This window comes from Bradyrhizobium oropedii, assembly GCF_020889685.1.
In the GTDB taxonomy this organism is placed as follows: domain Bacteria; phylum Pseudomonadota; class Alphaproteobacteria; order Rhizobiales; family Xanthobacteraceae; genus Bradyrhizobium; species Bradyrhizobium oropedii.
On sequence record NZ_JACMYO010000022.1, the window covers coordinates 1 to 57,671 of the forward strand.

General features: G+C 59.2%; 39 protein-coding genes and 12 pseudogenes (1 of these 51 running past the window's edge). 29 read left to right on the forward strand and 22 right to left on the reverse strand.

The window, feature by feature from the left end; translation table 11 throughout:
- The 3 pseudogenes from H8A95_RS08760 to H8A95_RS08770 form a co-directional block, all read left to right on the forward strand.
- Positions 1-1,299: pseudogene (locus H8A95_RS08760) on the forward strand (ATP-binding protein); the annotation flags it as partial.
- A 111-nt stretch (positions 1,300-1,410) separates the two neighbouring features.
- Positions 1,411-1,896 (forward strand): annotated as a pseudogene (locus H8A95_RS08765) (methylmalonyl-CoA mutase family protein); the annotation flags it as partial.
- A pseudogene (locus H8A95_RS08770) lies at positions 1,896-2,270 on the forward strand (oligopeptide/dipeptide ABC transporter ATP-binding protein); the annotation flags it as partial. The pseudogenes H8A95_RS08765 and H8A95_RS08770, both read left to right, overlap by 1 nt.
- 615 nt (positions 2,271-2,885) lie before the next feature.
- On the opposite strand, the gene H8A95_RS08775 reads toward H8A95_RS08770, so the two are convergent.
- The gene (locus tag H8A95_RS08775) at positions 2,886-3,548 is read right to left on the reverse strand and encodes a helix-turn-helix domain-containing protein (protein WP_229182843.1); all 663 of its coding nucleotides are present in this window, start codon (positions 3,546-3,548) and stop codon (positions 2,886-2,888) included.
- A 379-nt stretch (positions 3,549-3,927) separates the two neighbouring features.
- On the opposite strand from H8A95_RS08775, the gene H8A95_RS08780 reads away from it, so the two are divergent.
- From H8A95_RS08780 to glnT, 4 genes are all read left to right on the forward strand, one after another.
- Positions 3,928-4,821 (forward strand): class II glutamine amidotransferase, encoded by an 894-nt coding sequence (locus H8A95_RS08780; RefSeq protein WP_229182811.1) that lies wholly within the window; start codon positions 3,928-3,930, stop codon positions 4,819-4,821.
- Positions 4,821-5,510, forward strand: coding sequence for a GltB/FmdC/FwdC-like GXGXG domain-containing protein (locus tag H8A95_RS08785; protein ID WP_229182812.1), 690 nt, complete (start codon positions 4,821-4,823; stop codon positions 5,508-5,510). The genes H8A95_RS08780 and H8A95_RS08785 overlap by 1 nt, the downstream gene beginning before the upstream one ends.
- A 12-nt stretch (positions 5,511-5,522) precedes the next feature.
- Positions 5,523-6,851: an FMN-binding glutamate synthase family protein gene (locus tag H8A95_RS08790; protein WP_229182813.1), complete on the forward strand. Its 1,329-nt coding sequence runs from the start codon at positions 5,523-5,525 to the stop codon at positions 6,849-6,851.
- Between the two features lie 76 nt (positions 6,852-6,927).
- Positions 6,928-8,226, forward strand: coding sequence for a type III glutamate--ammonia ligase (gene glnT, locus H8A95_RS08795; protein WP_229182814.1), 1,299 nt, complete (start codon positions 6,928-6,930; stop codon positions 8,224-8,226).
- Positions 8,227-8,350: 124 nt separating this feature from the next.
- Here the strand turns inward: glnT and folD are convergent, their stop codons facing one another.
- The 6 genes from folD to H8A95_RS08825 are packed head-to-tail and all read right to left on the reverse strand — an operon-like array spanning position 8,351 to position 15,234.
- The gene (folD, locus tag H8A95_RS08800) at positions 8,351-9,226 is read right to left on the reverse strand and encodes a bifunctional methylenetetrahydrofolate dehydrogenase/methenyltetrahydrofolate cyclohydrolase FolD (RefSeq protein WP_229182815.1); all 876 of its coding nucleotides are present in this window, start codon (positions 9,224-9,226) and stop codon (positions 8,351-8,353) included.
- Between the two features lie 3 nt (positions 9,227-9,229).
- Positions 9,230-10,090 carry a formyltetrahydrofolate deformylase gene (gene purU / locus H8A95_RS08805; RefSeq protein WP_229182816.1) on the reverse strand — a complete coding sequence of 287 codons (861 nt, stop codon included), beginning with the start codon at positions 10,088-10,090 and terminating at the stop codon, positions 9,230-9,232.
- A 30-nt stretch (positions 10,091-10,120) separates the two neighbouring features.
- Positions 10,121-10,729: a sarcosine oxidase subunit gamma gene (locus H8A95_RS08810; RefSeq protein ID WP_229182817.1), complete on the reverse strand. Its 609-nt coding sequence runs from the start codon at positions 10,727-10,729 to the stop codon at positions 10,121-10,123.
- Entirely contained in the window at positions 10,722-13,694 is a 2,973-nt protein-coding gene (locus H8A95_RS08815; RefSeq protein ID WP_229182844.1) for a sarcosine oxidase subunit alpha family protein, read from the reverse strand. Before H8A95_RS08815 ends, H8A95_RS08810 begins: the two co-directional genes overlap by 8 nt.
- Before the next feature lie 17 nt (positions 13,695-13,711).
- Positions 13,712-13,975 carry a sarcosine oxidase subunit delta gene (locus H8A95_RS08820; RefSeq protein WP_229182818.1) on the reverse strand — a complete coding sequence of 88 codons (264 nt, stop codon included), beginning with the start codon at positions 13,973-13,975 and terminating at the stop codon, positions 13,712-13,714.
- A gap of 8 nt (positions 13,976-13,983) precedes the next feature.
- Positions 13,984-15,234, reverse strand: coding sequence for a sarcosine oxidase subunit beta family protein (locus tag H8A95_RS08825; RefSeq protein WP_229182819.1), 1,251 nt, complete (start codon positions 15,232-15,234; stop codon positions 13,984-13,986).
- 62 nt (positions 15,235-15,296) lie between these two features.
- Between H8A95_RS08825 and H8A95_RS08830 the strand changes: the two genes are divergently transcribed.
- Complete coding sequence (locus H8A95_RS08830; protein ID WP_229182820.1) at positions 15,297-16,316, forward strand: GlxA family transcriptional regulator; 1,020 nt, start codon at positions 15,297-15,299, stop codon at positions 16,314-16,316.
- Between the two features lie 33 nt (positions 16,317-16,349).
- Here H8A95_RS08830 and H8A95_RS08835 read toward each other — a convergent pair.
- The 3 genes and pseudogenes from H8A95_RS08835 to H8A95_RS08845 form a co-directional block, all read right to left on the reverse strand.
- Positions 16,350-16,609: pseudogene (locus H8A95_RS08835) on the reverse strand (transposase); the annotation flags it as partial.
- 430 nt (positions 16,610-17,039) lie between these two features.
- Entirely contained in the window at positions 17,040-18,302 is a 1,263-nt protein-coding gene (gene ectB, locus H8A95_RS08840) for a diaminobutyrate--2-oxoglutarate transaminase (protein WP_420839354.1), read from the reverse strand.
- A gap of 2,052 nt (positions 18,303-20,354) precedes the next feature.
- Positions 20,355-20,528 (reverse strand): hypothetical protein, encoded by a 174-nt coding sequence (locus tag H8A95_RS08845; RefSeq protein ID WP_229182822.1) that lies wholly within the window; start codon positions 20,526-20,528, stop codon positions 20,355-20,357.
- A gap of 84 nt (positions 20,529-20,612) precedes the next feature.
- On the opposite strand from H8A95_RS08845, the gene H8A95_RS08850 reads away from it, so the two are divergent.
- From H8A95_RS08850 to H8A95_RS08865, 4 genes are read left to right on the forward strand one after another with little or no spacing between them, the layout of a single operon-like run.
- Positions 20,613-21,416, forward strand: a complete 804-nt coding sequence (locus H8A95_RS08850) for a GHMP family kinase ATP-binding protein (RefSeq protein ID WP_229182823.1) — start codon at positions 20,613-20,615, stop codon at positions 21,414-21,416.
- A gap of 10 nt (positions 21,417-21,426) precedes the next feature.
- Positions 21,427-22,458 (forward strand): pyridoxal-phosphate dependent enzyme, encoded by a 1,032-nt coding sequence (locus H8A95_RS08855; protein ID WP_229182824.1) that lies wholly within the window; start codon positions 21,427-21,429, stop codon positions 22,456-22,458.
- A gap of 17 nt (positions 22,459-22,475) precedes the next feature.
- Positions 22,476-23,687: an ATP-grasp domain-containing protein gene (locus tag H8A95_RS08860; protein WP_229182825.1), complete on the forward strand. Its 1,212-nt coding sequence runs from the start codon at positions 22,476-22,478 to the stop codon at positions 23,685-23,687.
- A 10-nt stretch (positions 23,688-23,697) separates the two neighbouring features.
- Positions 23,698-25,173, forward strand: a complete 1,476-nt coding sequence (locus H8A95_RS08865) for a lyase family protein (protein WP_229182826.1) — start codon at positions 23,698-23,700, stop codon at positions 25,171-25,173.
- A 337-nt stretch (positions 25,174-25,510) separates the two neighbouring features.
- Here the strand turns inward: H8A95_RS08865 and H8A95_RS08870 are convergent.
- Positions 25,511-26,285, reverse strand: a pseudogene (locus H8A95_RS08870) (IS701 family transposase); the annotation flags it as partial.
- Positions 26,286-26,432: 147 nt separating this feature from the next.
- On the opposite strand from H8A95_RS08870, the gene H8A95_RS08875 reads away from it, so the two are divergent.
- The 4 genes from H8A95_RS08875 (at position 26,433) to H8A95_RS08890 (ending at position 31,107) form a co-directional block, all read left to right on the forward strand.
- Positions 26,433-26,756, forward strand: coding sequence for an integrase core domain-containing protein (locus H8A95_RS08875; RefSeq protein WP_420839355.1), 324 nt, complete (start codon positions 26,433-26,435; stop codon positions 26,754-26,756).
- An 818-nt stretch (positions 26,757-27,574) separates the two neighbouring features.
- Positions 27,575-28,573 (forward strand): NADPH:quinone oxidoreductase family protein, encoded by a 999-nt coding sequence (locus H8A95_RS08880; protein WP_229182827.1) that lies wholly within the window; start codon positions 27,575-27,577, stop codon positions 28,571-28,573.
- Between the two features lie 1,404 nt (positions 28,574-29,977).
- Positions 29,978-30,274, forward strand: coding sequence for a hypothetical protein (locus H8A95_RS08885; RefSeq protein ID WP_229182828.1), 297 nt, complete (start codon positions 29,978-29,980; stop codon positions 30,272-30,274).
- Positions 30,275-30,312: 38 nt separating this feature from the next.
- The gene (locus H8A95_RS08890) at positions 30,313-31,107 is read left to right on the forward strand and encodes a class I SAM-dependent methyltransferase (RefSeq protein ID WP_229182829.1); all 795 of its coding nucleotides are present in this window, start codon (positions 30,313-30,315) and stop codon (positions 31,105-31,107) included.
- 229 nt (positions 31,108-31,336) lie between these two features.
- On the opposite strand, the pseudogene H8A95_RS08895 reads toward H8A95_RS08890, so the two are convergent.
- The 4 genes and pseudogenes from H8A95_RS08895 to H8A95_RS08910 form a co-directional block, all read right to left on the reverse strand.
- Positions 31,337-32,485 (reverse strand): annotated as a pseudogene (locus H8A95_RS08895) (IS3 family transposase).
- A 604-nt stretch (positions 32,486-33,089) separates the two neighbouring features.
- A pseudogene (locus H8A95_RS08905) lies at positions 33,090-33,538 on the reverse strand (IS110 family transposase); the annotation flags it as partial.
- A gap of 580 nt (positions 33,539-34,118) precedes the next feature.
- Positions 34,119-34,465, reverse strand: a pseudogene (locus H8A95_RS44375) (integrase core domain-containing protein); the annotation flags it as partial.
- A 106-nt stretch (positions 34,466-34,571) separates the two neighbouring features.
- A complete protein-coding gene (locus H8A95_RS08910; RefSeq protein WP_229182845.1) occupies positions 34,572-35,465 on the reverse strand; it encodes an NAD(P)H-dependent flavin oxidoreductase in 894 nt (297 codons plus the stop codon).
- Positions 35,466-36,466: 1,001 nt separating this feature from the next.
- On the opposite strand from H8A95_RS08910, the gene H8A95_RS08920 reads away from it, so the two are divergent.
- From H8A95_RS08920 to H8A95_RS08930, 3 genes and pseudogenes are all read left to right on the forward strand, one after another.
- A complete protein-coding gene (locus H8A95_RS08920; protein WP_229182830.1) occupies positions 36,467-36,925 on the forward strand; it encodes a hypothetical protein in 459 nt (152 codons plus the stop codon).
- 67 nt (positions 36,926-36,992) lie between these two features.
- A pseudogene (locus tag H8A95_RS08925) lies at positions 36,993-38,118 on the forward strand (IS110 family RNA-guided transposase).
- A gap of 391 nt (positions 38,119-38,509) precedes the next feature.
- Positions 38,510-38,749, forward strand: a pseudogene (locus tag H8A95_RS08930) (IS630 family transposase); the annotation flags it as partial.
- Between the two features lie 244 nt (positions 38,750-38,993).
- Here the strand turns inward: H8A95_RS08930 and H8A95_RS08935 are convergent.
- The 3 genes from H8A95_RS08935 to H8A95_RS08945 form a co-directional block, all read right to left on the reverse strand.
- Positions 38,994-40,268, reverse strand: coding sequence for an aminotransferase class I/II-fold pyridoxal phosphate-dependent enzyme (locus H8A95_RS08935; RefSeq protein ID WP_229182831.1), 1,275 nt, complete (start codon positions 40,266-40,268; stop codon positions 38,994-38,996).
- A gap of 182 nt (positions 40,269-40,450) precedes the next feature.
- Positions 40,451-40,654: a hypothetical protein gene (locus tag H8A95_RS08940; protein ID WP_229182832.1), complete on the reverse strand. Its 204-nt coding sequence runs from the start codon at positions 40,652-40,654 to the stop codon at positions 40,451-40,453.
- A 1,639-nt stretch (positions 40,655-42,293) separates the two neighbouring features.
- Positions 42,294-42,476, reverse strand: a complete 183-nt coding sequence (locus H8A95_RS08945) for a hypothetical protein (protein WP_229182833.1) — start codon at positions 42,474-42,476, stop codon at positions 42,294-42,296.
- 28 nt (positions 42,477-42,504) lie between these two features.
- Between H8A95_RS08945 and H8A95_RS08950 the strand changes: the two genes are divergently transcribed.
- Both H8A95_RS08950 and H8A95_RS08955 read left to right on the forward strand, forming a co-directional pair.
- Complete coding sequence (locus tag H8A95_RS08950; protein ID WP_229182834.1) at positions 42,505-44,949, forward strand: CaiB/BaiF CoA transferase family protein; 2,445 nt, start codon at positions 42,505-42,507, stop codon at positions 44,947-44,949.
- A gap of 274 nt (positions 44,950-45,223) precedes the next feature.
- Positions 45,224-45,904, forward strand: coding sequence for a hypothetical protein (locus H8A95_RS08955; RefSeq protein ID WP_229182835.1), 681 nt, complete (start codon positions 45,224-45,226; stop codon positions 45,902-45,904).
- Positions 45,905-46,135: 231 nt separating this feature from the next.
- On the opposite strand, the pseudogene H8A95_RS08960 reads toward H8A95_RS08955, so the two are convergent.
- A pseudogene (locus tag H8A95_RS08960) lies at positions 46,136-47,382 on the reverse strand (transposase); the annotation flags it as partial.
- Between the two features lie 584 nt (positions 47,383-47,966).
- On the opposite strand from H8A95_RS08960, the gene H8A95_RS08965 reads away from it, so the two are divergent.
- The 3 genes from H8A95_RS08965 to H8A95_RS08975 all read left to right on the forward strand — a co-directional run bounded on the left by H8A95_RS08965 (position 47,967) and on the right by H8A95_RS08975 (position 50,269).
- Entirely contained in the window at positions 47,967-48,869 is a 903-nt protein-coding gene (locus H8A95_RS08965; protein ID WP_229182836.1) for an enoyl-CoA hydratase/isomerase family protein, read from the forward strand.
- Positions 48,870-49,110: 241 nt separating this feature from the next.
- On the forward strand, positions 49,111-49,413 hold the full coding sequence (locus H8A95_RS44380; protein WP_420839353.1) for a hypothetical protein: 303 nt from the start codon (positions 49,111-49,113) through the stop codon (positions 49,411-49,413).
- A 73-nt stretch (positions 49,414-49,486) separates the two neighbouring features.
- The gene (locus H8A95_RS08975; RefSeq protein WP_274617394.1) at positions 49,487-50,269 is read left to right on the forward strand and encodes an enoyl-CoA hydratase-related protein; all 783 of its coding nucleotides are present in this window, start codon (positions 49,487-49,489) and stop codon (positions 50,267-50,269) included.
- Positions 50,270-50,596: 327 nt separating this feature from the next.
- Here H8A95_RS08975 and H8A95_RS08980 read toward each other — a convergent pair whose 3' ends face one another.
- From H8A95_RS08980 to H8A95_RS44385, 3 genes are all read right to left on the reverse strand, one after another.
- On the reverse strand, positions 50,597-50,836 hold the full coding sequence (locus H8A95_RS08980) for a hypothetical protein (protein ID WP_229182837.1): 240 nt from the start codon (positions 50,834-50,836) through the stop codon (positions 50,597-50,599).
- Between the two features lie 235 nt (positions 50,837-51,071).
- On the reverse strand, positions 51,072-51,419 hold the full coding sequence (locus H8A95_RS08985; protein ID WP_229182838.1) for a DDE-type integrase/transposase/recombinase: 348 nt from the start codon (positions 51,417-51,419) through the stop codon (positions 51,072-51,074).
- A 17-nt stretch (positions 51,420-51,436) separates the two neighbouring features.
- Positions 51,437-51,571, reverse strand: a complete 135-nt coding sequence (locus H8A95_RS44385; RefSeq protein WP_420839356.1) for an IS3 family transposase — start codon at positions 51,569-51,571, stop codon at positions 51,437-51,439.
- 249 nt (positions 51,572-51,820) lie between these two features.
- Between H8A95_RS44385 and H8A95_RS08990 the strand changes: the two are divergent.
- The 5 genes and pseudogenes from H8A95_RS08990 to H8A95_RS09010 form a co-directional block, all read left to right on the forward strand.
- Positions 51,821-52,294 (forward strand): annotated as a pseudogene (locus H8A95_RS08990) (transposase); the annotation flags it as partial.
- A gap of 459 nt (positions 52,295-52,753) precedes the next feature.
- Positions 52,754-53,638: a beta-keto acid cleavage family enzyme gene (locus H8A95_RS08995; RefSeq protein ID WP_229182839.1), complete on the forward strand. Its 885-nt coding sequence runs from the start codon at positions 52,754-52,756 to the stop codon at positions 53,636-53,638.
- A 13-nt stretch (positions 53,639-53,651) separates the two neighbouring features.
- Positions 53,652-54,683, forward strand: coding sequence for a 3-hydroxyacyl-CoA dehydrogenase NAD-binding domain-containing protein (locus H8A95_RS09000; protein ID WP_229182840.1), 1,032 nt, complete (start codon positions 53,652-53,654; stop codon positions 54,681-54,683).
- A 358-nt stretch (positions 54,684-55,041) separates the two neighbouring features.
- On the forward strand, positions 55,042-55,827 hold the full coding sequence (locus tag H8A95_RS09005) for an SDR family NAD(P)-dependent oxidoreductase (RefSeq protein ID WP_229182847.1): 786 nt from the start codon (positions 55,042-55,044) through the stop codon (positions 55,825-55,827).
- 1,409 nt (positions 55,828-57,236) lie between these two features.
- Positions 57,237-57,671, forward strand: partial view of an MFS transporter gene (locus tag H8A95_RS09010; RefSeq protein WP_229182841.1) — the start only. 807 nt of this gene lie beyond the right edge of the window; only the first 435 of its 1,242 coding nucleotides appear in the window; it begins with the start codon at positions 57,237-57,239; its stop codon lies beyond the right edge, outside the window.

Consider the following 57,671-nt stretch of genomic DNA (forward strand, 5'->3'; position numbering starts at 1 on the left):
CGCCGTCGCCGCTGCTCGACGAGCAGACCCGCCGCAAGATGGGCGAGCAGGCGGTCGCGCTGGCCAAGGCGGTGAATTACGATTCGGCCGGCACCGTGGAATTCGTCGCCGGCCAGGACAAGAGCTTCTACTTCCTGGAGATGAACACCCGTCTGCAGGTCGAGCATCCCGTCACCGAGCTGATCACCGGCATCGACCTCGTCGAGCAGATGATCCGCGTCGCCGCCAGCGAGAAGCTTGCACTCGCGCAGAAGGACGTCACGCTGACCGGCTGGGCGGTGGAGTCCCGCGTCTATGCCGAGGATCCGTTCCGCAACTTCCTGCCCTCGATCGGCCGGCTGGTGAAATACCGTCCGCCGGCCGAGGCCAGCCATGACGGCATCACGATCCGCAACGACACCGGTGTGCAGGAGGGCGGCGAGATCTCGATCCACTACGATCCGATGATCGCCAAGCTCGTCACCCATGCCCCGTCGCGCGCCGCGGCGATCGAGGCGCAGGCGACCGCGCTCGACGCCTTTTATGTCGACGGCATCAGGCACAACATTCCGTTCCTGTCGGCGTTGATGAACCATCCGCGCTGGCGCGAGGGCCGGCTCTCGACCGGCTTCATCGCGGAAGAATTCCCCAAGGGATTCTCCGCGCGCGCCCCCGAGGGCGAGATCGCGCGGCGGCTCGCGGCTCGGTGCCGCGATCGATCACGTGCTGGGCGAGCGCAAGCGGCAGATTTCCGGCCAGATGGGCGGCCGCGTGGTGCAGCGCGAGCGCCGTCGCGCGGTGTGGCTCGATCGCGCCGAAATCGCGCTCGACGTCGCGCGCGAGGATGACGCGATTGCAGTGCGCTTCATCGGCGCCGACGGGCTGCCGGGCAATCCGCACAATCTGGTGTCGGGCTGGGTGCCGGGCGAGCCGGTGTGGCAGGGCATCATCGACGGCAACTTCGTCGCCGTGCAGGTGCGGGCGATCAACAACGGCTTCCGCCTCGCGCATCAGGGTTTTGAGGTCCCGGTCTATGTCTTCACCGAGACCGAGGCGACCTCGGCGCAGCTGATGCCGGTGGTCTCGGCCGCCGACACCGGCAAGAAGTTGCTGGGCCCGATGCCCGGTCTCGTGGTGTCGATCGCGGTGACTGAGGGCCAGGAGGTCAAGGCCGGCGAGACCCTGGCGGTCGTCGAAGCCATGAAGATGCAGAACGTGTTGCGCGCCGAGCGCGACGGCACGGTGAAGAAGATCCAGGCCGCCGCCGGTGCCACGCTCGCGGTCGATGCGCTGATCCTGGAGTTCGCGTGCAATCTCTAACGACCAGCTTTCGACGTCGACCATTCGATCGGCGTTTGGGCTCTCGTATGGCGAGATGAGGAGGACGATCAAGCGTTTCCCGAAGAGTGGAAGAAGATTGCCGAGAAAGAGATGAAGCGCGATCCCATTTCGCTCGTGCGGCAAACTCAGGAGAACTAGCGATCAAACCAGCTTAAACGGCTTCGGACCTAAATGGCATCGCGCAGGTGGACACGATACCTGGAATGTCGCTGTTCGTCGTGGTCCGCGAGCGACCATGTACGCCGGCCGACCTTGGACTATCCGGCAGTATGCCGGCTTTTCTACAACTGAGGTATCGAACGCATTCTACCGTGCTGCCCTCGCCTCCGGACAAAATGGATTGTCAGTCGCTTTCGATCTGGCGGCGCACCGCAGCGTTTAAGGGGATGTGACAAGGCCGGAGTCGCAATAGCTTCTGATGAAGACATGAAAAATCTCTTCGACGGCATTCCGCTTGGGGAAACATCCGTCTCGATGACCATGAATGGAGCGGTCATTCCCACCCTACCTACATTCATCGTTGTCGCCGACGAGCAAGGCGTTCCACCGGGCGCTTTATCTGGTAAGATCCAGAACGGCAGCAGATGGGCATCGCCTCTATCTTCATTTCGCATGACCTTAGCGTCGTCGAGCGCATCGGCCGTCGTATCGCGGTAATTTACCCGGGACGGATCGTCGAGTTTACCCGCCCATGCGAAGCGCTCTTTGCCAAGCCTGTCCACCCTACACAGAGGCGCTGATTGCGGCAGCTCCAGTGCCGGATCTCGCGCACGTTCGCACGTTCGGCTGAAGCCGCCGGTGGAGCGTGAGGTGCCAAGCCCAATCAACCTCCTCGAGGCTGCGCGTTTCATCCGCGCTGCGCACTCGCCGTCGAGCGCTGCCGTACTGAAGTGCCACCGCTTGTACCGTCGCCTGTCATGCGCGTAGAGGTCCTGGCTCACGGCGCACCACAGCGCTCTGCGCCGCAGCCTACGTCGGCTCAACTCGGTTGGTCGACAACGTCATACTATCGTTACCTGCTCTGTAGCTCGGCTCGAAACCTGCGAGAAATGTGCGCTCACGTGAAGTTATTGTTGGGCAGGTGTTTCGTAGACGAACAGTTTATGAGCGGCCCGGCTCGGAACATTCGCGTCCTTGCGGACAAGGCAGACCCGTTCATCAAGAAGAGGTTGCTGGACTTGGCGGATCGGTACGACAGCCGTGTTAGCCGACCGTCGCAGGCGTCGCACCGACGAACTCTTCGTAAATTCGATGGTCGGTCGCACCCTCGGTGTTAATCAAGAAGACCCGTGCATCCTGTCCAGGACCGATCCTGTCCCGCTATGTCCGGTCGGAGGCAAATCGCACCCGTAAAGGGCGATGAACCTGGACAAGCCCCGAGCTGCTACCCGCGGGCAAAAACAAGCGAATCCTGCATGCCGCGCCGCGACAGCAGGTCTAGCTCCGCATAATCAGTGCTTCGTACACGAAAGCGCTCAAGTTTCATTGCTACCGCGATGATCGCATCATTGGCGAGAGAGATTCGTGAATTGTCGCCATCTCCGGAGGGCAGTTTGCGCTCCAGATCAGCTGCGCCGCGGATAAACAATAATGGAGAGATACGTCATTGGCGCCTTTACGAGCTCTTCCGGACCATGGCGAGCTGCCGCGTCAAAAAAAAGCGCGTCACCGGGTTCAAGCAGGTAGCTACGATCGGCGTGCCGGTAGCGTACTTTGCCCGTGAGCATGTAGATGAACTCTACGCCGGAGTGCCGGAAGTCGGTGTAGGGAACGGCGTCGCCCTTGAGCGTGATCAGGTAAGGCTCGACGACTACATCGCCGCCGACGCTGTGGCCGAGCAAGTCATAGTGGTGCCCGGCTTTGGTTCCTCGCCGCTCGATGCGCACACCGGTCCCCGCCTTCACGAAGGAGCAATCACGCTGCTCGGCCCTTTCGCGGAATAGGCGTCCGATCGGGACATTCAACGCCTTCGCAAGCGCTGATAAGGTCCCCAGAGAGGGGGAGATCGACCCGTTCTCGATCTTGGACATCATGCCGGCGGAAATGCCGGCCGCGGCGCCGAGTTCCGATACGGTGAGATCAAACTCTTTCCTCAGTCGGCGGACTTCGGCGCCGATTTCCGATTCGAGAGAGGGGGGAACTTCCTTGGGAGCGAGCGAACCCGTCAGAAGCTCCGGTCCTTGCTTCGGTGCCTGTCCTTCCGAACGCTTGATCGCGCCTTTCGCCACGGTGAAAACCTCGCTCAATCTGCGCCGTCGGGCTTTATGAGGCGGCCGCGGCAGATTCGCCGACCGGATCAAGAATAGCCCACTCTATACTGCGGCCAGCGGTTCCCGCTAGGCGGCCGCAGCTTTCGCGCTGATCCCACATAAGCTCGCCGGTATCGGCCCATTCCGATTTTGCTAGTGTTTTCGGCGGGACGTTTCCGATCTCCAGGACCGTCGAGCCGAGCGATCGTATCGCGCCGACGCAACGCTGACCCGTCCGGCACGCCAGGTTCTGTATCCTGGTGACGCCTCAATTGTTTCTTGACAGGAATATGATGTTCTTTAAAGTTACTGTAACGCAAGGCTTGCGTGGGCGGAAAACACCGTAGCGGAGGATTTCATGTGCGGAATCGTGGGGCTGTTTCTCAAGCAACCGAAACTTGAGCCAGAGCTCGGGGCGATGTTGTCGGACATGCTCGCCGTGATGAGCGATCGCGGCCCCGACAGCGCGGGCTTCGCCGTCTATGGCGATGGTGCGCGAGGCCGCGTGAAGCTGACGGTGAGCGGCGCGAACGAGGCTGTGCTACGGGAAGCAGTCGCAGAACTAGGGCGCGCGGTCGGGGAAGACCTGCCCGCTACCTTTCGCGATACCTACGCGGTGATTTCGCTGCCCGCACTCAAGGAGCAGCAAGCGCGCAGCTCGATCGCTGCGCGCATGGACATTAGTTTTGTCGGGGCCGGGAAGCGAATGGAGCTCTACAAGGAGGTCGGTCTACCACAGCGAGTCGCGCAGCGATTTGGGTTGGTGCGGATGGAGGGCAGCCACGGTATCGGCCACACTCGCATGGCGACGGAATCGGCGGTGACCACGCGCGGCGCACATCCGTTCTCGACCGGGCTCGACCAATGCCTCGTCCACAACGGCTCGCTCTCGAATCACAACGGCGTGCGTCGCGTCCTGCAGCGCGAAGGCATGACTTTCGAAACCGAAAACGACACCGAGGTTGCCGCAGGCTATCTCAGTTGGAAGATCCGGGAGGGAGCTTCGCTAAAAGAAGCGTTGACGCAAAGCCTCGCCGATCTCGACGGCTTCTACACCTTCGTCGTGGGGACAGAGAGCGGATTTGCGGTTTTGCGCGATCCTATCTCCTGCAAGCCGGCGGTGATGGCTGAGACCGACGACTATGTGGCATTCGGCTCCGAATATCGCGCGCTTGCGATGTTGCCGGGTGTCGATAAGGCGCATCTTTTCGAACCGAGGCCTGCAACCGTCTACGCCTGGGAGCGGGGTTGATGTCGAACGTCGATCTTGGCAAAGCGCCGCTGCGCGAATTGAACGCGATGCTTCATGCGCTGGCGCCTGCCACCAATGAAACCCATTGGATAGTGACCAATCCCGGCGGAAAGCATGCGATCGCATGCGGCGTCGATGCGCCGGTCACGATCGATATCGAAGGCCATGTCGGCTACTACTGCGGCGGCATGAACAAGCGAGCGACAATCCTCGTTTCGGGAAATGCCGGCGTGGGCGTAGCAGAAAACATGATGTCCGGCGAAGTTCGTGTCAGGGGGGACGCTAGCCAGGCCGCCGGCGCGACCGGCTGCGGGGGCTTGCTGGTGATCGACGGCAACGCTTCTGCGCGCTGCGGTATCTCGATGAAGGGTATCGACATCGTCGTCAAAGGCTCGATTGGGCCGATGAGTGCGTTCATGGCGCAGGCCGGCAATCTGGTTGTGCTCGGAGACGCCGGCGAGGCACTCGGCGATTCCATCTACGAGGCCCGGTTGTTTGTGCGCGGTAACGTCGCGAGCCTGGGGGCCGATTGCATCGAGAAGGAGATGTCGGCGGAGGATAAGTCGATCCTGAGGTCGGTGTTGAAGCGCGCGGATTTGGCCGATTCAGTAAGCCCCAATGACTTCACGATGTTCGGCTCTGCGCGCCGCCTCTATCACTTCCACATCGATAACGTCGACGCCTATTGATCAGGATTTCTGATGACCGCTCCGCCGTCTCATCGCACTCTACCTCGATTTTCCGCCACCTTCAGTCCGCAGACGATCGCCGAAATTCAGCGCGCAGCGGCGACTGGCATCTATGACATCCGCGGCGGTGGCGCGAAACGTGTGCTGCCGCATTTCGATGACCTCCTGTTCTTGGGCGCTTCGATCTCGCGATATCCGCTCGAAGGCTACCGGGAAAAGTGCAGCACCGATGTCACGCTGGGTACGCGCTTTGCCAAGAAGCCGATTAAGCTGAAGATACCCGTCACTATCGCGGGCATGAGCTTTGGCGCACTGTCGGCCCCGGCCAAGGAAGCTTTGGGACGCGGCGCCTCCGCGGTCGGGACGTCGACGACCACCGGTGACGGCGGGATGACCCCAGAAGAGCGCGGGCATTCTTCCATCCTAGTCTATCAATACCTGCCATCGCGCTATGGAATGAACCCTGATGACTTGAGAAAGGCCGACGCGATTGAGATCGTGATCGGGCAGGGCGCAAAACCCGGAGGCGGCGGCATGCTGCTCGGGCAGAAAATTTCGGCGCGAGTTGCAAGGATGCGCACGCTGCCGGAAGGCATCGACCAACGCTCGGCCTGCCGGCATCCGGACTGGACCGGGCCTGACGATCTGGAGATCAAGATCGAGGAACTGCGCGAGCTCACCGATTGGGAAAAGCCGATCTACGTCAAGGTCGGCGCCAGCCGTCCTTATTACGACACCGCACTTGCGGCCAAATCGGGCGCCGACGTGATCGTGCTGGACGGCATGCAGGGCGGCACGGCTGCCACGCAGGAAGTATTCATCGAGAATGTCGGCCTGCCGATCTTGGCGGCAATCCGGCCCGCGGTGCAGGCGCTGCAGGATCTAGGCTTGCACCGCAAGCTGCAGTTAATCGCCTCCGGCGGGATTCGCACCGGCGCCGACGTTGCGAAGGCGCTGGCGCTTGGCGCGGATGCGGTGGCCATCGGCACCGCGGCGCTGATTGCGCTCGGCGACAACGATCCGCAGTTGCAGGCGGAGTACGAAAAGCTGGGCACCGTTGCCGGTGCCTATGACGACTGGCAGGAGGGGTTGGATCCTGCCGGCATCACCACGCAGGATCCCACGCTCGCGGCGCGGCTCGATCCCGCGAAGGCCGGCCGGCGGTTGGCAAACTACCTGTCGGTGCTGACGCTGGAAGCCCAAACGATCGCGCGGGCCTGCGGTAAGAGCCACCTGCACAATCTCGAACCGGAAGACCTTGTCGCATTGACGATCGAGGCCGCAGCAATGGCGGGCGTGCCGCTGGCCGGAACCAACTGGATTCCGGGAATAACAAAATAGCGGATCTGCATCGCGCGAAATCCAATGGACGGCAAATTTTTCAATGCCGGGGTGTTGAAGCATCAAAGGGGTAGTCATGGCCAACAGTCTGCATGCCATCGCGCAAGAGAGAGGCATCAAGTATTTCCTGATCTCCTACACTGACCTGTTCGGCGTCCAGCGCGCCAAGCTCGTGCCGGCTGCGGCGATCGACGGCATGGTCAAGAGCGGAGCCGGCTTTGCCGGCTTTGCGACATGGTTCGACATGACGCCAGCCGATCCCGACATGTTCGCGATGCCAGATCCGGGAAGCCTGATCCAGTTGCCGTGGAAACCCGAGGTCGGCTGGCTTGCCGCCGATCCCTGGATGAACGGCAAGCCGGTTGCGCAAGCGCCGCGCAATCTCCTGAAGCGGCTGATCGCCGATGCTGCCGCGAAGGGCTATGAGCTTAAGTCCGGCGTCGAGTGTGAGTTCTTCCTGATAACGCCCGATGGCACCGGGATTTCCGATGGCGCCGACCGCCAGTCAAAGCCCTGCTACGATCAGCAGGCGTTGATGCGACGATACGACGTCATCGTCGAGATCTGCGATTCCATACTTTCGCTTGGTTGGAAGCCCTATCAGAACGATCACGAGGACGCTAACGGCCAGTTCGAGATGAACTGGGAGTTCGACGCTGCCTTGAAGACGGCGGACCGTCACGCGTTCTTCAAATATATGGCGCGTTCGATCGCCGAGAAGCACGGGCTGCGCGCGACCTTCATGCCCAAGCCGTTCGTCGACCTGACCGGCAATGGCTGCCACGCCCATATCTCGGTGTGGCGCGATGGCCGCAATCTATTCGAAGACGAAACCGGCGAGCTCGGCGTCTCAAAGCTCGGTTATCACTTCCTGGGCGGCATCATGCACTCGGCCGATGCACTCGCAGCGCTGTTCAATCCGACCGTCAACTCGTACAAGCGCATCAACGCGCCGCGCACGACCTCAGGAGCGACTTGGGCTCCGAATTCGGTGACCTATACGGGAAACAACCGCACCCATCTGATCCGCATTCCCGAAGGAGGGCGCTTCGAGGTCCGGCTGGCCGACGGGGCGGCGAATCCCTATCTGCTGCAGGCAGGTCTGCTTGCCACCGGACTCGACGGGATCGACCACGAGCGAGATCCCGGCAAACGCCTTGACATCAACATGTATACCGATGGCCACACCGTCGAGGCTGGCAAGACGCTGCCGCTGAATCTGCTCGATGCGATCCGAGCGCTGCGATCATCGTCGGTGCTGTCGGAAAGGTTGGGCGCGTTCGTTCCCAGCTACATCAAGCTCAAGACCGACGAATGGAACTCCTATTCCCGTCATTTAACGGAATGGGAGCGCGAAACCACGCTCGATTGCTGACGGGCCTCAAATCAAGTGGGGAGGTGCAGGCTTGCTGCACTCCCTCGGGCCGCATCAGTAGATAAACCTGTGTTTTGGATATCGGAGAGCGACGCAACTATCGGTCCGCGCCGCATCTGACGTTTCAGCTCTCGCTCCACCGCCGCATTGCGGCCTGCAGCGTGTTTCGCAACAGGCAGGCGATCGTCATCGGACCAACTCCGCCGGGAACGGGGGTGATGGCGCCGGCCACGTCCCGAGCCTCTCCGAAGGCAACGTCCCCCACCAACCGGCCCTTAGCCCCGTTCTCTGCCGGCAAGCGGTTGATTCCGACGTCAATGACGATTGCGCCAGGCTTGATCCAGCTGCCGCGGACCATCTCCGGTTTTCCGACTGCCGCAACCAAGATATCGGCCTGACGGCAAAGTCCCGGCAAGTCATGACTGCGCGAGTGCGTCATCGTCACGGTGCAATCGGCCTGCAGGAGGAGCTGAGCGATCGGTTTTCCGACGATGTTCGATCGCCCGAGCACCACTGCATGCTGGCCCGCCAGTTCCGTCTGCACCGAGCGAAGCAGCAGCGTGCAGCCAAGCGGCGTGCAGGGGACGAGACTGGTCATCCCGCGCATCAGACGTCCGGCATTCTCGGGGTGGAAGCCATCGACATCCTTCGCGGAATCGACCGACCAGATAACGGTGTCGGTATCCATGTGTGCCGGCAATGGCAGTTGTACAAGGATACCATCGACCTCGTCGTCGGTGTTCAACCGGCGGATCAGGGAAAGAAGCGCCTCTTGCGAGGTCTTGGCCGGCAGGCGGTGCTCGAACGAGCGCATCCCAGTGGCGATGGTCTGACGCGCCTTGGAGGCAACATAGACCTCGCTTGCGGGATCGTTGCCAACGAGTACGACAGCAAGTCCCGGTACGCGGCCGCGGCGCCGTTGCAGTTCCATGACCGCCGCCGCCGTCTTGAGACGTTCCTGCTCGGCGATCGCCTTGCCGTCGATATTGATCGCAGTCATAGCCTAGTCCTTGAAAACGACGGTTTTGGACCCGTTCAGGATGACGCGGCCGTCGATATGCCAGAATACGGCTCGCGACAGCACCCGCCGTTCGACGTCACGACCCTTGCGCACGAGATCGTCGGGTTGGTCATGATGCGAGACGCGCTCGACATCCTGCTCGATGATTGGGCCTTCATCGAGATCGGGCGTTACATAGTGGGCGGTGGCGCCAATCAGTTTGACGCCGCGGCCGTGCGCCTGGTGATACGGCTTTGCACCCTTGAAGCCGGGAAGGAAGGAATGGTGGATGTTGATGCAGCGCCCGGCGAGCTTCGCCGAAAGTTCGTCGGACAGGATCTGCATGTACCGGGCAAGAACGATGAGATCCACTTTCCGGTCCTCGACGATCTTCCAGATGACCGCTTCCTGTTGAGATTTGGTCTGTGATGTGACCGGCAGGTAATCGAACAGAATGGTGCTGAGATCGTGATGCGCGAAGGTCTCGACCGGATGGTTGGAGACAATGCCAGCAATATCGGCGGAGAGTTCGCCAATCCGCCACTTATAGAGCAGGTCCGCCAGGCAATGATCGAACCGCGACACGAGGATGAGCAGCTTGGGGCGTGCGGAACGCGGGCGAACCGTCCACCTCATTTGCAGCTCGTCGGCGACGATTGCGAAGGCTTCGCTGAAACCTTCCGCATTGTCGGTTCCGACGAAATTGAAGCGGATGCGGGCGAAGAAGGCGTTGGTCTCGACGTCGTCGTACTGATGCGATTCCTGGATATTGGCGCCGGCCTCGAACAGCGTTTTGGCAACGGCGGCAACTATGCCCGGCTTGTTGGGACACGAGAAGGTCAGAACGTAGCTATCTGAAGACATGGGCGTCTCATGGAATAGGATATTTGCAGCTTACGGAGCGGCTTGGGTCTGCCAGTCGCAGCCAAACTCGGCGGCGCTGCTCGAGAACCAGCTTGAGAAGCTCTTGGCAAGGCCGCGGTACAAGGCAATCTCAAAGCAGGCGTTGCCGTCGGCATTGTCTTCGCAACGCCAGATCGTGACGCCGATATGGGCGACGATCGTAGTCGCTGCGGCTCCGACTTCGAACGCACGAGGATGGAGGTCGATCTGAAAGCCCTTGGCAAGGGCGTCTCTGATCGCATGTCCGCTGACGCGAAGAACAGCGTAGCCGCCGCTTTGATCCGACACGGACGCGAGCGGCGCGACGATCTGTCTGAGTGACATGCCAAACAGAGGACCGGCACTTTCGCTTATGGCGAGCCAGTAGTTCGGGCCGATGCCCGCGAAGGCGATCTCCCCCGCGCGCGCGATCGCAGGGCTCATGGGCAGATCGAGAAGGAAATGCTGCTTGATACGGTCTCGCAGCAAGGCGTGCTGTCCCTTGCGGGTCTGCATCGTTGCCAAGCCAAGTCCGCGCAGCTCGTAAATGGTGACACCACCACCGTGTTGCGATTGGCCGATGTCCAAGGCTGGGCGAGAGGATAGAACAGAATCAGCCATGCAGACGTGTCCCTTCGGGATCGAAAAAGATGGGAGAGACGATTTCGACTTCGGTGTCGCGATTGCGGACCGGATCGTAGGCGCGCACTATTTCTCCGATGCGTGCCGGGCCGTTCTTGATCAGGCCGAGGCCGATCCAATGCTCAAGCATCGGCGAGAAGGCGACGGAAGTGACGTAACCTTGGTCATTTCCCATGTTCGGCTTCGCGCCGACGGCCAGGAAATGTGCGCCGGCATGCAGTCGCGCAGTCCTGGCAGCCGGCTTGATGCCGATCAGCGCTGGTCGCTCGGGATCGGCGAGTCCCGGACGCATCGCGAGCACGCGACCGATAAAGTCTTTCTTGCGCGACATCATACGGCCGAGGCCAAGATCGGTCGCCGTCGTCATGCCGTTCAGTTCGTTGCTGGCGACGTGGCCTTTTTCGATGCGCATCACGCCCAGCGCTTCGGTGCCGTAGGGCACAATACCTAGTTCGCGGCCGGCCTCCATCATCGCCCGGATGGTGGCATCGCCGAATTGCGCCGGCACCGCCAGCTCGTAGGCAAGTTCGCCGGAAAAGGAGACTCGGAACAGGCGGGCCGGAACGTTGCACCAGCTGAATTCGATGCAGCCTAAATAGGGAAGGGCGGTGTCGGAGATATCAGCGGCGTCACCGAGTAGCCGAGCCAGGAGCAGTCGGGAGTGCGGTCCGGCAATCGAGTATTGCGACCACTGCTCGGTGACGGACACGAGTTGAACATCGAGCTCAGGCCTGAGTACCTGGCGTGCGTGCTCAAGGTGTTGCATGACCTTGCCAGCGTTCGCGGTCGTCGTCGACACGACGTAGTGGTCGGCCGCGAAGCGGGCTGCGGTGCCGTCGTCCATAACGAGACCGTCTTCGCGCAGCATCAGACCATAGCGAACCTTGCCGATCGGAAGCGTCGAGAACATATTGACGTAGACCCGATCCAGGAATGCACCCGCATCATTACCCTGGACATCGATCTTGCCGAGAGTGGAGACGTCGCAGACGCCGATTTTGCCGCGAACCTCTCTGACTTCGCGCGACACTGTCGTCAGCCAGTGGGTCTCGCCGGGTCGAGCGAACCATTGCGCGCGGAGCCACTGCCCAGCCTCCACAAACGTGGCGCCGCATTCTTCGGCCCAACGATGGCCCGCGGTGAGGCGCGTCGGCTTGAAGGCTGGACCGCGATGATGACCAGCGAGCGCACCGATGGCAACCGGGGTATAGGGCGGACGGAACACGGTTGTGCCGACTTGCGACATCCGGCGTCCGGTGATTTGCGCCATCAAGGCATGACCATTGATGTTCGACGTTTTGCCCTGATCGGTGGCCATGCCAAGGGTCGTATATCGCTTCAGCAATTCCACTGACTGAAAGCCTTCGCGGGCTGCGAGCGCGATGTCATTGCTTGTAACGTCGTGCTGAAAATCGACGAACGCTTTTGATCGGCTTTCGGCGACGTACCAGAAAGGCTTTGAGCTAATGTGCTCGTCATCGGCCTGAGGCAACGGATGATTCTGCACGGCACCCCCGGCTGCTTCTGCCGCTGCGGCGCCAGCCGCATCGCCTTCGCGGAGTGTGTCCGCAAGCGCAAAGGATCCCTGTGCGGCCCCTGCCACCGTCATACCGCGAGGAGGCGTATTTAGGACGAATCCCGCCAGCGTATCCGACCAGCTCGGTCGGCTGCCGAGGTGGGTGGCCAGGGCGAGATTTGGAGTCCACCCGCCCGACATGGCCAGCAAGTCGACTTCAATATCGCTCGTTTGCCCATCCGCCGTGCGAACGGAGATGGTCTTGAGATCTTGGCTTCCGCGCGTCGTGAGAACTCGTGCGCCCGCAACGGTCCGGATACCCAACCGGCTCGCCTTTTCGGTGAGACGCGAGTCAATCTCCGTTCGCATGTCGATAATGATTTCCACCGGAATTCCGCTCCCGAGTAGATCGAAAGCGGTCGCCCATGCGTCATCGCAGCCAGTGAAGATCGCGGCGCGGCGGCCAGCCGGGACGGCAAACCGGTTCAGGTAGGTGCGAACTGCCGAAGCCATCATTACCCCGGGCCGGTCATTGCCGCCGAACACGATGTGCCGCTCGATTGCGCCTGTAGCAAGTACCGCACGTTTGGCGACGATCTTCCAAAGCCGCTGCCGGGGTTGATGTGACGCCGGGACCAAAAGGTGGTCGGAGACACGCTCGACCGCGCCGTAGGTTCCGCCGTCATAGACACCAAACACCGTGGTCCGGCGCAATACGCGAACATTCGACAGGGCATCGAGGGAAAGGCTCGCATGGTGCGCCCACGCGGAACCACTCTCGCCTCCGATTTCCCTGTTATCTCCATTGAGACGGCCCCCAAGGACGTAATCCTCGTCGCACAGGATGACCCGCGCGCCCGATCGGCCCGCGCTCAATGCCGCGGCAAGTCCTGCTGCACCGCCGCCGATGACGAGAACGTCACAGAAAGCGTACAGCTTTTCGTAGATGTCCGGATCGGCTTCGGGGCTCGCGCGTCCGAGACCAGCGGCGCGCCGGATCGCCGGCTCGTAGACTCTCTCCCAAAAAGAAGCGGGCCACATGAAGGTCTTGTAGTAGAAGCCTGCGGCGAAAAATGGGGAGAGCACAGAGTTGACCGCGCCGACATCGAATTTGAGCGAAGGCCAGCGGTTCTGGCTTTGCGCTTCAAGACCGTCGAACAGCTCAACGATCGTCGCGCGCGTGTTCGGCTCGCGCCGAGCACCGCTCCGCAGCTCGACGAGCGCGTTTGGTTCCTCGCTGCCCGCGGTCAGGATACCGCGCGGCCGATGATATTTGAACGAGCGGCCGACGAGCTTGATGCCATTGCCGAGCAAGGCAGAGGCGAGCGTATCTCCTGCGTAGCCATGATAGCGCTCGCCGTCAAAGGTGAAGTTCAGCGGCCTGCTGCGATCGATTAGGCCGCCTTTCGGGAGCCGGCGAGGCTTCATGTACGAGGCTGCTGCGCTCACGAAGGCTCTCCAGCGGCAAACGTCGCGCCGAAAATTTCATGCGTGCGGGTATCGCGAGTGACGCGCAGCCAGCTTCGGCATCCGCCGCCGTGATACCAGAGATCCTCATGACGGCCCGCGGGATTGTCGCGCAGATAAACCGCTTCATAGAGCTGCCGCGATACATCCGACCCAGATGTCTCGGGTCGGCGCTTGGCGTCGCCGTAATAGGCGAACTCGCTTGCATCGCGCGGGCCGCAGAAGGGACATTCGATACGCATGTCAGTTCTCAATGCAGGTTCGGTTGGGCACCCTGGCCCTTTTCGTCAATGATGTGGCCTGTCTCGAAGCGATCGAGACGGTAGGCGGCCGTGACCGGGTGGGGCTCGTCGCGCGCGAGCAGGTGCGCGAAGCACCACCCGGAAGCCGGCGTTGCCTTGAAGCCGCCGTAGCACCAGCCGGCGTTGAGATAGAGACCGTCGACCGGCGTCTTATCTATGATCGGTGAGCCGTCCATCGACATGTCGACCAATCCGCCCCATGAGCGCAGGATGCGCAGCCGGCCGATTGCAGGCATCAGCGCCATACCGCCTTCGCAGACGTCTTCGACGGTCGGCAGATTGCCGCGCTGGGCGTAGGAGTTGTAGCCGTCGATGTCGCCGCCGAACACGAGCCCGCCTTTGTCGGACTGACTGATATAGAAATGACCTGCGCCGAAGGTGACGACGCCCGGAATGAAAGGTTTGATCGCCTCCGACACGAAGGCCTGCAGCACATGGCTTTCGATCGGAAGTTTCAAGTCCGCAAGTGCGGCGACGCGCGAGCTGCTACCGGCGACGGCCAGCCCCATCTTCCTGGCGCCGATCCTGCCCCTGGTCGTCTCGACCCCAACCACACGGCGGCCCTCACGCAGAAAGCCGGTGACCTCGCAGTTCTGGATGATATCGACCCCGCGATCACTGGCGCCTCGGGCGTAACCCCACACGACCGCATCATGCCGGGCAGTTCCGCCTCGTCGCTGCAGCAGGCCGCCCCTGATAGGGAAGCGTGCATTGTCGAAATCGAGCATCGGAAGTATCCGGCGCACGGCCGCGGCATCGAGCAGCTCTGCGCCGGCGCCGGCAAGGATCATCGCGTTGCCGCGCCGGGCGAAAGCATCGCGCTGGGCGTCAGAGTGATAGAGGTTGAGCACGCCACGTTGGCTGACCATCGCATTGTAGTTGAGTTCCTGCTCGAGCCCTTCCCACAGCTTCATCGACCATTCGTAGAAAGCCTCGTTGCCGGGCAGGAGATAGTTTGAGCGGATGATCGTGGTGTTCCGCCCAGAATTGCCGGAGCCGATGTATCCCTTCTCGAGCACCGCCACGTTCTTGATGCCGTGCTCTTTGGCGAGGTAATAGGCGGTGGCGAGACCATGTCCTCCGCCACCGATGATGATGATGTCGTAATGCGGGCGGGGAGCCGCATCACGCCATGCCGGCTGCCAATCGCGATGTCCGCGAAGTGCTTGCCAGGCGAGGTTCAGGAATGAATAGCGCATAGGAGCTGAGCCGTTCGAAGCGAACTTGTAGGAGGCATCATGCGCTGCTATTGATTGCGCATATGGCAAAAAACGACCAAAAAATGGCTATTTACGACATCGCACGGACGCGCCGGATCGGCTTCCTGCTGATCCCAGGCTTTGCACTGATGTCCTATGCGTCGGCGGTCGAGCCGTTGCGCGCCGCCAACGTTCTGGCCGGCAAAAACCTCTACAGTTGGCGGCATATCTCGGTCCGCGGCAGCGATATTGCCGCCTCAAACGGTGTCCGGATTCAGGCCGATGCTAGCATCAGCAATGCCGGTCGGCTCGATAGAATCGTGGTTTGTGCGGGCGGCAATCCCCAAGCCTTTGATCACCCGCCGACGTTTGCTTTCCTGCGTAAGGCGGCCCGCCACGGGATACAACTGGGCGGCGTGTCAGCCGCACCTTATCTCCTCGCGCGGGCCGGACTGCTTGACGGATATCGATGCACCGTGCATTGGGAGCACATCCCGGCATTCACAGAGACGTTCCCATTCCTGCATCTCAGTCGCTCATTGTACGAGATCGATCGCGACCGCTTCACTTGCGCCGGGGGCATTGCAGCGCTCGATATGATGCACGCCATGATCCGCATCGATCACGGTGCGGAGTTGGCCTCGGCCATCAGTGATTGGTTTCTCCAAACAGAAGTGCGCCGTGGTGAGGTTGCCCAGCGGCTGTCCCCCACCGAGCGCTTCGGGGTCCATCATCCCGGGTTGGTTCAGGCGTTGCTGCGGATGGAAAGGGAGATCGAAATGCCATTGTCGCCACGTGAACTGTCCGACATCGCGGGCGTTTCGCTGCGCCAGCTTGAGCGCCTGTTTGCGCGCCATCTCGGCACCACGATCCATCGGCACTACCGGCGGACTCGGCTTGAACACGCCAGGGTCCTGTTGCGCCAGACTACGAAGTCGATCAGAGAAATTGCGCTTGCAACCGGTTTCGCCGTGCCGACTCAGTTCTCAAGAAGTTACAGGTTACACTTTGGAGTTGCGCCTGCTCATGAGCGAAAAGTCGCCTCGCTGCGCTCGCAGCGACAGGACGAAGAGCTCCCATAGAAGCGGGACCGAGTGGAGCTTTCGAATCGCCTTCGGGTAGTGGACCCAGCGCTCGCACACCCGCTCATCGGACAGCTCGTAAACGTGCTCGAGCAACAACAGACCGATCATGAGGCGGTCTCGATCCTGGGCTTGCCGTTCTCGCTGTAGGGCGAGGCGATTTCCCCGTCGATCCAGTCCCAATCGATCTTGTCGGCAAGCAGAACCAGCTCGTGCTTCATGTCCGATGATCTGGTCCAGCCGTACCAGAACATATCGTTCGATCCCGTCGTCTTATGCTTCTTCGGCCGCATCGTCCCCGCCAGAAGCACGGTTCACAACGAACAGGAATCCACAGAACGAATTTGCAAGGTTTGCGGCGCGCGAGCCTTCCCTGCAATCTCAAACGCCCACAAATCTCCCGCTCAATCGCTTAAAGGGCTGTTCACAGAGAACCGGACAGATGAATGTGTCGATTTCTTTCCCAAATTTGGTTCGGTCGGCATCCACATTGCTTCTTTCGAGGCCTGCTCAAACGTCACTCACGTTGCGGCCCGTCGGATCGCTGACCGTCCAAGACGACCTTTGTCACGAGGCTTCGATCCGTCAGTCCCCTTCCGAACCGATCGTCAGTACCAAGTCAATCGACAACTTTCTGGGTGGACTCCTCTTTCACTGATGATACGCGCCTTCGGGGCGCATTCCCCAATTTCCCGCATAGCTCGGTCAACCGTATGGGGCGGTTCATTGCAACCCAGTCTGTTTCAGTGTTTCGGCCAACGATTCTTCAAATATCTCAAGTCCTTGACTTAGTGTATCAGTGTCGATCGTGAGTGCAGGCAAGAATTGTACAACCTGATCAACGGGTCCGCATCGTTGGACCATCAATCCCTTCTCAAATGCCTTACGCGTCGTGGCCTCTGCGATTTCGGCCATCTGGCAATCAAATCCAAGCACCATGCCCCGCCCTCGAACGGCAAAACTGTTTCTATGCTCGGACGCGATCGCCTCAAGCCGCTGGCGTATAAGCTCGCCCACACGCCTAACACCCTGCGAAAACGTCCGGCTGCACCAGTAGATATTTATGGCTTCGGTTGCACATACAAGTGCAAGGTTGTTTCCTCGAAACGTGCACTTATGTTCTTCTGGATACAACGAGTCTAGCTCCTCCTTTATCAACAACATCGATAATGGCAGACCATACCCGCTTAGCGAATTCGACAGTACAACAATATCCGGCGAAAGAGCTGCGAACTCGAAGCTAAAGAATTCGCCCGTGCGACCACAGCCCATCTGGATATCGTCGACTATAAGAAGGGCGCCCACATCTCTCGCTATGGCCTCAATTGATTGCAACCATTCCTTACCAGCTATATTAACACCACCTTCCCCCTGCACGGTTTCGACGAGAATAGCGGCTGGGCGATCGATACCACTGCCCTCGTCCGTCAACACCTTTCGTAGATAGTCAGCCGTATTAACAGTCGATCCAAGATAGCCATCATAGGGCATGAAGATCGCGCCGGACAAAGAAACGCCGCTCGCCCTGCGGTAAGAACGATTGCCGCTCGCGGCAATTGCTCCTAAAGTCATGCCATGATGTCCATTTGTAAATGAAATGACGTTTTGACGTCCTGTGATCTTGCGCGAGAGCTTTAAAGCCGCCTCAATAGCATCGGCACCGGTTGGCCCCGTGAATTGGAACCGGTATTGCAGATTCCGCTCCCGAAGTATGACAGAGCTGAAAATATCCATGAATTTCAGCTTTGCAGGAGTGGCTATGTCAAGCCCTTGGACTACGGCGTCCGATGCTAGATACTCGATAACAGCAGCTTTGATCCCGTGGTTGTTGTGGCCATAGTTGAGCGTTCCAGCCCCAGAGAGGAAGTCAATGACCTTTCGACCGTCCTCCGTTAACAGTATGGAGCCGCGCGCGCGACTGAAAATAGCCGGAAACGAACGTGAGCACAGGGGCGCGCATGATTCTAGAACTTCTAGAGCGCGCATATTTCGTTCCCCCCAAATAACTTCCTCAATGATCGCCTCCTCCGCGAGTACGGTTTTCAAAAAAAGCAACTTCTGCTATGCATACAAGGACCGGAACGTCGGCGCGCTTCTGCGGTCACTTATGTGGCAACGCTTGTCTCCGAGAACGGCTCCACTCACTTACCTAAGAACAGGGAATAACGGACCTCCTAATATTGGTAGTCTTGTACGATTGCGAGTTACGCATGTGCAGTTAGCGTCGGGAGGTGCGGGAGAGTTAAGCTGGCCTGCGACCAGTATGGGCGGCGAGTGCACCGAATCCTGACATACCATACCGTGCTCGACATTCCGTCTGGCGTGGAGTGGGGGGGCAGCGGCCCAGAGCTATCGGTGAACGTTGGCGACGCAAAGAGTTGGGCGGCAACTTGATCTGACGACCTCAATTCTGCTTGCGATCTTTATGCCGAGAATGACGTTCGGCAATTGATTGTGCTCATGGAGCCGATACGCGACTACTTCGTGGCGGCTTCGGCGACCCTGGATATCATAGTGAGTGCAGTCTCGTTCGACAGCGTTCCGTGGGGCGCGCCAAATAGTGGCGCACCGTCGCGAACGAGCTTTAGATTATATTGGTCTATTGGTCGTGCGCATGCCGCATTGCTCGGCAGGGAAGGCAAGACAGCCCGCCGCGCTCGTCTTGGTCTCGTCATCCTCCGTCCTCGCGCCCGCCGCTGATGAAACCGACGAGCTTCTTGTTGCTCTCGAGCGTGGCCCCGACGAGAAGAATTTGGCGTGGTCTAGAGCCGGCCCCATCACCGCAAAAGTTGATGTAGGGTTTGGCCGATAGATCGCGCTTCCTCCAGCGCGTGTACTCCTCCGACTAGACCTCGTTGAGCCGCCCCATGGAGCAGTCCGAGGCTCTTCGACCGGCGCCATAGGGCAGCAGAATCGCCGACGAGAAGCGTGTGCGCTCCGAACGTTAGCCGGTCGGGTCGCGAGCCAGCGGACAATGCACCGCAACCGGGCCGATTCTGGTAATGATCTCGCTGTGGCCTATATATCGTGACGTACCGGTCGTTGGCGGCCGTCGTCAGCGGCGTTCGCTCGCCATTGCGCGAATTCGCTCAGTGGATCAGCAAACGCCGCTCGGAAGATCGAAAAAGCGTTAGTATCGGTCGCGGCGTATCGCCCTCGGTCGATAGTAGAGGCGTCACGCACGATATGCCGCCTTATTGCTTGATCAACGTTCGCCCGTAGCTCCTGACAGATCAAGAACTACTGCTCATTCGGTTAATGGATCCGAAGAAGTTGTTTAATGGATAAACGCTCAGACATTAATGCTCGGCTCTGCCGGAACTTTGACCAATGGACGTCCAAAGGTGAACGAGAACAGTGAAGCGGCCGGTGCCGGTAGTCAGCCGTGCCACCGCAGTGTCGGATTAGACCGCCTGACTGTGATTACCATGCCGACACTCGCTTGGCGTTAAGCCCAGAATTACAATGCTTCAAGAAGCGGATGGCCGATGGCGTTCGTTCGCGCGAATGAAGGGCGCTCGCCATTCAGTGGCTGCAATGGGCTACATTTGGGAGGCCTGCGGCCGATGGAGGCATGACTTGATGGGAGCCCCTTCGTAGTGAGCACGTTCGCGACGTTAATGCCTCTCCGGAAATTAATCTCGCCATGTCGCTCGCAATCGAGTTAATCAGCTTACAGATAGTACTGCCACTCCTGGTAGGTGCGTACATCTGTGAGCCTGGCTAACGTGCCGCTACAGATGCGTTATCGCAAACGGAGGCGATTGAACCGCTGCGTTTACCAGAAACCCGAGACCATTTCGTCATGGTAGCCAAAAATCATGTTCGGCGGCGCTTCGTTCCGTCGAACAGATTACTACCGTTTGGCCTCTGTACATGTAATCAAACAGCTCGCTGCTTATGCAGATCGGGGTTGGAATGCCTTCGGACGTTGCCTGTATCTGTAAATGAAACACTGAGGCCACGGCATTGGACGACTCCTCACAGTAGCGAAATCGTCTCGGTCAGCTGCTCTACCGAAATCAACTCAACTGAGGCTTAATCGCGCGACCACGGCAGGGAAACGTCATGATCGAAATCCCACTGAGTCTTCGGGCGCACGGTACGCCGGGTTTCCAGCGCTTGCTCGGGAGGACATGCGGTGTAGCCAGTTGCAACCCGCACTTCGGCGAACTTCTCCAGGGCGCCTTTGATGTCACGGAAGGCGGCCACCGACGCACCGTACGCGCGCTCGTTTCAGTTCACATGCCGTACGCTGATGGATCGGTTGCCCACGCGGCATTGGATCCAGACCGCATGAGCAATTTCGTGCCCGAGGCCGGACGCACCGGCATCCACGTAAGACCGGCCCATTTTCGCAAGTGTGAAGTTGCGGCCCGGCTCGCCCTCGATGCTTTCGGGCTGAATAATATGGGAGCCAGGCTCGAAGTGAAAACGTTCATTCCAGAATGCGTCGGTATGGGGTCGTCTACGACCGGCGTAGTGGCCTCCATCCGTGCGGTTGCCCACGCCGTCAGCGCCTACCGAGGAGCTCGGATGATGCCAGCGCCTCATCTGCAAGCAACGCTCGCCGTAGCAGCCGAGCATGCGTCGGATTCGCTGATGTTCGACTGCACGGCCACCACCATCCTGTTTGCCCACCGCATCGGCAAGATTGTCCGAACGTTCAATGGTCCTCTCCCGCAAATGCATATTCTCGGGTTTGACACCGGCTCTGCCCGTGACGGTGTCGATACCGACCGATTACCGAGAGCGCGCTACTCGCGCGATCAGATCGCCGCCTTCGGGTGCGCGTTGGCGGTCCTGGAGCGAGCGATTGCTGAGCAAAGTGTCGCGCTCGCCGGCCGGGTTGCGACTTTCTCCGCGAAGATGAGCGAGACCGCCGTTCAGAATCCGCTCAAGAAGCCGAAGTTCAACGAGCTCCTCCGCATCAAGGAAGGCACCGGTTCGGCCGGTATTGCAGTCGCCCATAGCGGCACGGTTGCTGGCCTGATCTTCGACCCGGCTCTCCCCGACCTTCGTACTCGAGTGGCTGAGGCCAGCTCCGCGATCGCTCACCTCGGTTTCGATCACTTTCGTACATTTTCAACACCGTATTGAGGATGCACGGATGGCGGACAGGCTCTACGAGATCGTTGGCGCTCATGCCCCCCTCAAGATCGTTTCATTGCCGCCTGAGAATTTGGCCGCTATCGACTTCAGGATCATGAAGGTGTTCCCGGCCTTCAATATTATCGATGCAGGTATTCGCAACGGCGAAATCGGCCGCAATAGGACAATCGTCGAAACATCGAGCGGAACGATGGCTCTCGGTCTCGCGATCGTCTGCATGCACTTCGGGCTCAAGTTGCACATCTTCGGCGATCGCGCCATCGAGCCGCCACTCCAACGCACGATGGAGGACTTGGGGGCCGAAGTACACCTCGTCGACGCGGCAGCGTCCGACGCGAACGTCCAATTGCTCCGGAAAAACGCCCTCCTCGACTTCTTGGATCGCACCGGCGCCACCTGGACAAGACAGTACGACAACCTCGGCAATCGCCTTGCCTATGCGCGTCCAGCTGAGGAAGCGATCAGGCAATTCGGTAAAATCGATGCACTGGTTGCAACGGTAGGCTCGGGCGGATCATCCTGCGGTCTTGCTCACTATTGCCGCGCATTCTTTCCAGAGATGAAACTCGTCGGGATCGATACCTTCGGCAGCGTATTGTTCGGCCAGCCAGCGAGCCACCGCGATCTGCGGGGTCTCGGCAATAGCATTTTGCCTGGCAACTTGTTGCACGAAGCGTTCGACGAAGTTCATTGGCTCGGCGCCAACGAGGCATACCAAGCTGCCCACAGACTTCATCGCGAGACTTCGCTCAAGCGCGGTCCCACCAGCGGCGCGGCCTACCTCGTCGCTAAGTGGTACACGCAGAATTGTCCCGGAAGCAAGGTGCTCGCCGTATTCCCAGATGACAGCAGCCGTTACGAGCACAACGTCTACGATCCAACATGGCTGAACAGGCACGGCTATCGAGCGCCGCACGCTGCAGCTGAGCCTATTCTAGTGCATTCTCCTCTTCGCGCCAGCGGCGGTTGGTGCCGCTTCGATTGGCGTCGGCGCTCGCTGGCCGACGTGATGGCGTCCTCGCATTCTTAGCGCTGAAGGTTACTGCAATGGCCATCTCTGCCGCGATCTTCATTGAGTCCAACAGCTCCGGCTCAGGCGCCGATTTCATTCGGCATGCCCGAGAACTGGGACTCCTTCCGGTCTTTGTGACCGCCTCACCTGAGAGGTACGCTTTTCTGCACGACAGCGCCGGCCTCGACCTACGTAGATGCGACACGTCCTCCGAGGCTGCTGTTACCGCGGTAGTCGATGACGTCGCCGCGGCTATGCCTATCGAGTTGCTCACGACATCTAGCGATCTCTACCTCCACACGGCCGCGGTGCAAGCTAAGCGCCTTGGGCTTGCTGGTCCGGATCCAAATTCCATTGCACTTTGCCGGGACAAGGCTCGGCAGGCCTCTGTACTTCGTGCGGCGGGCATCTGCGTCCCCTATAGCGCCACCGTCGTTGCCGACTGCGATATCCGCGAAGCGATCACACGGGTTGGCTTGCCTGCGGTCGTAAAGCCGATTAGCGGAACCGGCAGTGTCGGGGTCAGTTTGGTGGAAAGCGAGACCGACGCGATTCAAGCTTTGCGTAACCTGCTCAGCACCACGACTGACGTGCGCGGGCGCTCTATTCAATCTGGTGCCCTCCTGATGTCGTACGTCGCTGGAGATGAGTTTTCCGTCGAGATTCTCGACAGCCGGGTCATCGGTGTGACGCGGAAACACCTGGGAGCCCTGCCGCATTTCGTCGAGATCGGACACGATGCGCCGGCGATAATATCGCCTCAGTTGCAAGCGCAAATCGTAAATAAAGCTCTTCGCGCAATAGACATCCTGGGTCACGCGAGGGGGGCCGCTCATGTCGAACTCCGGATACACCAGAGCTGCATCACCATCATCGAAGTTAATCCACGGCTCGCCGGCGGCTCGATCCCCAGCCTTTTTCGTCACGCGACTGGTTTCAATCCGGTTCTCGCGGTTCTCCGCAGTCTGCTCGGAATGCCCTCCACGGCACCAGCCTCAGGCGCTCACGGTTCTATCCGATTCATCATGCCGAAGTGCGAGGGTACCTTCGACATCCCTCAGGCCGGGGAGCGACTCGTCGACCGTTTTGGACTTGCGGAGTTCGCTCTCTATCGCACTCTGCCCACAGAGTTCAGTCGATGCAACGATTTCCGCGACCGAATCGGTCACGTCATTGCAGTGGACGACGATCCAGCATCCGCTGCCCGGCGGGCCGAGGCTGCGGTTGCGTTCGCCTGCCAAGCATGAGGAGTCGATCTTGCAAGACACAGGCCGCGTCAAATCGACTCTTCATCCAGAAGCGAGTTCCATTGTCTTCGACGCCGATCTTCGCCGGGCAGTCAGTGACGAGCTACCATTCTACGCCGAAATCGATCGAGCCCAAGCCATTATGCTTGAGCGAGTCGGGTTGATTGACCGCGATGTCGCTAGGAAGGTGCTCGTCGAGCTCGACAGATTACAGGCCGATAAATTTCAGAGTGTTGCTGTTTCGCCTGCCCCTCGCGGCTCGTATCTAGCCTATGAGGATCATCTCAGGTCGGTGATCGGCAAGGAAGCGAGTAATCTGCATCTCGGTCGGAGTCGCAACGATATCAATGCGACGCTCGTGAAGCTGAAGCTGAGAGGGCCCTATCAGGAATTAGCCGGCGAACTCCTCCAGCTTTTGCGCGTGTTATGTGGGCTGGCGCGCGCTCACACTGAGACGGTCTTCCCGCTGCACACACACCGTCAACCTGCCTTGCCATCCACCTTTGCGCACCATCTGGCAGCGTTCGCGAGCGCATTTGCGCGCGATCTGGATGCGCTTATGGCCGCGCATCCGCTCCTGAATCGCTCCTGTCTCGGTGCTGGCGCGGGGGGGGGCACAACCTTGCCGATCCTGCCGGACCTGACAGCAAGGCTGCTCGGCTTCGCGACGCCCCCGGTCAACTCGATCGACAGCGTAGCATCTCGCGATCTCGTCCTTCGTCTTCTGGCCGATTTCGCTGTTCTTGCATCAAATCTGAGCCGCGTAGCGGAGACCTTACTACTCTGGGTGGGAGATTCCGGACTGGCTAGCCTTCCGGACGAACTGGTTGGCTCTAGCTCCGCGATGCCTCACAAGCGGAATCCTTTCCTTCTCGAGCAGGTACAGGGAAAGGCGGGCGCGGTAATTGGCTGCTTTGTCGCGGCTGTCACGGGCATGCACAGCGCACCGTTCACGAACTGCGTGGCCGTCGGAACGGAAGCTACTCGCCATGTCTGGCCCGGCATTGACCATTCGATCGGGTCTGTGCGCCTTATCCGGCTGTGCTTTTCCGGGCTGACCGTTGCTAAAGACGCTCCGTCCGCTATGCTCGAACGGTCGTTCGTGAATGCCATGGAAGCTGCGACGCGGCTCACGATCTATGGAGGTCTCGATTTTCGCTCCGCTCATAATAAAGTCGGGCAGCTGGTTACGACAGCTATCGAGTGCGGGGTACCGAATCTCCTGGCGATTGCACAAGGAGGCCGGATGTGGGGCCCCGGGGTCTCGCTGGCGCCAGACGTCATTGCGAGAACGGCTCGAGCAGGGGGAGGGCCCGCTCCGGAGGCCGTCCTTGCAACGCTCGACGAACTCGAAACGGGCATCGAACGATCGGTCGTCTTTCTGCGCGAACTCGGCGCGAGTTGGAGCCGTGCTCGAGAGGAACTTCGATCCGCAATCACGAAACTCGATGAACCAAGGCTTCAATCGATCGATGACGGAGAATGAGCCAAGCGATGAGGCACGCCGCATTTGCCTTCCACGTCGCTACCCAGAAGGATCCGGTGGCCAAGAACCTGTTGAACGTCCTCAAGGCGGAGCGTCCACTCAGGTGCACGGATAGGAAATTGACAACCATCCGGTCCTGGGATCTCCGGCGTTCCTGCTGCCCGACGCATGACGTCGGCGATACCGCAGCGATCGTCCGCAGCTTGAGCAACTCATGGCTGGACTGAATCGCCATGGATTCCCCTGAGGGTCAGTTTGTGATTCAAGGTGCTGGCTGGAGTTGGGGCTCAGCATCTGATGAACCGACCTCTTTCTAATGATCTGCGGAAGCGTTTGGGGGACGCCCGCGCCCAGCAACCGGCCAGATCAGCTTGACGTCGACTGGATACACCTTTAGGTGACGCGGGATGCCCGACGGCCCAGGCCAGCCCGCGTGCCGTGAGCCCTTGTCGAAACGGCGCACTGAGGCCGTATCCTGCGTCCTCCAGCACACAACCGGACTGCACGCCGGCTGCCATGGCGCGATCAATTTCGGTCAAAGCGATCTCTGGCTTGGATCGTGGCGTTCGGTATTCGACAGGAACGCCGGCACGCTTCAAACGAGCGGCATCGCCGGTCCAGCTCTCAGCGAGGAACAGACGCAATGCGATCATCACCGGCACTTAACGGCGCGTAAGCGTCAGCGACACCAATGTTTGGCAATTTGCCGTTTTACCCAAGGCCGAGGCATATTGCGCCGCGACGCCGACTGAGTGTTCGCCTTCTTCGGTTCCGCGGTGTCGTCGATAACCAGCACCGCATCTTCGTCACCGACGAGCCGGTCGGCCTGATTGAACAGCTCTGTCTCTGGTGGTGTCGTATCCCAGACACCACCAGCGATGAAATGGTGCAGCTGATCGTAATCGCTTGCCGCAAAGCGCTCCGTCATCGGCTGAATGCTTTTGCGCTCATCAGGGCCGATCAGCCCCGCAATGTGCGCGGACAATTCGTCGCCGGGTCATTATGACCCAACCGATCCAGGAATGGCTTCAGCCAACGCTCGAGTTGGTCTTATCAATCCGATGTCGCATTCTCCATGGTCGACCCTCCAAAAGCCGCCCCCTATGAATCATCGAAAAACAAACTCGGGAATCCTGATAAGCTCACCAAGCTGACGAATCTGCCAAAGTAGTGCTAGGTAGCCAGTTCATCAGCTCTGCCTTCACCGGCATGCTGGCGGCAGCCGGCATTCGTATCTCGATGGACAGTCGGGCCGTTGGATTGACAATGTGTTCATCGAGCGACCGTGGCGCACGTTCAAGCACGAGGATATCTATCTCAAAGGTTGGGCCGACGGGCGGCGAGGCCCATGCCGGTTTGCTTCGTGGCTCGCCTTTTACAACGCCGTGCGCGCCCACCAAACCCTGGCCAGTCGCACGCGGATGGAAGTGTGGCACGAACGCATGGCCGCCGATCTGACTGTGGACATGACGCTGCACTGGACAACGCTGCCCGTTGCCACATGCCCACAGCCGCCAACAGCAGGCCGACAGGGTGTTTGCAGCGTGATATTAGGAGATCGGAGCGGCCGAGAATCCAACTAAGTGATTCGCCCCCCTGTGCCCACGGATAGGGTCTACTTCACGTCATCCACGCTCGCCACCGCTCCCTTGAGCGCCAGCACCAAGCAGCGCAGGTTTGTCGCTACGCAACGCCCGCTCTGCAGATCTCAACAACGAGCGGGACATCTCCACTATTCCTCACCAGAGTAGGTAGTGGCTCGGTCCCCCGTTAATGCTGTATCGCAACCACGAGCATAGGGTAGCACGCAGCTCATCACGGTTGGTGCAGCAATGACAAGCGCAGTTAATTTGCGACAAACTTCACGTTTTTCGAATTGTCCGACGATACCGCCGCGCAAAAAGCATCAAGGCTTTGAGTGGGATTCGATTTTCACGAGTGTGCCGCGATCACGCCAGCCACTCCGACACAGGGGCCAACGTTTCAAAATTTCTGGCCGGATCGCTCACTAATTCACCCCGGCGAGGCGCATTGGATCACAGGCGTCGACAAGAATAATGAAGGTCGCGGTTTTCAGAGGCTGCTCGCCCGTGCGACCCTTCGCACAGAAAACTTCGCTGAGTATCTTCAATCCCTGAAGGCAGGGGGCTTGTGAAAGATAAATTGCAGAGGGACAATTGGTTCATTGGCTAACTGGTGACGAGCTGAGGAGTGAGGTTGTTGAGCGTAACGGAACCGCGCAGCTTCCGACGCTGGATTGACGATATGGCAGCACTGTATCGCTGTCGATGTAACACGGGAGAGCGAACGCCGAATATCGAAGGGGAGTTACTTGGTGGCTTCCTTCTTCACGCTCTTCTCCGGTTCGAGGCACTTCCACACTGTTTCCCACGGAGTACGCATGAAAGCGATTATGAGTAGATCGATCGGAGGCCCCGAGACGCTAGTACTAGATGAGGTTGAAGACCCTGTGCCTGCTGCCGGTCAGATTGTCGTTCGCGTCAAAGCAACTGGAGTAAACTTTCCAGACACACTGATCATAGAAGACAAGTACCAATTCCGGCCAAAGAGGCCATTTTCGCCTGGTGCCGAGTTTTCTGGCGTGGTCGAAGCGATTGGAAGCGACGTATGCGCGTTGCAGCTTGGTGATCGAGTTATGGGATTTTGCAGATGGGGATCAATGGCGCAGAAGATTGCCGTAGATGCGAGCCGTTGCGTGGTGATACCGGACAAAATGCCCTTTGACGAAGCCTCAGCCTTCATTCTCACCTACGGTACGTCCTACTACGCATTAAAGGAGAGGGGAGCTCTGCGAAAGAACGAGACGCTCTTGGTGCTTGGAGCGGCTGGCGGCGTCGGCCTTGCGGCGGTTCAAATTGGAAAAGCAATGGGCGCTCGCGTCGTGGCCGCAGTTTCTACAACCGACAAAGCAACATTGGCCCGAGAGCACGGAGCAGACCGGGTGGTGACATACCCAACACCGCCGTTTGATTCATCGTCCCGCAGAGACGCCGCGCGCCTTCTCAAAGAGGCTTGCGATCCCGATGGGGCTCACGTTGTGTGTGATGCCGTCGGCGGTGACTATTCAGAAGCAGCTTTGCGCGCTATAGCTTGGGATGGTCGCTTTCTCGTCGTGGGCTTTGCTGCAGGTATTCCACGGGTTCCGCTAAATCTTGGTTTGCTTAAGTCTTGCCAGATCATTGGCGTGTTCTGGGGACCCTGGCTTGACCGTAGTGCTGCTCATCTTCGTCGAACTGCAGCCGAGTTGCTTGAATGGTATCAAAGTGGGAAGCTGCGAGTTCATATATCGGCACGCTATCCCTTGGCCCAAGCCGGCGATGCCATTGCCCAAATGGCGGCCAGGAAGGCAGTGGGGAAGATCGTTGTCAATATCGATTGAATTCACCTGCGCATCCGAATGAGCACCCTTCGTGATCGCAATCGCGAAGGTCTCGCAATTGCTGTCGTTGGCTCGTGACCGTGGCCGGGCGGCGCTGGCCGTCAGCACGGCGGGTAACAGTGGCGCTACATTGGGGGAATGTCCCGACCGATGTTGAAATAAGAGGAGCGGCGTCGCTTGCCTCCAGCCTGTAGGCTCCGGGTGTTAATCCATGAAGGAAGGCAACGCCATGAAAAAGATTAGTACGACGTCGAAGTGGGGACGCGACTGCGATCGTAGAAGCGGTCTGGCGAGACAATCCTTGACATTTCTGCGTCGGCTGTGAAGAAACTCCCAAGCCATTGAGCGAGAGTCAATTTTTGGAGCGGAGCGAAATTCGACATTGCAAGCTTTTGGCTCTACTAAAGGCCAAAGCTTGCAATTTCATTTTCGGGATTCCCTCGAAATCGCGAGGCATGATTCCGTGGTTGCAACGGAGCGGAAGATGCGAAGGAACGACGCGATCCTGGGCAGACCAATCTTCTGCGCGCGCGGCTAGACGCAATCATCGATATGGACCATCAGCTGGTGAAGTTGGCGAAGAGTCGGGCTGGCCGCCGCCGCCACGGCGGTATCGCAAGCCAAGGGCGGCCAGTTCGTCGCCCATGTGAAGGTGCTGCCCGGTAACCCCCGATGACGGCCACACGCGTAGAACCTTGATCCGGACATGGAGGCGATCGGGACTCTTCCCATCGCTGGATGAAACGAAGGGCCTAGACCAGAGGGTAAGACCGTATGTCCGCCTCTGTCGATGAGGTGGCTCGCGTTACCTGTGCGTCCGAGGGTGGCTCGGGTAGTTCTTCATGACAAGAGGACGAGCCGTGGCAGATTATAGGAAAGTATTTGTCGGAATTGACGTCGCGAAGCTCAGGAACGCCATCGTGATTGTTGAAGCTGGCCGGGAAGGAGAGCTTCGCTTCTTCGGTGAGGCTAACGCGTCCGCGACAAGCATGCGGCGCGTTATCGCGAATAGTCAGTCGGTTCAATCGCGTGCATTTCTGTTACGAGGCCGGTCCGGCGGCCATATTTCCTTGCGATCTTACGGATGCGGGTCTCCAGCGTATAGCAGGTCGGTGAGCCGCACGCCGTGGTCCCGCGCCCAACATCAGCGCTTTGCCTAAAAGGTCCGCGGTGTCCGCAGGCTCCAGTCGCGCAGCTCCGGCGCCACCTCCACTGCTAACAGATCATAGGTGTTAATGATGGTCGGTGCATGGTGATGTTGGCCACATGGGGTGCATGAGGATGTGCGTGGTGTCGGGGAAAATTAGCGCCCAGTCAACTACCAACGTTAGTGATTGATCTAGATGACAAGCACGCCAAATAATCGTGCGGGTCTGCGGGTCAATTTTCTCCAAGGAGTTCGGTATGCAATATCAACACGATTTGTTCTTGCCAACAGCCTTGATCGATGGATCTGACTCGCCGCTCGCAGAAATGCTGCAGGTCTGCTTCAATCGCGCCCCCTCCTTCCTCTTGGAAGCGCATGATGGGCTCTCCAGGGTAATCGCCGAGGGCGCGGAAGGTCTGTGGCCGTCAGATCTGTCCTTCTGCTCTCTCGAATCCCTCGATCCTAGCGAAGCTTCACTGAACACGGCAATGTATGCGGCAAACAGCATCTTCGCCATCGCGTCGTTGTCGGCTTTAGCCGGTCGTTCCCTTTGAGAGCCGTGGCAGATTAAGACGGGGTGTAAGGAGGCAAAATGATCATAGCGAGTGAGCTATTTCGTGGTGCTGCGCACTACTATGCGCAGCACGCGGTACCCTATCCTGAAGACTTCTTCCGATCCTTGGTTCGGGTTTGCGGGCTGTCCAACAGCAGTCGTGCGCTCGATCTTGGTGCCGGCACCGGACAGATCGGCATTCCCTTGGCGCGCTCGGTTGCGGAGGTGCTTTCAGTCGACGCAAACGACGAGATGGTCCAGGAAGGAAGGCGAACGGCGGAGGCGCTAGGAGTCAAAAATATAGAGTTCCTAGTGTCGAGATCTGAAGACCTAAACGAACCAATGTCGCCATTTGATATCGTAACAATCGCGGATTGCTTTCTATGGATGGATCGAGAGACCGTTCTGGCAAAGCTAGCCAAAATGCTTAAGCTAGAGGGCGGCGTTGCGATCATCGAACGAGTCAAGGATAGCTCGGAACCTGGAGAATGGCGCACTGCGATGTACAGCGATATGAAGGAGTTTTGGGGAGGAAGCTTTCCGGCAGGTCCCGGAGGCGTTCGGCCTTTATGGACGATCTCCAATCATAGAGAAGTCCTTCGTGCGTCACATTTCAGCGAGATCACAGAGCTTCGTCACTATTATGAGCATCACTGGAATCTTGATGACCTTCTTGGCTTCGTCTACTCAACGTCCATGGGGGCGCCAGGTACTCTCGGGCCTCGCCGTAGCGAATTTGCTGCACGTATTCGTCGGTTGTTACTGTCATATTCGCCCTCTGGTTTTTTTGTGGAACGAGGTTACATCACGACGTTCCTCGGATATAGACCCTAGCATTACAGTTGCAATTCTTTCCTGAGATGGCTTTGCGCGCGTTGCGTTGATGAGCCCTAATCCAGGACGAGCATACAAGGTGGGCGTGCGGGATGCACCACTGGGCTAGCTTCATGGCGGTGCGCCGAATTTCTTTGTTCGACCAGCGCTTTGGTCGAAGCCGTGGTCGAGCTTTTTAGCAATGACCCAATGTTGGCGCGATGAGGGATGATGACCTGCCCCGAGAGTTTCAACCAGCGGCGGTTAGAGTCTCGGTAGTTTGTACGCCAAGTGGCGCGGGTGGAGCAGCGGACGATCGGCGGAGCTGGTCGGGATTGCGGAGCCGGTCGTCCGTTGCGGTGATGTGCGCGGCATAGGCCGCAGGGGTGAGGTATTCCAGCGACGAGTGAGGCCGCCGGATATTGTAGTCGGCGACCCAGTTAGCGATCTTGGTGCGGGCGTCATCGAGATCGAAGAAGAGGGTCTCGTTGAGCAGCTCATCGGACATCCGACCATTGAAACTCTCGATGAACCCGTTCTGCATCGGTTTTCCTGGCGCAATGAAGTGCCAGTCGATGACCGTGTCCTTGCTCCAGGCCAGCATGGCGTTGCAGGTGAACTCGGTGCCATGGTCAGACACGATCATTCCTGGCTTGCCACGTCGTGCGACGATCGCCGTCAGTTCGCGGGCGACGCGCCGTCCCGAGATCGACGCATCCGGAATGGCGCCCGGGCATTCCGTCACGTCATCGACGATGTTGAGGATGCGGAAGCGCCGCCCGTTGGCGAACTGGTCGTGGACGAAGTCCAGCGACCAGCGGGCATTGGGCTTAGCCTCCACCAGGATCGGGGCCCGGGTCCCCACGGCCTTGCGGCGGGCTCGTCGCTTGCGGACGGTGAGCCCTTCCCCCCGATGAAGCCGGTAGACCCGGTTGATCTCCGACGGTTCGCCCTCCCGCCGCAGCAAGACGAACAGCCGGCGGTATCCGAAACGCCGCCGCTCGTTGGCGAGATCGCGCAATCGGGCACGCAGAGCCGTGTCTGGACAGCGGCTGGAGCTGTAGCGGATCATCTTCCGATCCGCGCCGACGATCAAACAGGCCCGCCGTTCCGACAGGCTCATGACGGCCTGCAGATGCGCGACCGCAGCGCGCTTGGCGGCGGGCCCTACGATTTTTTTGAAAGAAGCTCGCAAAGGGCGGCCGCATCGAGCATCTGCTCCGCCAGGAGCTTCTCCAGCTTCGCGTTCTCCTCTTCCAGCGTCTTTAACCGCTTGGCCTCAGAGACATCCATGTCACCAAATTTGGCCTTCCAATTGTAGATTGTCGCCTCGGAGATTCCGTGCTTGCGAGCCAGGTCGGCCGTCCCCAGCCTCATGCTCATTCAACACAGCGATAATCGGCTCTTCCGTGTCGTGAGCCTTGCTCGCTTCATCTGTCCGTCCTTCTTCAGGCCGGACTCTAACTCGATCTGGAGGAAATACGCAGTGGCAGGTCAATGATGGCCATCATGCCGAAGGCGAACATGCCGAGTGAGACACGGCGACGTCAGCCATTTAGGAGCGGGTTTTAGGCCAATCTCGTTCTTGGCGGTTTCGCAGCTGTCCTCGATGGCCCAGCGATGGCCTTCCACCGACACCAGTTCCTGTATGAACGTGTCCTTGGGGCACACGTGGAGGAAAAGGCCAAGCTGGTGTCGCCGATTAGACGGCGGATTGGAAGGCCCCGCGTCCATTCCCCGGCAAGATGGTGGTTGTATTCACTGACTTCGAGATCGGCTAGCGCGAGATAGGCCCGCCGTGCCAGCGCGGACCTTTGGTCCCTTAGCGCCAGGCGACGCCACTTGGAGGCTCTGCCCGATTGCGGTGCCGGCGATAGGCTGCTGCTTGCCCCCGGAACGGAACACATGATCAGAAGCAACGCCCAGAATGTAATGCCCACCTTGCGCCGCCCTTGCGGCTCATTGACGCCCTGAGCCCCGGCCGGCTGCATCAGCTTGCGGTAGAACCCCTGCAGATGCTCGCGCGCTTTGCCGAGCACACGCATTGCCGTGGCGCGGGCTCTCACCAGGTTGCGCATGGCCTCATGCGCCGGAGTGGGGACCCACACCGCCGTGAGCTCGCCGGCCCGGTGCCATTTGGCCAGCATCGTCGCGCCGCGGCGGTCAGTCTTGACCCGATCCCTAGCCTTCATCGGGATCAGCGAGGGCGCCACCACGATGCAGTCATGACCCAATTCCGTCAGTTGCCGATGCAGGCCATAGCCACAGGGGCCAGCTTCGTAGCAAAAGCTCACTCGCCGGTCACCCTTGGTCAGCTTCTCTGCCAGCGACCTGATCGGCGCGATTAGGGACGATCCTCAGCTGGGACTTCACCACCACGCATCCCTTCGGCCACCGCAACCGAAATCGTCGCCTTATGGACATCCAGCCCCACGAAAATGCTATCCTTCATCAGGCCTGCTCCCCATGCTTGAGGCTCAGCGCCGGCCCATCCGGTGCACCCCTCGATAGGAGCTTGCCGTGCGGCGGGCCGCCCGTCATCACTTCAGAGCGCGAACATAGGGTCCTAGATGCACAGCTACTGATGTCCGCCGAACTGACAGCTCGACCAAATCTTTATGTGCCTGCGCACGGGTGGTTTCAATCCGTTCTACGCTTTCGAACGACATGGATGGGAATGTCGTCGATAGCCTTGGACAGTTGCCGGGGCGGGCCGTCAGGGCGAATGTGACGGTAAGCGCAATATGCAACCGTTTTGGATACCAATCTGCCAGGATCACAAAGTGCTCGCGCTTGGAGCTATCCGCTCGTGGAACCGGATCGGTGTGCTGGTCAACCTTGCTTTTGTTGGACTGGTGCTGTTTTGCTCCCGAGCCGAAATCGCTGCCGCGCTAGATCGAGGCTGTGCTCGAGCAGCCGCTTCCGGCTGCCGGGCCGATCAGCCTTCTCATGGTTGATCATGGTTGAGGTGTAAAAGTAGAGACTTGAGCTGACGGCCGGTACTTTGTCGGGGCAGATGTCCCACAAAGATCTCACATCCGGCATGACGCAGCCGGCAGCAATTTTTTGCTCGCCAAAGGACGCGCGTCAAGCAAGGTCTGGATCTGTGTCTTGCCGCAGCACCAGCGATGCCTTGATGTGGGCGCGTTTCACTGTAGGCGGTGACCATTCATCGAGATCACCCTGCAACGCGGCAACGCTCAGATAGAGCTTTTGCGGAACGCGACGCGGTAGAACTCTTGAGCACGGTGCGATGAAAGCGCTCGCAAATCTCGTTCGCCTGTGGGCTTTTGGCTTTCGTGCGGGTGTGATCGATATCCTCGGCGGTGAGACGCAGCTCGTACTCGTGATCCTCCGGGTTGCCGCAATGCTCGGTGCCGCCAGCGGGATGCCGGACGTGAGATTTTTGTCGGACACCTGCCCGGCAAAATACCGGCCGGCAGCTCAGGTCTCTACTTTTACACACCACTTTTCTTCCATGGCGTTCATCGGCCCCAGTTCGCGAAAGCCGATTCGTATTCTCGGGCGAGCTCCTTTACCAACTCGGCGGCACCCGTGATCGAGCGCACGCCTGAAACGGAGTGACCAGCACTCCAGACTTCGGTCCAGCGCCGCGGTCCCTCGGGATTCTTGCCCCCAAATTCTTGCTTCGCGCGCGCCTCGGACACGGACTCGTCGAGTTTTGATGGGTCCAAACCGGCCGCTAAGATTGAGGGGCGTAGCATGTTGGCATCGAGTCCTGAGAAAGCCTTGGTCAGCATGACGTCGTCAAGCGTGCTATCGACCAACATTTGACGATAAGAATTGCTTGCCATGCTCTCCCACGTAGCAATGAAGCGAGTACCCATGTAGGCGAGTTCGCACCCGAGCAAACGTGCCGCCGCGAGTGAAACGCCATCGGTGATACCGCCCGCAAGTACGATTGGACCATCGAACACGGTGCGAACCGCGCGAACAAAAGCAAACGGATTGGCCCAGCCGGTATGGCCTCCGGCTCCCGCGGTAAGCAGAATCAAGCCGTCCGCACCGGCTTCGATAGCCTTTTCCGCATGACGCAGTGAGGCGATACCGGCGAACACGAGACAACCGATTTCGTGCAGCGGTCCGATGGCCGCAGCCGGTGATCCCACGCTGGTGATCACAATCTCCACCTTGTGGCGCACGAGACAGGCAAGATCGTCCTTAAACCGCTTCTGCGGGATGATAAGGTTCGGGCAGTGCGGCGCGGCCGGCCGATCCAGTTCAGCGAGATCATGCTCAATGCGAATTAACCAACGATCGAGCTCCTCTACCGATCGGGCGTTGGCTGTGGGAAACGCGCCGATCGCCCCCGACCGGCAGACAGTAGTCACAAGATCTACGCCGCAGACATGCATCATAGGTGCGACGATCAGAGGTACGCTCAGCCGGGATGCGATAGCAGCTGGCAACCTAGTTTTGCGTGATAGTTCATTCACAGCTGTCTGTCCTTCCAGGCTGGCTTTGGCCTACGGTAAATGTCTTCAGCTTTGTGCCAGTCATTTGACTTCAGTGCGCATCGGATCAATGTTTGCGACGGTGAGCGTCGTTAGCTTCGGGGTAACGGAGAGAGCACTCAATTTGACGTGCTCGAAGCCAACAGGCCTTTGAAGCTCGCGCGCGGCGATCGCTCCAGGGCCTATCTTGCGTCTCCTTGAGCAAAGAGAGATCGCGGTTAGAGCAGACCTGAGAGCGCAGCATTCCTGCAGGCGACGAGTCAGTGCGTCGATTGGGGCGGTTGGCGAGGGCAGATTGCGACGATGTTGCATCCCGGATACCTGGGGGGCCCTCCAGGCCAATCAGTGACATGCTTCTGTAGTCTAGATCAATTACCAACATTTGGTGGTTGACCAGAGCGCTTATTCGCCATCCCTACAGGATTGGGTTGCGTGGCCGATCGTTTGTAGCGGTGAGGTGGGCGGTATCCGGCCGAGAATCGTACGATCATCGATCGAAATCTGGTTGGTGTCAGACCAAGCCATGCTGCAAGGTCGCGCCCTTATAGAAGGCATCACCAGTTCCGATCCCGACGACCATCGTGCTTGGGATGCTCGGCCTGAAGCCCGTCGCACTCATCAGGCGGCGGCAATGTGCAGCTTGATCGGCGAGCTCTTCGCGTTCTTTCGTGACTGACGCCTGGAGATCGTGCTGACCTGTGCGGAGGGTGGTCAGAACACTGAAGTGGCGGCCAAGCTGGGTCTGGACCGGCAGACGGTGGAGTTGTGGAACGGCGGGTGGCCGGGCTGCACGACGTGCCACGCTCCTGGGCGCCGCGTACGATTGACGATGCCCGCATCGAAGCCGTGATCGTCACGACGCTGGAGAGCTGCCCCGAGAACCCCACCATTGTAGCTCCCGCGGTATGGCGAAGGCCAGCGGCCTGTCGGTGTCGACGGTTCAACGCATCTGGCGGGCCTTCGGGCTCCAGCCGCACCGGATGGAGACGTTCAAGCTCTCGACCGATCCGAACTTCGTGGCCGAAGTGCGCGATGTCGTGGGCCTCTACGTCTCGCCGCCGGAGCACGCCATCGTTCTGTGTAAGGATGAGAAGTCCCAGATCCAGGCGCCGGACCGTAGTCAGCCGATGCTGCCGATGCGTCCCGGCCAGCCGGCCCGAAGGAGTCATGACTACCCGAGGCACAGCACCACGTCGCTGTTCGCCGCCCTCGACATCGCGACCGGCGGGTCATCGGCAGGTGCTACGCACGCCACCGTGCTGCCGAGTTCCGCAAGTTACTCGATGAGATCGAGGCCGCCGTGCCGCGCGAACTCGACGTCTATCTCGTCATCGACAGTTACGTCACGCACAAGACTCCACTGATCCGCAGATTGCCGCCCGTAATCGGTCTGCACCCGGAGTTGCGGCCGCAGCGCAAGTGGTCTGCACGATGAATGACGCGCACACTGCGGCGCCTCAGCAACGCGGGAGGCGCGCGACGGACTACTTCTGTGGCCTGGACGTCGGCATGGACGAGACGTCGATCTGCGTGGTCGATGACAAGGGCAAGGCGGCGCTGGAGGTCTCGGTGGTGACCGATCCGGGGGCGGCGCTGAAGCCGTATCCCGGCCGCTTGCGGCGCCTCGGCCATGAGGCGGGCTCGCTGTCGCCCTGGCGGCATCCGGAATTGCTGAAGCTCGGCCCGCCGGCGGTATGCCTTGAGACCCTCCATGTGCGCGCGGCGCTGAAAGCCCAACGCAACAAGACCGACAAGGCGGATGCGCTCGGAATTGCGCACGTCATGCGGACCGGTTGGTTCACAAGGGCGCATATCAGGAGCGCAGCCTGCTACCGGCTGCGGCTGCTGTTGACGCACCGGCGCAACTTGAAGCCAAGTTTCTGGATCTGGAGAACGCGATCCGGCACTCGCTGAAGGTGTTTGGCATCAGGCTGAATCGGGTCGGGCGGGGCGGCTTTCAGCAAGTCGTGCGCGAGGCGGTGGCGCAAGATGCGCTGGTCAGCGAGCTGATCGACGCCATGCTGAACGCACGCGCGGCGCTGTGGAAGGAGTACTGCCGGCTGCACGATCTGGTGGTCAAGCTGGTCGCGGGCCATGGACTGTACCGGCGCTTCATGCAGATTCCCGGTGTCGGGCCGGTGGCCGCCCTGAGCTTCGTGACCGCAGTCGATGATCCCAGCCGCTTCAAAAGATCGCGCGACGTGGCGGCATATTTTGGCCTGACCTCGCGGCGCTGGCAGTCCGGCTCGTCGATCGACGTGCAGGGGCGGATCAGCAAGGCGGGCGATGCCGATGTGCGGCGGGCGCTCTATGAGGCGGCAGGTGCGTTGCTGACTCGATTCAAGCGCAAGGACAAGGTCAAGACCTGGGGATTGGCGATCGCGAAGCGCACAAGCCATCGCAAGGCGACCGTGGCGGTGGCGCGCAAGCTTGCGGTGATCATGCATGCGATGTGGGTCGACGGCACGTTTTACTGCGGCGATCCGGCGGCCTCCGGGCGGACGTCAGAGCCCGTGCGAGAGCCAGTGCGCGCAAGCTGCTCGGCGTCCATGCATGACCAGGACACGAGTGTGACAGATCCAGTGACACGACGAGCGCAACAGTTGGAACACGAAGTTCCGCGACAGCGGACGAGACCTGGTGCAGATCATCGCCGACGGAACACGTTATCTTGCCTGTGGCCACGCACCTGACATGCAAGCTGGACTACGCCGGATTGCCTATGATGTGGCTCCGTCATGCCGATGGAAAGTTGCGCCACGACGGCATCCGCGCTGCCTTGCTGCAGCGACCTCGCGCCGTCGCTGAGCGCCGAAACCTGCACGGCGCACCGGGACTCGTGGCTGGTGTGGCGCGTCGTGCTCAGGCGTGGCGCAGAGGGCCTTCGCAAAAGAGAAAGGAAGCGAAAATGGATGAGAGTAAGCCAATGAGACGACCGATTAAACCGGCTGGATAAAAGGCCGCGTTGGCACGTGCACCTGACCCCGACCAGCTCGTCATCGCTCAATCAGGTCGAGCGTTTCTTCGCGCTCCTCACCGACAAGAAGATCAGGCGCGGCATCTATCGCAGCATCGCCGCCCTAAGGGTGGACATCACCTCGTTCATCGAACGACACAACGCTGATCCAAAACCGTTCCAATGGTCCAAGTCCGCCGATGACATCCTTGCTTCCATCGAGCGCTTCTGCCGATACGATGCCCCAGCAGAAAACGACGTCATGTTACGCACTTCTGGTTCAGACACCAGTGCCAAACCGTCACGTCATGTCCAGAGTGCGAAACATCGTCATTGGGTAAAACCCAATGAGGATCAGCGCGTTCTCGGTCGAATATAGACGCGCTCCGTTGACAAGCTTCCATGCCTCCGGTCCGCGTCAACCGACATCACCTTGGTGCTACGGGGCGGCGCCATGAATCCGTCTAATGATTAGCTCACCTCAGAGGGTAGGGCTTTCCGGTTGTTTCGGCTATTTTTTCCAAGATGCTGTCGCATAGCCGCTCTATCTCGCGGACCTCATGGTCCGCTGTAATGCACACCCCAATCCCGGCCCTTCCTTGTCCAACCCATGGGAAGAACGTCACCAAGGTATAGAAACCGCGATCGAGAAGTCCTTTTGCGATTGCAATCGCATGGGCCTCCGATCCGATGGTGATCGTTCTGATCGGAAGTGAATTGCCTTGTTCGGTGGTTACGATACGCCGGTCAAAGAGGTGGACGCGTTGCGCCAATCGCCGCTGCCGCTGGCCGAGTTCTGGCGAGCGGTGGATTTTGCAAGACCCAAGCGCGGCACCGACCGCCGCCGGATTGGGTGCCATCGAAATCGAAAGCGCAGAGGGAATGAAGTATCGTCGAAACAGCGCCTCCTGGTGGGCCGTTCCAAGCATCAACATTCCACCCGATGCTCCAAATCCGTTGGCCAGCGAGGCTGCTATGATTGTACGGTCACCGAGCACTTGCGAAAACTGAGAGCGAGCAAATCCTTCGCCTTGGCGTCCGAAGATTGATATGCCGTGAGTATCGTCGATATAGACAAAAAGCCCATAGCGTTCCTGGAGTTGACGCAGCTCCTTAATCGGCGAATAATCACCTGCGGAGTAAACACCGTCGCATACATAGGCGACCACCGGATTTTCACAGCACAAGCGTTCGAGAGCGTCGATGTCGTTGTGCATGATCGTCTCCACCCGCGTTTCAGCAGCCATCACCGGCTTATGATAAGCGAGCGAGATGTGTGCAGAGCAATCGAACACGACGACTGGCTTCTTGCCGCCCGTCAGCTGACCTGAAGCAAGGATGGGCATCGCGCCCAAATTGGCGAGCATGCCGCTGGAAAAGACGAGGACGCGCGCGCAGAAAATCTCAGAGAGGACCTCTTCAAGTTCCCCTAGAAGATTGAAATTGAGTCGCGGCCGGGCGCAGGACCAATGCAGCGACCGATGCACGCCGATCGCCTCGATTGCCCCGGCGACGATCACCGGATGACTATCGAGGCCCAGGTAAGAGGAGCGGACGAAATCGATTACCTGCGGACCGCTGTCAAGTGGACCGTTGTCGGAGGAAATGGTCCGTCCCGTCGCGGGAGCGGCCATGAGACCGGCCGTCGGGGATGCATCGAAATATAGCCTGCTCTCGCTGAGCGAGTGGGCGGTGTTCCGAAACTGTTCACTCAGGCAACCATCATCCGTGAGAGCGATCGGCTGTCGCATTTTCATTCTCCATTCCAATTTGAGGGACATCTAGCCGGCTGCGCAGCTGTGCCCGCACAACAGTGAGGCTTGGCAACATGGGCCGAACTGAAGTTTCTCTCAAATTCTTACGGACAGCTCGATCGGCTTTAGACTAAACGAGCTTAACTCGGGCCGGCAGCTACCAAATCAAACAGGCCTAGCTAGAGCGGCAGCACTGCTGCCGGCAGCCACGAAATGGGATAGATCTTCACTCCGGGCGACTGGCGCGGTCCTTTGTAGTTGTACCGATAGACCGCAATTCGCGGCGCAATCGTGCCCGTCGTGCTTAGTGAAGAGGGCTTTACCGCTGGCTCGATGGAGCGACCGACATTGAGGAACTCTTTCCCAAAGATGCTTGCCGCCATCGCGTCGCATTTCGGTCGCATCGACGCCGGTCCACAGCCGTTGCAGGGAATTCGCATCTCGACGTCTCGATCGGCTGGGCGCGGCCGTTGTCCACCCGCTCGCTGACTTCGTCGCGGACGCAGTCAAGATCGGGGCCATGCAGTATCCGGACCGGCGATGCGGCGTTGACCGAGGCCTGCTTACACCAAGCGCAAGAGGTGCGAGAAAGTGCTGCCCTTATGCGTTGTCCAACAAACCTGCTTCGGTTTCGGGAGAGACCAGCGCCCGAGCCCGGTCGCCCTCGGACCAGATGCGGCGCGCCCGAAACGGGGCAGAGGATTTCTTCGGCGCCAAGCCAGCGTTCCGCTGCAAGGTCTTGCTGGCCCGTGCCCTTGAGATGCATGTTGTGGACTGTGCCATCGCGCCATAAATGATGCATTCGATCTAAGCAAAATCAATGAGCTGTCCGCTCCGGCTATTGTGCGCGTGGATCAGTGCGGCCAGAACTGCAGTGCAGCCGTTCAAGCTGCCGATGGCATTCCCGAAGGCGATGTAGCTCATCTCGACTCGCCCGTCGACGTTCCCGGTCGCGCTTGGCAACCTCGAACCCTGCTCGAGAGTCGAGCCGGAGGTCTGGTATTCCCGAAACGCCGTCCGCACCGCGCTGGAAATGGACACAATTGAGCAGCAGCGGGTTGAGCGTTCTGGGCCTGCCAACAACCGCGCGAGATAATCGAACGCCGTTTGCGAGGTTGCTCCAACCTCAGCCGCTGCGCCTGAATCGAGAAGCTACCATCGGGCGAGCACATCGGATTCTTATCTATGGCGTTGAGTGTTGACGGCGAGTATGCCCCAGCGGGTACTGAATACCCAGACGTTCTCACCTTTGAAGTGCAGCCTCGGGCGCGACAAACCTTCCTGATTGAGTATTGCCGCGATCTCGCCATCCATCTTGTGCTCGACATTCAACTCGCGATGCGTTGCCGCAAAGTAATCGCGGTACGGTAGTGCGCCGTTGCGCCTGATGCTCGCTGGTTGCGCCAGTGTGCCAGACGATTTTTAGCCACCCTGCCCCCGAGTCCATTTCTGATCAAGAAGGACTTCGCGGATGACAGGTCGCAGCATGTCCCGCGCCGCGGACTGCATACTGGCGCTGTATCATCGCGAGGCCAATGGCGGGCTGGGGCGCATTACGAGCAGACGTTTCTGGTCAGCGGCAACGGCGGGCCTTCCTTGGTCATGGCTTTAAGTCGACGACCGTGCTCAACACCGATTACTGATCGGCTCGGCCACATCGCTCGAGAAGACCGCGGCGAACTGACCCGGTATTGCTTAAGAACTGCCGCAGTGGAATGGCAATACCGCCAAACAGCGTTTCTCAAGAATCAAACACACTATTCCTCACCAGAGTAGGTAGTGCCTCGATCCGTTGCTAATGGCGTACGATCAACCAGTACCTTGCCGTCCAGACCGTGACGCAGTTCATAAGGATAGGATAAATGCAGCAATGAAAACGTTGGGAATTCGTTGCACGTCTCACTCTTCGGGGTTTCATGCTTTCTGCCACGGTCACCGACGATCAATCCAGGGGCAAGAAGCTGGAGGGTTACGTCCTGCCCGGTTGCAAGGAGATGGAGACAGCGCCAATCCGGAAGGGTGTTACAGCAACAAAGTTGCGGAGCCAATGCCGATGGCGCGACCGAAACCGTGTTCGGCATCTACAAGTTCATCGATTTCGCGGAGAGGATTTGGATAAAGGGAGCCTGCATTCGATGCCGGTACCCAGCTCGTATCAATTGCAAGCAGGCAGCGTCCACTGTCTCGCGTCGCGAGATAGATCATGTTTTGGAGCATTACAATGGAGCCCTCGATGGGAGTTTTGTCGCATCTGCGGGTGGTAGAGATCGGTAGCTCGGCCGCAACCAGCTACTGTGCGAGGTTGTTTGCCGATTTCGGTGCTGACATTCGGAAGGTCGAGCCGCCACAAGGGGATCCACTTCGACGGAGCCCGCCACTAACGCCCAGCGGCCAGAGCGCGTGGTTCGCATTTCTGAACTTCAACAAGTCAAGCGTTATCATCGATCCCACCACCCCACAGGCGAGCAGACGACTGACGGAATTGATCGAGGACTGCGACATTTTGATCGATGGTCGTGACATCGATGTCGCAGGTTGCCCGTTCATTGATTTAGCCGCGGTCCGCCAGCTTCGTCCCGGGTTGATTTGCCTCCAAGGGAGCTGGTTCGGCCAAAATGGGCCCTATGCAGGATTGGCCGCAACCGATTCAACCGTTCGTGCGCTCGCCGGCCTTATCAGGTTGGTTGGACCTATTGAGGGGCCGCCCGTGCACGCACCGGATTTCCAAACTGGCATCATCGCCGGCTTGTGGGGCTTCATTGCCGCGGCATCCTCGGTGGTTGCGCAGACGCAGGGCGGAGGAGGGCGGTCGTTGTCGCTCAGCATCTTCGAATCGAGCATCGCTCTTAATGAGTATCTTATGTCAGAGGCGTTTGCGCACGGCGACGTGATGCGCCGGATTGGCACCAACCGCTTTTGGCCAGGATCACCGGTTGGCATTTACGCAACCAGAAAGGGCTGGCTTGGCGTCACGGTGGCAACACCGGCACAATGGCGGGCATTCTGCGATATGCTCGGCCTATCCGAATTGCGCGATGAGTCGGCTTTAGTCATCGGCGAGGATCGACTGAAACACTTAGAGGAGATTGAACGAGCGTTTACGCCGAGGTTGAAATTGCGGACCGCCCAAGAGTGGTTCGCAGAGGGACTAAAACGAAAGATTCCGATCGTGCCAGTGCCCGAAATATCCGATCTGCTCCTGGATACGGAGAAGAAAGTACGCGGCGCGATCGTGCCCGTTCTGCTTGGCGAAGAGGAGGGCCTGACGGTTGGCTCGGCGCAGCGGTTGACCCTGACGCCGCCGCGTCCCGGCGGAAAGGTTCCCGCGCTCGGCGAGCGGCAGAGTATCCAGAATACGCGAAGAGATGCGATCGGAACTGCGTCGGCATCACCCAGCCGCATTAACGCCAATCCGCAGCCATTGCAGGGAATTCGGGTCATCGACTTTTCAATGGGTTGGGCAGGTCCGTTGTGCACGCGCACACTGGCTGATCTCGGAGCGGACGTCATCAAGATCGAGGCTATCCAGTATCCGGACTGGTTTCGCGGTGTTGATCGAGGGCGTGATTATGTTGATGCGCAGATGTACGAAAAGACGGTACGCTTCTCTGGCATGAACCGCAATAAGCGCGGTATCACACTCGACCTCAAGCGGCCGCAGGGACTAGCTGTCGCCAAACGGCTCTTGGCTGGAGCAGAGATTGTCGTCGACAACTATTCTGTCGATGTGCTGCCGAAGCTCGGGCTTGGCTACGACGTGCTCAGAACGCTCAACCCTCGGCTTGTCATGATGTCAATGTCAGCCTTTGGCGCAAACAGTGCCAATCGTGATTGCCGGGCCTACGGATCGACCCTTGAGCAGGGCTCGGGGTTGCCAAGCGTGATCGGAAATGCCGACGGTCCACCCGTGATGAGCCACATTGCGTTTGGGGATGCCGTCGGGGGGTTAAACGGCTGCGCTGCAGTTCTGGTCGCCCTGATTCATGCCCGCAGCACCGGGCAGGGACAGTTCATCGATCTCGCCCAGATCGAATGCATGATGCCGTTTGCGGCGCCATGGATCACCGTTCATTCGATCACCGGTACGCCGTTAAGAAGGTATGGCAATCGACATCCGCAGTTCGTGCCGCATGGCTGCTTCCGGTGCGCGGGCGAAGACAACTGGATCATGGTAGCCGCGACGAACGAAGACATGTGGCGGAGGCTTGCCCTAGTCATTGGCCGGCCAGATTGGGCCGCGGACCCATCGCTCAGACCTGAGGAAGCTCGACGTGCCATCGAAGGTCTCCTAGAGAGAGATATCGAAGCGTGGACGCTCACCCGAGACGCGGATCAGGCCATGTCAGAGCTACAAGCCGTGGGGGTTGCCGCTGGTGTAGCCCGTCTCCCAATTGACTTGCTCAAGGATCGGCATCTCCGATCGCGCGCGTTTCTGCAGGAAGTCGAACGCGCTTTCATAGGTTGGCATCCGCAGCCATCATTGCCAGTTCGCGAAGGTTCGGAACCCTATCCAATCCGCGCAGCGGCGCCGACGCTAGGACAACATAATAGAGAGATCCTATCGGGATTTCTTGGCCTCTCCGACGCCGACATGGCGCAGTTGGCGAGGGAGAGCATCATCGGTACAGCGATGCTTCCCGAAGGGGAGCTCGCGACAACAAGGATCTTATCAGATTGAAAAACGCCACTGCGGCCCGGATTGGTATGGTTCCCACGCCTGGCAGGGGCGCACCCGCGGATCAGACCCAATGCTAGTCGCTGCGCGTTCTTTAATCGCGGGCACCGTGTCAACGAAAGCATCCGGCGAAGACCGCGAGGTACTTGGTTTGAGCGCAACAAGCGCGCGAGCGCTCCGCTCCTGTTTGCGATGATTTGTGGAAGGCGTGCTCTTGGTGATTGACGGTCGTCCGCGATAGGACAACCAGCAGCAATGACACACGGAGTAAAAATCGTTGCAAGTTTCGCGCTTCGTTCAATTACATGACACCGCCTCCCTTCAAAAAGGCGTTACACTTTTCATGGGATTCGATTTTCATGAGTATGTCTCGATCACACGGGCCATTCCAACTAAAGGGCCAACATTTCCAATTTTCCGGCCGGATCGCTCGCCGATTAAGTCAGGCGAGGGCTATTGGATCATAGGCGTCGATAAGAAGAACGAGATCGTGCTTTCAGATGCTGTTCGACTGTATGATCTTTCACAAAGCAACTTTGCAGAGCATCTCCAGTCTCTGAAGGCGTTTTACGCAGACCCAACCATACACTCACATCCTCAGGATCGCTGTACTTGCACAGCACCAAACGCGAGGAAGATAACTGGGAAAGTAACCTACAACGGAGATCTATGGGTGCGAGAAGACTTTAGAGGAGGGGGCATAGCTCAAATCATAACGCGGATAGTATTCCGCGTGTCCTTTGTGATGTGGGCTCCTGACTTCTTATGTGCGCTTGTGGCACGCTGGCGAGTGGAAAAAGGCAGCGTTGCACAATACCGTCATTATGAGCCAGGCGGGGCGATGTTGCAGCTAGTAGAAGACGATATCCTGGAAGACAATTGGCTTATTTGGCTAACCGGCGCCGAGTTGAGGAGCCAGGTCGAGCACACGAGAACAGAGCTGATTTTAGGCTCGTAATTGCCAGCATTCCGGGAGGTACTTAGCTTCAGTGCGCGGTACCGCAATGCTGGCCCCAACAGGTCGACCACATCGGGGCTGAACTGCACCCCGTTTCGACCGGACATCAGCGTTAGCCGGAGGAGCTAGGCCTAGGAGCCCGTCCGAATAATGCCTTGGGGTCCGCGAAGAAGGCAGTCGGGTTTTTGCTCCACGTCCCTTCGCGATTAGCGGGCGCCGGCGAGTTTGAGAGGATTGGGCCACGCAAACCAACGCCCACTCGCATCGGACTTTGTCGAGTCCACAAGCAAGAATTGACGAAAATCTCTCGCCTGTTTGATTTGTCAGAACACTGGTTCGACTATCTGTTTTTCAGCCGATAGCGACTTCGATAGCCGTCGCGTTTGAGTTTAGCTTCCATTGCTATCATCCCAGGCTGCTTCTTGAGCCGCCTCCATGTGGTTTTCGTTTCATCGCGGTGTCGACCTCGCCGGCAGGCCAAATATTAATGCATCGCTCAGCTAAGGCCTCAAGATTAGCTTCGCTCGCAAACCCATTGTCGGCGGAAATCTCGATTGGCCTGCGTCCGAACGCTGCCATCGTGGCATCAGTCAGTGGGATCAGTCCGTCAACATCGGCACTATTCGTTATCGGACGGTGCGAGACAATGATTTGTCCTTCGGCATCGACCGCGAGCTGGCTGCGGTAACCTGCAATAAATCCATCTCGCGTGCGCAAGATACGGCTGTCTGGATCGGTGAGGTTGCGCTGCGCTCTATCGGGTGGTCCTCCGTCGGGCGAGCGATTGGGCAGCCCATAAGTCTGCATTGCAGAAGATGGACTAGGTCCGTTGGTATCGATCATATCCGGTTCTCGTCTCACCTCTTTTAAAGCGCTGTCTTCGCCACCTGAATACGATCAAGACACTCTTTTTTGTTTTGATCCCGCAGGCATCTCATCGTCCCAGCACGCGTCGTCCGCTGCATGTGACGCTCCGCAGTTGCGAACCAACTGGCGATCTGCAATGCTAGCTCTGTCTCACTCTGCCGCGCGCGGGCGGAGCTCATCGCCCTATGACGTGAGCGATCCCCTTCAGCTTCGCGCCGTCGATCAGCAAGGCTCGCCGAGCTGCATAGTCGGAGAACTTGCAGAAACAGATCCGTAGGTGCGGAGAGATGACGCTTCCGAAAATCACGGAAGCCCGATCTGTTCATTGCCGTCAACGCCATGAAATCCAGACGCTCCTCACAGCATCGAGAGATCTGCCGCGACGAATAAGCGCTCTGCGTGTAGGCATAGAAGAGCAGAGCGGCCATCATACCCGGGTGGTACGGCGGGTATCCGCAGTTATCGTCGTAACCCGACAAAATGGAGGTTAGGTCAAGCTCGTTCCGAACCAGATCGCGGACGAAATGAGGGACATGATCTTCCGGCGCGAACTCGCCCAGTGACGGTGGGAGCAGCCAGTTGGTCGACATCCCGACATCCCAAGGGCTCATTCAAATTTGAATCGCGATTGGATCGAAACGGCAACCAAATACTCGGACAGGCTCCTAGCTGGGCATGCGCCGTAAGCGCCGCGCTTAGGCCGCGGGCTTTGAGATCTTGACGGTAAATGGAAATAACTGATCGAAGTCGCCCGCCTCGTGCTCTTCAAAATCCCGATGATCTGCTCGTCCGAAAAACGACTGCACTGCTCTGGTGCTAGTCTGAGCCAGAACGAACTTCAAGCCGGATTAAGCAAAAGGGGCAAGGTCACGTGATGGGAACGGTGTGAGCAGTGAGGCCCATGCACCGTTCCGCGAAAGGCTGGGGGTGAGATTCCTCCAGCCTACTCACCCGGCACGACGGATCGCTTTGGCGCGTGGCTGATCTTGGCTTGGCAATTCGGGCGATAGGCTCGATCTCGTCTTGAGCCCTCCTGCTCTTGGTAGTTTTGCGTCGGCTTGACGCGCTTTATAGTGTGGGCTCTGTAGGCGAAAAGAGCTTCGAGAGTGGCGTGGGTGTGGGAAGCTAAGGCGGCGGTTGGGGGAATCTCGACCGCTGCAGATGATGTCGCGCCATTAATTTTAGGAGGCATCTAATGGCGTATAGCACCATTCTCTACGAAGCGGACGATCGTGTCGCTTGGATCACTCTGAATCGGCCGAGCAAAAGGAATGCGCTGTCTCTGAAGCTCTGCGCCGAATTCCAAGATGCGCTCGTGTCAGCCGAACGTAATCCGGACGTGCGTGTGGTCGTGGTAAAAGGAGCGGGCGACCGGGCATTTTCCTCTGGCTTTGACATGGGCGGAGACAAATCAGAAGTCGGACCGTCAAGCTTGGAAAATTGGAGCTTGGATGATTGGAGTAGGTATTTCGATCTAGGTGTCAAGTTCATACGGTCCGTGTTTCACTGCTCCAAGCCGGTTATCGCGATGATCAATGGTTATTGCCTAGCCGGGGCCTTAAGCTTCGCCGTGAGTTGTGACATCCGCTACTGTTCTGACGATTCGTGCTTCGGTGCCATTGAGACCCGGATGGGAATTGGCGACACGGAGCTGCCGATGATGTCGTACCTCATCGGTCAGCGTTGTCGCGAGCTGGTCTACACAGGAGACATGTTCGATGCCCAACACGCGTATCGGCTCGGCCTCGTAAACCATGTCTTCCCTAAGGATCGCCTTGAGGAAGAGGTCACGCGCATCGCGAAGCGTATGTCTCGTGTCTCACTACCAGCGTTGGTGTGGAGCAAGAGGGCACTCAACAATACACTTCTCGCGGCGGGACTCGATTCTGCTCTGCGATATAGCTTCGCTGCTGACTTGATCATTGGGAAATCGGACTCCGAGTTTAAGCGCTTCCGCACGATTCAAAGCAGTGAGGATGCGAAGGCGGCATTCAAGTGGCGCGACTCAATCTTCGCGCCGTTCGAATCCGAGACGTCGTGGGTTTCCTCCCGTGCGGCTTCCAAACAGTCCCCAAAGCCTGAGGATGGTGCGGGTTGAGTAGCATTGAACCCAATTTTTCAGTAACGCGTGTGCGAAGGGAGTTTCCACAGAAACGGCGGAACGGTAAACCGTCGGGCCCCGGCCGCGATGCATTCCTTAAACAGGATCGATATGCTTGACCCTGCCCGGTCCGCTCGTCGTGGCGCCAAACTGACCGCCGGTATCAGGCCCAGAGAGCGTTTTTTGGCTCCTCTTGCGAACGAATCCGCAGCTCGCACTCGAATGCTCCATATTTAAGATGCGCTTTGAGATGCGCGCGATCAAGCTAAATTTGCAGGATGAGGCCAGCATCCTGCACGAAGTGAATGCCGCTAATTGCCGTTCCGGTCGACCGTATCTGGAAGTGTCGCCAGAGGGCGCACTTTCTGAAGCCGTCGCGATGGCGGATCATTTACGCGCCGACCTGCCCTTGGCGGCCTTGCGGATGGCGATCCCGGCGCAGCGGCCAAGTGTCGGCCTGATCCACCATTCCGTTCGCGGTCAATATGCCTCGGCGGACTACCGCAAACTGACGCAGTCGGCCGGCTCAGGGCGTCAATGAGCCGCAAGGGCGACTGCTATGACAATGCTCCGATGGAGCTTTTTTCAGGCGCTCAAGATGGAGCTCGTCGACAATGACAGATCAGAGAGTAGTGCTGTCGGAGAAGAAAGGGGCTGTCTTCTACATAACCCTTAATCGTCCAGAAGTGTTGAATGCCATGAACCTCGAAACGGAAAGGGCGTTGATGGAGTCGCTACGGAGGTTCCGGGACGACGACGAGCTATTGGTAGCTGTCTTGACAGGCGCCGGAGGACGGGCTTTTTCGGCCGGCATGGATCTTAAAGAAGTCGCGCGATGTAACTCTGAAGGTCAAGGGCCTAGGCAGGATGAGATTCGTCGCTTTGCTGAGCTAGAGATATGGAAACCAATAATTGCCGCCGTCGACGGCTACTGCGTAGCTGGAGGCTTTGAAATAGCCCTTCAATGCGATATTCGAATCGCAACGTCTCAATCGACCTTCGGCTTGCCCGAACCACGCTGGAACCTCATGGCGAATTATTTCGGTTGCCATAACTTGTCGAGGATGATTCCTTTAGGCGAGGCGATGTATATTCAGTTGACCGGAAATCGGATCGGCTCGCAGGAAGCGTTGCGTTGTGGGCTGTTGCACAGCGTGCACCCGGACAGAGATGCCCTAATGAAGGAAGCGGACGCCATCGCAGACTCGATAACCCTCTGCTCCCCGCTCGCGATCCAGGCGATAAAGCAGTTGGTAATGAATGGGCGAAGTCGTCCGGTGGAGGAGTCATACAAAATGGGGGAACCAATGTCGCGGCGCTTGATGGACATGGAGGACGGGACGGAGGGCCCCAAGTCTTTTGCGGAGAAAAGACGACCTGTATGGAAGATGAGATAGCGCCATAGGTGCGGCATGGCTAATTCAAATTCTCTGCCAGGAGACGGAACCCAACGGCGCCGGAGTGCCCCTGATCGCTTTGGCGCCTTCTTTGCTTATATTGGTGAGGTGCCCCTGGTTATTGGTCGGCCATGAAGTTTCCTTATTTCATGCTGAATTGATTAGCAAGCCTTACTCTCTGGATCTTCGAAAGCGCGTCGTGGCCGTGCCGCGCGGCTAACAGGGTGGAAGTAGAGCATCAACTAGGGGCTCTTCCGGATATTTGGTGCAGGTCTCCCCTTCGCTTTTCATCGTGCTTTCGCTTTTCATCGTGCGCGATCGTGCGTTTCAGGCGGCTGCCAGTAACCTATTTCTGAGTACTGCATATCCTGAACGGCCATACATCTGGCGCTCCTCTTTCGACGGGGCTGGTGCTCCAGGTTGAGTGATGGCTGCCAGGACGGCCGCGATGTCGCGGCCGATGCCTTGCGCAAGCGGCGCCAGTTCGCTGCTCGAAGCATCCTCGATCCATTGCTCGAGACTCGCATCATCGTCGCCCGTATCAATGCCGCGAGACGTCAAGTTCACTGATCTTCCCCCGAAGAAATGGACAGGGTTCAGCTGCTCTTAGCTCCATCTGGATCGGGCTGATAAAGCCGATGGCGGAGTGACGACGAGTTCGATTGTAGAGGCCCTCGATATAGGCAAAGATATCCCGTGTGGCGTCTGCCCGTGTTGCCTAGTGTCTGTGTGGATGAACTCCGTCTTGAGCGTGTGAAAGAAGCTCTCCATCGGAGCATTGCATAGCAGTCGCCCGTGCGGCTCATCGACGCCCTGAGCGGGCGGATTGCGTCAGCTTGTAGTAGTCCGCCGAGGCATATTGAACGCCGCGATCGGAATTGTGGATCAGGCCGGCACTTGGCCGCCGCCCCGAGATCGCCATCCGCAAGGCCGCCAAGGGCAGGTCGGCGCGCAAATGATCCGCCATCGACCACCCAAAAATCCTGCGGCTGTACAGATCCATGACGACGGCCAGATAGAGCCAACCCGGTTCGGTCTCGATGCAGGTGATATCGGCCAGCCAAATCTGGTTCCGAGCCGTAACGATGAAGTTGCGGTCGAGTAGATTCGGGGCGATCGGCAGGTCGTGGCGGCTGTCGGTGGTCCGCACTCGCCGGGGCCGCGCTATCATGCCCTGTTGCCGTGGCGCCGCATCAACCGCTCGATGCGATCGCGGGTCACCCCGCGGCCCTGAGCCTTCAACACGATATGGATACGCGGACTGCCATAACGCCCGCGGGTGTCGCGGCGGACCCGCCTGATGTCGTCGACGAGGTCACAAACGGCCGCAGATCGTCGGCTCTCCGGGCGCGAGCGCTAGGCATAATAGCCGGCCGGCGTAACGCAGAGCGCGTCGCACAAGAGCGTCACCTGATAATCGGCGCGGCAATCTTCGATGAAGCGGAATCTCATGTCCAGCAAAGATCGCGATCGACTTTCTTAAAATGTCGCCCCTCCATGCGCAACCGCTCGTTCTCTCGCTGCAAACGCGCGATCGCTGCCGCGTGGTCCGCCCATGAGGGCATCAAAGCCGCCGTCAGCAAAGTGCTCAACGCCACGTGACAGCGGTACCGCGTGCACATCATGCGTACCGTACTAGCGCATGCTGGCAAGGGCGGGCGGCGCGTCGTCTCCGCCTTCATCGCCACCGCGTTTGCACAGGAGGATGCCGAGACCGCGCGAGCGCAGTGGCGGAAGGTCGTCGACCAGCTTCGCCCCAAGCTGCCTAAGCTCGCGGCCTTCCTGGATGAGGCCGAGACCGACGTGCTCGCCTCTATGACGTTCCCGCCGCAGCATCAGACCAAGCTGCACTCGATCAACCCGATTGAACGCCTCAAAGGCTGGGATCAAATGGCGCACCGGAATCTTCCCAATGAAGACGCCATCGTATGCCTCGTCGGCGCGATCCTGCTCGAACAGAACGATGAGTGGGCTGTCCAGCGTGCCTGTTACATGACGTTGGAAAACATCGCGCGTTTGAGCGATCATCTGCTCAGGAAGAACACGGCTCTCACATTGAAGCCAGTCCATCACCGAACCACTGGCCAGAAAACCATGCCAGGCGATACGCTGATGTCGAGGCGTCGACCGTGAGGCGATAGGGGGCAACATGGTCAAGCTGTGTTTAAGCTAAGCAGCACGAGGGGCGACCGATACCACTTGTCCGGTTTGCTACGGCGGTATCGGAATTCCGACAACCCGCCAATGAGCGGGCTGGTAGCACCTGCTTGTTTATCGTGAGGCAAGCCACGCACGGCATTCTACGTGTGGCACGCGGATTGCTGGGATTTAAGGGGGCCCGCCAAAGCGTTCGCCGGGGCCCTATCGCCGGGAGTTCAATGCGCTGACGTTCGGAAATCCAAAAGCGGTGAACATCATGGGGCCGCACTATCGCTGGTCTGTCTCGGCTTGGACAGCTCGAGCTTTCAACGAGGGAGAAGTGGGATGATTTCGGAGGTGTTTATCACCTGTGCGCTCACAGGGGGAGGGAATAGGGCGAACTATACGAATGTGCCGGTATCCCCGGAGCAGATCGCTGCCTCCGCGATTGAGGCGTCGCGAGCGGGGGCGGCGGTGGTGCACATCCACGTGCGTGATCCCGAGACCGCGCAGGGTTCGCGGGATCCGGCGCTGTATCGGGAAGTGGTGCAGCGCGTTCGCAAGTCAGATGTGAATCCGGTAATCAACCTGACCACGGGGATGGGGTGCTCCCTCGTGCTCGGTGGGGTGGAGTCTCCGCTGCCGCCGGCGGAGGGAACGGATATGCCGGGCGCGCTTGAGCGGCTGGTGCATATCGCAGAGCTGCGGCCCGAGATCTGCACATTGAATTGCGGGACCTTGAACTGGGACAACGAGTTGATCGCGGTCAACAGCCCCGCAATGGTGCGTGCTATGGCCGCACGTTTGCAAAAGCTTGGAGTGCGCCCTGAGCTCGAGGTGTTCGATAGCGGTGATCTGGTGATGGTGCACGATTTGATCAAAGAGGGCCTGATTGACGGTCCGCCGTTAATCCAGCTGTGTATGGGGATTGGCTTTGGCGCGCCCGCCGATCCAACCACGCTGATGGCGCTAGTGCACCGGCTCCCGTTGGGAGCCATCTACTCAACATTTTCGATTGGACGAATGCAGCTCCCGTATGCGGCGTTGGCACCTTTGCTTGGCGCAAACGTGCGGGTCGGGTTGGAGGACAACCTGTACCTTTCCCGCGGGCGCCTGGCGAGCAATGCCGAACTCGTGCAGCGCGCGGTAGAGATTCTCGAGCGGATCGGGGTGCGAGTGGTGAGCCCGGATGAGGTGCGCGAGATGCTCGCGCTCAAAGTTCATGCCTGAGAGGTCAGAGTCCATGACCGAAATATCGAAGTTCACGCCTGAGGGGTGGCCGCGGGCGGTCGGGGTACTCGGGGCCGGCATCATCGGCAGCGGGTGGGCCGCACGGTTTGTCCTTAACGGAGTGGACGTGCGTCTATATGGTCGGTCGCCTCCTGCGGAGGACCGCGTGCGAAAGGTGCTGATGAGCGCGCGGCGGGCATATCAACGACTTACGTCGGCCCCGCTGCCAACCGAGGGGGCGCTGACGGTGGTGCACTCGGTCGCAGAGGCGGTGCGCGGCGTGGAGCTCGTGCAGGAGTCCGCGCCGGAGCGCCTGGAGCTCAAGCAGCAGCTGCTCGCAACCGCCAGCAGGGCTGCGGCGCCTGAGACCATAATCTGCTCCTCGACCTCGGGGTTCCGGCCGTCGTTGCTGCAGGCCGAGATGGAATACCCCGAGCGCCTGCTGGTCGCGCACCCGTTCAACCCAGTCTACCTACTGCCGCTGGTTGAACTGTGCGCCGGAGAGCGCACCGCACCCGAGACGTTGGCGCGGGCCACGGAGATTTACCGGTCGGTGGGGATGCATCCGCTCGTCGTGCGCAAAGAGGTGGACGGGTTCATTGCGAATCGGCTGCAGGAGGCGATGTGGCGCGAGGCGCTGTGGCTGGTGCACGACGACGTGGCCACTACGCAGGAAGTCAACGACGCCATCCGCTACTCCTTCGGGCTGCGCCGGGCGGTCATCGGTCCCTTCCCAATCGCCGGCGGTGGAACCAAGGTGCGCCACTATATGGAGCTATGGAGACAGTGGCAGTTGAGTAAGCTCGCGGACGCGCCCGAGGTCACCGGCGCCTTCCTGGACAAACTGGCCGAGCAGTCGGATGCACGGGCCGAGAACCTGACCGTCCCTGAGCTCGAACAGAAGCGCGACGATTGCCTGGTAGCCGTGCTGCGAGGCCTGCGGGCAGAGGGCTACGGGGCGGGCGAGACCCTCGCCCGCTGGGAGCAGGGGCTGCGCAACCGCATTGCCCCGCTCACCAATGGTTCCGACCCGTTGCGGACGTAGAGATGCCGTCTGAGGGGTTCGACGGCCACATGAAAGAGAGGCTAGCTCCAGCTCTGCGGCTCCGCCAATGAAAACCTGTTCCGTTACGTCCGCATCGACGGCGAGTACATCGCAACACCGGCAGTTACCACACAGTCGCACTTGCCTCATCTTCGGGACTTGTCCGCCGGTGACCGCGCCCGGGTGCCCACGGAGGTCCTCGGCGCCGACGACAAGCGTCTTCTGTTGCACGTGATGATGCTGCGAGGTGATGAGGGGCTGGCGGCCACGGCGAGCAGATGTTGCTTCACGCGCGCGTTCGGCCGTGATGTGGCGTGCCGCCGTAACATGCGGCTCGAATGCTCAGGAAGAGGGAATGATGTCGAAGGATGGATTGTGCGCGATCGTGACGGGTTCGGCGTCGGGGCTTGGAGCGGCGACCGCAGGCCTCTTGGCCAAAGGTGGCGCTCGCATCGTGGTCAACTATTCCAAGAGCCAGAAGGAAGCCGAAGCCACGGCCGAAACCTGCCGCAAAGCGGGTGCTGCTGAGGTCGTGGTGGTGCGGGGCGACGTCTCGCGCGATGACGATTGCAGGAAGATCGTCGAGGCCGGCGCACCCTGGGGGCGGCTCGACGTGCTCGTCAACAATGCCGGTATCACAAAACACGTGCCGCATCACGATCTCGATGGGCTCTCGGCAGAGGATTTCCAGCGCATCTATGCCGTCAATACCATCGGGCCGTACCAGATGATCCGTGCGGCGCGCTCGCTGCTCGAGGCCAGCGCCAAAGTGAGTGGACGGCCGGCCGCGGTGGTGAACGTCTCCTCGGTCGCAGCCATCAGCGGTAACAGCTCATCGGTCGCATACTCAGCGAGCAAGGGCGCGTTGAATGCCATGTCGCTGTCGCTGTCGCTGGCGCTGGCGCCTTCCATTCGCGTCAACACGGTTTGTCCCGGCTATATCGATACGCCTTGGTTCACTAAGGGCCGTGGAGAGGCCGCTGCCCGGCAGGTGCGCGATGCGGTGATCGCGCGGGTGCCGCTCAAGGTTGTCTCGACTGCCGAAGACATAGCGCAGCTCGTCTGCTTCCTCGCAGGCCCGGCATCGAGCAACATGACCGGCGAATGTGTGCGCATCGATGCCGGCATGCATCTGATCTTGTGAGGACGGAAAACTCTCCTAGCTTGTCCCTCCACGTCTGTGCACGCTGCTCGGGCCGAGTCAAGCCTGGCCATGATCCGCGCTCGGAAGCAATCTCACCCGTTCTAATCCCGGAGCGCGCCACCGGCGACCGACTGTCGAGATGAGCAGCGCGACCAGCGAGCCGATGGTGCGGTGATAAAGTCCGCTGCCTGTTCGGGCTCGCAACCACATGAATGTTGATGCGGTAGGTCGGCGGTTCCAGCCTGCCACCGACCAATACTAAAGAGCTGCGGTTGAAACGCCACGCTCGTATCTCGCTTCGATCGAACGAACGGCGCATCAAGTCGCTCGCTTGTCGCAAGCTGCAATTTCATGAACTCCGCGTGCACCGAGATCGGCTGAGTGTAATATCCGTCCCAATCCACACCACCTCCATCTCACCGGGCTTTAGGTGCCAGGTCGGCTATTGCTTGCCAAGATGCATGACGATTGACGCAAGGGCGTTGACTTTTCTGTTGGCCGCAAGCATGGGAGCACTAGGAGCTATTCGTTTCACGTTGGTGACGCTAGCTACGTAAAGTGCCAACACCGCTCCAGCGGCATTGCCGCACGACGGCAACATTCTCGTGGCAGCTCTCCTCTCTGCTGCGGCGGTCAGAGTATCATTGACCCAGTTCTGCCAGGTGACGCCCATGAGATCCCACGGATGTGTCGCGCGACCGGATCGAATTTACTGAACAAGCGGCGAAGCGAGATGAAGCGCGACACCGCTCATCTCAAGCGCGTCGAATTGAGTTCCGAGGTCAGATTTCGGAGTGATAATTTTCACTGACTTTGTCGCGTCGACCGTGGCAGATACTGGAGTGTTATATGCTTTGCGTCGTGTTTCGTCGTTTCGAGCCGCCAAAACAGTTGGCAAATTGTTTTCAAACCGGTGCCGATGAATCGCGAGACTAGGAATCGACCGCCGCGCTATAGGCGTCGCATCTACTGTGGTCCCCTATCAAAACTAATAAGGCGCCTGCTCCACCCGCGTCACACCTTCTTCTAAATTTGGTGCTATCATTCGGGAGTTTACCCGACGATGCAACCTGAGCCAATCGATGGGACGGTCGAATCATGCGGAGCAGAACCAGAGATCAAACCGAACAGGGTGTTTCTTCCGGCCTAAGTCTGTCGTTTGCATCAACGAGAGATTCTTCTTTCATCGCCCCGGGAAAAGCAGCCTGGAAAATAACAGTGATAATTCAGTGTGCGGAGGTCATCCTGAACTATCACCTCAAGCAGTTCTTCCGAACATTTCATGCGAGCAATAAGACACACGCCGTCTCGACGACCCTACATTTTGGATTGCTCAATCGAGGCGAAACACCAGCGAACTTCTTCTGCGAACCTAGCTCATCCGGTACAACCAGACAACGATTGAGTAAATGCGACGGCTGACAAGCTATGCGACAGCTCCTGCAGACGAGTCATCGCCGACCTACCACGGTTGGTGGGTCGTGGTGGGATGTTCCCTGATCGCACTCTTCATCTGCGGGTTTGGCCTCTACGGTCAAGGCATATACTTGGCCGAACTCCAGCGCGCGCACGGCTGGCAGACCGCGCAGTTGTCCGCAGCCAGTACCCTCTCACTTCTGGTGAGCTCGGTACTGGTTGCATTTACCAGCGACTTAATGGTTTGGATGGGTCTCAGATCGCTATTGCTTTGTGGAACGTCATCTCTGGCTGCCTCAACGACGATCTTGGCGCTGATGACACATCCGTGGCAGCTGTACTTGGCCTTTCTCTTGATGGCGCTCGGCTCGACCTGCATGGGCACGGTCGTAGTCGCAATCGTCGTCAATTCATGGTTCGAGCAGCGT

What these genes read in the sequence shown, in the direction of transcription:
- H8A95_RS08780 (WP_229182811.1), top strand. Translation starts at nt 3,928, where the DNA reads ATGTGCGGAATCGTGGGGCTGTTTCTCAAGCAACCGAAACTTGAGCCA.
- H8A95_RS08785 (WP_229182812.1), top strand. Translation starts at nt 4,821, where the DNA reads ATGTCGAACGTCGATCTTGGCAAAGCGCCGCTGCGCGAATTGAACGCG.
- H8A95_RS08790 (WP_229182813.1), top strand. Translation starts at nt 5,523, where the DNA reads ATGACCGCTCCGCCGTCTCATCGCACTCTACCTCGATTTTCCGCCACC.
- glnT (WP_229182814.1), top strand. Translation starts at nt 6,928, where the DNA reads ATGGCCAACAGTCTGCATGCCATCGCGCAAGAGAGAGGCATCAAGTAT.
- folD (WP_229182815.1), bottom strand. Translation starts at nt 9,226, where the DNA reads ATGACTGCGATCAATATCGACGGCAAGGCGATCGCCGAGCAGGAACGT.
- purU (WP_229182816.1), bottom strand. Translation starts at nt 10,090, where the DNA reads ATGTCTTCAGATAGCTACGTTCTGACCTTCTCGTGTCCCAACAAGCCG.
- H8A95_RS08810 (WP_229182817.1), bottom strand. Translation starts at nt 10,729, where the DNA reads ATGGCTGATTCTGTTCTATCCTCTCGCCCAGCCTTGGACATCGGCCAA.
- H8A95_RS08815 (WP_229182844.1), bottom strand. Translation starts at nt 13,694, where the DNA reads ATGAAGCCTCGCCGGCTCCCGAAAGGCGGCCTAATCGATCGCAGCAGG.
- H8A95_RS08820 (WP_229182818.1), bottom strand. Translation starts at nt 13,975, where the DNA reads ATGCGTATCGAATGTCCCTTCTGCGGCCCGCGCGATGCAAGCGAGTTC.
- H8A95_RS08825 (WP_229182819.1), bottom strand. Translation starts at nt 15,234, where the DNA reads ATGCGCTATTCATTCCTGAACCTCGCCTGGCAAGCACTTCGCGGACAT.
- H8A95_RS08830 (WP_229182820.1), top strand. Translation starts at nt 15,297, where the DNA reads ATGGCAAAAAACGACCAAAAAATGGCTATTTACGACATCGCACGGACG.
- ectB (WP_420839354.1), bottom strand. Translation starts at nt 18,302, where the DNA reads ATGCGCGCTCTAGAAGTTCTAGAATCATGCGCGCCCCTGTGCTCACGT.
- H8A95_RS08850 (WP_229182823.1), top strand. Translation starts at nt 20,613, where the DNA reads ATGAGCAATTTCGTGCCCGAGGCCGGACGCACCGGCATCCACGTAAGA.
- H8A95_RS08855 (WP_229182824.1), top strand. Translation starts at nt 21,427, where the DNA reads ATGGCGGACAGGCTCTACGAGATCGTTGGCGCTCATGCCCCCCTCAAG.
- H8A95_RS08860 (WP_229182825.1), top strand. Translation starts at nt 22,476, where the DNA reads ATGGCCATCTCTGCCGCGATCTTCATTGAGTCCAACAGCTCCGGCTCA.
- H8A95_RS08880 (WP_229182827.1), top strand. Translation starts at nt 27,575, where the DNA reads ATGAAAGCGATTATGAGTAGATCGATCGGAGGCCCCGAGACGCTAGTA.
- H8A95_RS08885 (WP_229182828.1), top strand. Translation starts at nt 29,978, where the DNA reads ATGCAATATCAACACGATTTGTTCTTGCCAACAGCCTTGATCGATGGA.
- H8A95_RS08890 (WP_229182829.1), top strand. Translation starts at nt 30,313, where the DNA reads ATGATCATAGCGAGTGAGCTATTTCGTGGTGCTGCGCACTACTATGCG.
- H8A95_RS08910 (WP_229182845.1), bottom strand. Translation starts at nt 35,465, where the DNA reads ATGATGCATGTCTGCGGCGTAGATCTTGTGACTACTGTCTGCCGGTCG.
- H8A95_RS08920 (WP_229182830.1), top strand. Translation starts at nt 36,467, where the DNA reads ATGGCGAAGGCCAGCGGCCTGTCGGTGTCGACGGTTCAACGCATCTGG.
- H8A95_RS08935 (WP_229182831.1), bottom strand. Translation starts at nt 40,268, where the DNA reads ATGCGACAGCCGATCGCTCTCACGGATGATGGTTGCCTGAGTGAACAG.
- H8A95_RS08940 (WP_229182832.1), bottom strand. Translation starts at nt 40,654, where the DNA reads ATGGCGGCAAGCATCTTTGGGAAAGAGTTCCTCAATGTCGGTCGCTCC.
- H8A95_RS08945 (WP_229182833.1), bottom strand. Translation starts at nt 42,476, where the DNA reads ATGATCTATCTCGCGACGCGAGACAGTGGACGCTGCCTGCTTGCAATT.
- H8A95_RS08950 (WP_229182834.1), top strand. Translation starts at nt 42,505, where the DNA reads ATGGGAGTTTTGTCGCATCTGCGGGTGGTAGAGATCGGTAGCTCGGCC.
- H8A95_RS08965 (WP_229182836.1), top strand. Translation starts at nt 47,967, where the DNA reads ATGGCGTATAGCACCATTCTCTACGAAGCGGACGATCGTGTCGCTTGG.
- H8A95_RS44380 (WP_420839353.1), top strand. Translation starts at nt 49,111, where the DNA reads ATGCGCTTTGAGATGCGCGCGATCAAGCTAAATTTGCAGGATGAGGCC.
- H8A95_RS08975 (WP_274617394.1), top strand. Translation starts at nt 49,487, where the DNA reads ATGACAGATCAGAGAGTAGTGCTGTCGGAGAAGAAAGGGGCTGTCTTC.
- H8A95_RS08995 (WP_229182839.1), top strand. Translation starts at nt 52,754, where the DNA reads ATGATTTCGGAGGTGTTTATCACCTGTGCGCTCACAGGGGGAGGGAAT.
- H8A95_RS09000 (WP_229182840.1), top strand. Translation starts at nt 53,652, where the DNA reads ATGACCGAAATATCGAAGTTCACGCCTGAGGGGTGGCCGCGGGCGGTC.
- H8A95_RS09005 (WP_229182847.1), top strand. Translation starts at nt 55,042, where the DNA reads ATGTCGAAGGATGGATTGTGCGCGATCGTGACGGGTTCGGCGTCGGGG.